At 72.8% G+C, this 55771-nt stretch carries 51 protein-coding genes and 1 riboswitch (1 of these 52 cut by a window edge); of the genes, 21 read left to right on the top strand and 30 right to left on the bottom strand.

The genetic code is table 11. From position 1 onward, the window contains the following. On the top strand, nucleotides 1-393 hold the 3' portion of the coding sequence (gene soxR, locus ABZW17_RS33490) for a redox-sensitive transcriptional activator SoxR (protein ID WP_354823136.1). Its footprint begins 90 nt before the window's first position; the window shows 393 of its 483 coding nt (coding positions 91-483); its start codon lies beyond the left edge, outside the window; its stop codon occupies nucleotides 391-393. 1 nt (nucleotide 394) lies between these two features. Here the strand turns inward: soxR and ABZW17_RS33485 are convergent, their stop codons facing one another. From ABZW17_RS33485 to ABZW17_RS33475, 3 genes are all read right to left on the bottom strand, one after another. Then, nucleotides 395-904, bottom strand: coding sequence for a DUF664 domain-containing protein (locus tag ABZW17_RS33485; RefSeq protein ID WP_354823134.1), 510 nt, complete (start codon nucleotides 902-904; stop codon nucleotides 395-397). A gap of 72 nt (nucleotides 905-976) precedes the next feature. Continuing rightward, nucleotides 977-1567 (bottom strand): hypothetical protein, encoded by a 591-nt coding sequence (locus ABZW17_RS33480; protein WP_354823132.1) that lies wholly within the window; start codon nucleotides 1565-1567, stop codon nucleotides 977-979. A 2-nt stretch (nucleotides 1568-1569) separates the two neighbouring features. Further along, nucleotides 1570-2307, bottom strand: coding sequence for a hypothetical protein (locus tag ABZW17_RS33475; RefSeq protein ID WP_354823130.1), 738 nt, complete (start codon nucleotides 2305-2307; stop codon nucleotides 1570-1572). 254 nt (nucleotides 2308-2561) lie between these two features. Between ABZW17_RS33475 and ABZW17_RS33470 the strand changes: the two genes are divergently transcribed. Continuing rightward, nucleotides 2562-3302: an SDR family oxidoreductase gene (locus tag ABZW17_RS33470; RefSeq protein WP_354823128.1), complete on the top strand. Its 741-nt coding sequence runs from the start codon at nucleotides 2562-2564 to the stop codon at nucleotides 3300-3302. Here the strand turns inward: ABZW17_RS33470 and ABZW17_RS33465 are convergent. Next, complete coding sequence (locus ABZW17_RS33465) at nucleotides 3299-3727, bottom strand: DUF6314 family protein (protein ID WP_354823126.1); 429 nt, start codon at nucleotides 3725-3727, stop codon at nucleotides 3299-3301. The two genes, ABZW17_RS33470 and ABZW17_RS33465, sit on opposite strands and share 4 nt — an antisense overlap. A 68-nt stretch (nucleotides 3728-3795) precedes the next feature. Here ABZW17_RS33465 and recQ point away from each other — a divergent pair, with 68 nt between their 5' ends. After that, a complete protein-coding gene (recQ, locus tag ABZW17_RS33460) occupies nucleotides 3796-5631 on the top strand; it encodes a DNA helicase RecQ (protein ID WP_354823124.1) in 1836 nt (611 codons plus the stop codon). Between the two features lies 1 nt (nucleotide 5632). On the opposite strand, the gene ABZW17_RS33455 is transcribed toward recQ, so the two are convergent. Further along, complete coding sequence (locus tag ABZW17_RS33455; protein WP_354823122.1) at nucleotides 5633-5857, bottom strand: antitoxin; 225 nt, start codon at nucleotides 5855-5857, stop codon at nucleotides 5633-5635. A gap of 154 nt (nucleotides 5858-6011) precedes the next feature. Between ABZW17_RS33455 and add the strand changes: the two genes are divergently transcribed. Next, complete coding sequence (add, locus tag ABZW17_RS33450; protein WP_354823121.1) at nucleotides 6012-6986, top strand: adenosine deaminase; 975 nt, start codon at nucleotides 6012-6014, stop codon at nucleotides 6984-6986. Here add and ABZW17_RS33445 read toward each other — a convergent pair. Beyond that, entirely contained in the window at nucleotides 6964-8331 is a 1368-nt protein-coding gene (locus tag ABZW17_RS33445) for a VWA domain-containing protein (RefSeq protein ID WP_354823120.1), read from the bottom strand. The two genes, add and ABZW17_RS33445, sit on opposite strands and share 23 nt — an antisense overlap. Then, nucleotides 8328-9209: a MoxR family ATPase gene (locus ABZW17_RS33440; protein ID WP_354823118.1), complete on the bottom strand. Its 882-nt coding sequence runs from the start codon at nucleotides 9207-9209 to the stop codon at nucleotides 8328-8330. Before ABZW17_RS33440 ends, ABZW17_RS33445 begins: the two co-directional genes overlap by 4 nt. Nucleotides 9210-9272: 63 nt before the next feature. On the opposite strand from ABZW17_RS33440, the gene mgrA reads away from it, so the two are divergent. The 3 genes from mgrA (at nucleotide 9273) to ABZW17_RS33425 (ending at nucleotide 11991) form a co-directional block, all read left to right on the top strand. Beyond that, entirely contained in the window at nucleotides 9273-10301 is a 1029-nt protein-coding gene (gene mgrA / locus ABZW17_RS33435; RefSeq protein ID WP_354823116.1) for an L-glyceraldehyde 3-phosphate reductase, read from the top strand. 139 nt (nucleotides 10302-10440) lie between these two features. Continuing rightward, nucleotides 10441-11106, top strand: coding sequence for a helix-turn-helix domain-containing protein (locus ABZW17_RS33430; protein ID WP_354823114.1), 666 nt, complete (start codon nucleotides 10441-10443; stop codon nucleotides 11104-11106). Nucleotides 11107-11121: 15 nt separating this feature from the next. Beyond that, nucleotides 11122-11991 carry a TIGR03564 family F420-dependent LLM class oxidoreductase gene (locus ABZW17_RS33425; RefSeq protein ID WP_354823112.1) on the top strand — a complete coding sequence of 290 codons (870 nt, stop codon included), beginning with the start codon at nucleotides 11122-11124 and terminating at the stop codon, nucleotides 11989-11991. 108 nt (nucleotides 11992-12099) lie between these two features. On the opposite strand, the gene ABZW17_RS33420 is transcribed toward ABZW17_RS33425, so the two are convergent. The 4 genes from ABZW17_RS33420 to sigC form a co-directional block, all read right to left on the bottom strand. After that, complete coding sequence (locus tag ABZW17_RS33420; protein ID WP_354823110.1) at nucleotides 12100-13323, bottom strand: helix-turn-helix domain-containing protein; 1224 nt, start codon at nucleotides 13321-13323, stop codon at nucleotides 12100-12102. A gap of 135 nt (nucleotides 13324-13458) precedes the next feature. Then, nucleotides 13459-13917, bottom strand: coding sequence for a (2Fe-2S)-binding protein (locus ABZW17_RS33415; RefSeq protein WP_013224858.1), 459 nt, complete (start codon nucleotides 13915-13917; stop codon nucleotides 13459-13461). An 8-nt stretch (nucleotides 13918-13925) separates the two neighbouring features. Then, nucleotides 13926-16172, bottom strand: coding sequence for a molybdopterin cofactor-binding domain-containing protein (locus tag ABZW17_RS33410; protein WP_354823108.1), 2247 nt, complete (start codon nucleotides 16170-16172; stop codon nucleotides 13926-13928). A gap of 164 nt (nucleotides 16173-16336) precedes the next feature. Continuing rightward, nucleotides 16337-16888: an RNA polymerase sigma factor SigC gene (gene sigC, locus ABZW17_RS33405; protein WP_354823106.1), complete on the bottom strand. Its 552-nt coding sequence runs from the start codon at nucleotides 16886-16888 to the stop codon at nucleotides 16337-16339. Here sigC and ABZW17_RS33400 point away from each other — a divergent pair. Next, nucleotides 16887-17633 carry a hypothetical protein gene (locus tag ABZW17_RS33400; protein WP_354823104.1) on the top strand — a complete coding sequence of 249 codons (747 nt, stop codon included), beginning with the start codon at nucleotides 16887-16889 and terminating at the stop codon, nucleotides 17631-17633. The two genes, sigC and ABZW17_RS33400, sit on opposite strands and share 2 nt — an antisense overlap. A gap of 29 nt (nucleotides 17634-17662) precedes the next feature. Here the strand turns inward: ABZW17_RS33400 and ABZW17_RS33395 are convergent, their stop codons facing one another. Next, a complete protein-coding gene (locus tag ABZW17_RS33395; protein ID WP_354823102.1) occupies nucleotides 17663-18175 on the bottom strand; it encodes a helix-turn-helix transcriptional regulator in 513 nt (170 codons plus the stop codon). A 91-nt stretch (nucleotides 18176-18266) separates the two neighbouring features. Here ABZW17_RS33395 and ABZW17_RS33390 point away from each other — a divergent pair, with 91 nt between their 5' ends. Both ABZW17_RS33390 and ABZW17_RS33385 read left to right on the top strand, forming a co-directional pair. Next, complete coding sequence (locus tag ABZW17_RS33390; protein WP_354823100.1) at nucleotides 18267-18827, top strand: hypothetical protein; 561 nt, start codon at nucleotides 18267-18269, stop codon at nucleotides 18825-18827. Beyond that, nucleotides 18824-20104, top strand: a complete 1281-nt coding sequence (locus tag ABZW17_RS33385; protein WP_354823098.1) for a carotenoid oxygenase family protein — start codon at nucleotides 18824-18826, stop codon at nucleotides 20102-20104. The genes ABZW17_RS33390 and ABZW17_RS33385 overlap by 4 nt, the downstream gene beginning before the upstream one ends. Here ABZW17_RS33385 and ABZW17_RS33380 read toward each other — a convergent pair. Next, complete coding sequence (locus ABZW17_RS33380; RefSeq protein ID WP_354823096.1) at nucleotides 20101-20841, bottom strand: DUF427 domain-containing protein; 741 nt, start codon at nucleotides 20839-20841, stop codon at nucleotides 20101-20103. The two genes, ABZW17_RS33385 and ABZW17_RS33380, sit on opposite strands and share 4 nt — an antisense overlap. Nucleotides 20842-20931: 90 nt before the next feature. Between ABZW17_RS33380 and ABZW17_RS33375 the strand changes: the two genes are divergently transcribed. The 3 genes from ABZW17_RS33375 to ABZW17_RS33365 all read left to right on the top strand — a co-directional run bounded on the left by ABZW17_RS33375 (nucleotide 20932) and on the right by ABZW17_RS33365 (nucleotide 23836). Continuing rightward, nucleotides 20932-22131, top strand: coding sequence for an ROK family protein (locus ABZW17_RS33375; protein WP_354823094.1), 1200 nt, complete (start codon nucleotides 20932-20934; stop codon nucleotides 22129-22131). 86 nt (nucleotides 22132-22217) lie between these two features. After that, nucleotides 22218-22655, top strand: coding sequence for a MarR family transcriptional regulator (locus ABZW17_RS33370; RefSeq protein ID WP_354823092.1), 438 nt, complete (start codon nucleotides 22218-22220; stop codon nucleotides 22653-22655). After that, nucleotides 22652-23836 (top strand): cytochrome P450, encoded by a 1185-nt coding sequence (locus tag ABZW17_RS33365; RefSeq protein WP_354823090.1) that lies wholly within the window; start codon nucleotides 22652-22654, stop codon nucleotides 23834-23836. Before ABZW17_RS33370 ends, ABZW17_RS33365 begins: the two co-directional genes overlap by 4 nt. 3 nt (nucleotides 23837-23839) lie before the next feature. Here ABZW17_RS33365 and ABZW17_RS33360 read toward each other — a convergent pair whose 3' ends face one another. Then, a complete protein-coding gene (locus tag ABZW17_RS33360) occupies nucleotides 23840-24301 on the bottom strand; it encodes a pyridoxamine 5'-phosphate oxidase family protein (protein ID WP_354823088.1) in 462 nt (153 codons plus the stop codon). On the opposite strand from ABZW17_RS33360, the gene ABZW17_RS33355 reads away from it, so the two are divergent. Both ABZW17_RS33355 and ABZW17_RS33350 read left to right on the top strand, forming a co-directional pair. Next, the gene (locus ABZW17_RS33355; RefSeq protein WP_354823086.1) at nucleotides 24300-24776 is read left to right on the top strand and encodes a MarR family transcriptional regulator; all 477 of its coding nucleotides are present in this window, start codon (nucleotides 24300-24302) and stop codon (nucleotides 24774-24776) included. The genes ABZW17_RS33360 and ABZW17_RS33355 overlap by 2 nt on opposite strands. 51 nt (nucleotides 24777-24827) lie before the next feature. Next, nucleotides 24828-25145: a nuclear transport factor 2 family protein gene (locus ABZW17_RS33350; protein WP_354823084.1), complete on the top strand. Its 318-nt coding sequence runs from the start codon at nucleotides 24828-24830 to the stop codon at nucleotides 25143-25145. On the opposite strand, the gene ABZW17_RS33345 is transcribed toward ABZW17_RS33350, so the two are convergent. Then, complete coding sequence (locus ABZW17_RS33345) at nucleotides 25129-25635, bottom strand: PaaI family thioesterase (protein ID WP_354823082.1); 507 nt, start codon at nucleotides 25633-25635, stop codon at nucleotides 25129-25131. The two genes, ABZW17_RS33350 and ABZW17_RS33345, sit on opposite strands and share 17 nt — an antisense overlap. 126 nt (nucleotides 25636-25761) lie before the next feature. Here ABZW17_RS33345 and ABZW17_RS33340 point away from each other — a divergent pair, with 126 nt between their 5' ends. The 3 genes from ABZW17_RS33340 to ABZW17_RS33330 are packed head-to-tail and all read left to right on the top strand — an operon-like array spanning nucleotide 25762 to nucleotide 29261. After that, nucleotides 25762-26121, top strand: a complete 360-nt coding sequence (locus ABZW17_RS33340; protein ID WP_354823081.1) for a metalloregulator ArsR/SmtB family transcription factor — start codon at nucleotides 25762-25764, stop codon at nucleotides 26119-26121. Nucleotides 26122-26130: 9 nt separating this feature from the next. Next, a complete protein-coding gene (locus tag ABZW17_RS33335) occupies nucleotides 26131-26865 on the top strand; it encodes a beta-phosphoglucomutase family hydrolase (RefSeq protein WP_354823080.1) in 735 nt (244 codons plus the stop codon). Then, the gene (locus tag ABZW17_RS33330; RefSeq protein WP_354823078.1) at nucleotides 26862-29261 is read left to right on the top strand and encodes a glycosyl hydrolase family 65 protein; all 2400 of its coding nucleotides are present in this window, start codon (nucleotides 26862-26864) and stop codon (nucleotides 29259-29261) included. The genes ABZW17_RS33335 and ABZW17_RS33330 overlap by 4 nt, the downstream gene beginning before the upstream one ends. Here ABZW17_RS33330 and ABZW17_RS33325 read toward each other — a convergent pair. After that, a complete protein-coding gene (locus tag ABZW17_RS33325; RefSeq protein ID WP_354823076.1) occupies nucleotides 29242-29427 on the bottom strand; it encodes a hypothetical protein in 186 nt (61 codons plus the stop codon). The genes ABZW17_RS33330 and ABZW17_RS33325 overlap by 20 nt on opposite strands. Before the next feature lie 41 nt (nucleotides 29428-29468). Next, entirely contained in the window at nucleotides 29469-30407 is a 939-nt protein-coding gene (locus tag ABZW17_RS33320) for an exopolyphosphatase (protein WP_354823074.1), read from the bottom strand. Between the two features lie 257 nt (nucleotides 30408-30664). On the opposite strand from ABZW17_RS33320, the gene ABZW17_RS33315 reads away from it, so the two are divergent. Further along, nucleotides 30665-31249, top strand: a complete 585-nt coding sequence (locus ABZW17_RS33315; protein ID WP_354823072.1) for a class F sortase — start codon at nucleotides 30665-30667, stop codon at nucleotides 31247-31249. 125 nt (nucleotides 31250-31374) lie between these two features. Here the strand turns inward: ABZW17_RS33315 and ABZW17_RS33310 are convergent, their stop codons facing one another. The 3 genes from ABZW17_RS33310 to ABZW17_RS33300 all read right to left on the bottom strand — a co-directional run bounded on the left by ABZW17_RS33310 (nucleotide 31375) and on the right by ABZW17_RS33300 (nucleotide 40480). Continuing rightward, a complete protein-coding gene (locus ABZW17_RS33310) occupies nucleotides 31375-32415 on the bottom strand; it encodes an LLM class F420-dependent oxidoreductase (protein ID WP_354823070.1) in 1041 nt (346 codons plus the stop codon). An 84-nt stretch (nucleotides 32416-32499) separates the two neighbouring features. Continuing rightward, nucleotides 32500-33711: a fumarylacetoacetase gene (fahA, locus tag ABZW17_RS33305; protein ID WP_354823068.1), complete on the bottom strand. Its 1212-nt coding sequence runs from the start codon at nucleotides 33709-33711 to the stop codon at nucleotides 32500-32502. Nucleotides 33712-33856: 145 nt separating this feature from the next. Then, nucleotides 33857-40480: a DUF885 domain-containing protein gene (locus ABZW17_RS33300; protein WP_354823066.1), complete on the bottom strand. Its 6624-nt coding sequence runs from the start codon at nucleotides 40478-40480 to the stop codon at nucleotides 33857-33859. Nucleotides 40481-40613: 133 nt separating this feature from the next. Between ABZW17_RS33300 and ABZW17_RS33295 the strand changes: the two genes are divergently transcribed. Beyond that, nucleotides 40614-41606: an AsnC family protein gene (locus ABZW17_RS33295; protein ID WP_354823064.1), complete on the top strand. Its 993-nt coding sequence runs from the start codon at nucleotides 40614-40616 to the stop codon at nucleotides 41604-41606. Here ABZW17_RS33295 and ABZW17_RS33290 read toward each other — a convergent pair. The 9 genes from ABZW17_RS33290 to ABZW17_RS33250 form a co-directional block, all read right to left on the bottom strand. Further along, nucleotides 41603-42532: an RluA family pseudouridine synthase gene (locus ABZW17_RS33290; protein WP_285449820.1), complete on the bottom strand. Its 930-nt coding sequence runs from the start codon at nucleotides 42530-42532 to the stop codon at nucleotides 41603-41605. The two genes, ABZW17_RS33295 and ABZW17_RS33290, sit on opposite strands and share 4 nt — an antisense overlap. Continuing rightward, nucleotides 42529-43152 carry a signal peptidase II gene (gene lspA, locus ABZW17_RS33285; protein ID WP_354823062.1) on the bottom strand — a complete coding sequence of 208 codons (624 nt, stop codon included), beginning with the start codon at nucleotides 43150-43152 and terminating at the stop codon, nucleotides 42529-42531. The genes ABZW17_RS33290 and lspA overlap by 4 nt, the downstream gene beginning before the upstream one ends. A gap of 23 nt (nucleotides 43153-43175) precedes the next feature. Further along, on the bottom strand, nucleotides 43176-43784 hold the full coding sequence (locus ABZW17_RS33280) for a hypothetical protein (RefSeq protein WP_354823060.1): 609 nt from the start codon (nucleotides 43782-43784) through the stop codon (nucleotides 43176-43178). Between the two features lie 16 nt (nucleotides 43785-43800). Then, entirely contained in the window at nucleotides 43801-45135 is a 1335-nt protein-coding gene (locus tag ABZW17_RS33275) for an aminotransferase class V-fold PLP-dependent enzyme (RefSeq protein ID WP_354823058.1), read from the bottom strand. A 39-nt stretch (nucleotides 45136-45174) separates the two neighbouring features. Continuing rightward, nucleotides 45175-45289: riboswitch (SAM riboswitch) on the bottom strand. A 78-nt stretch (nucleotides 45290-45367) separates the two neighbouring features. Beyond that, nucleotides 45368-46846 carry a potassium/proton antiporter gene (locus ABZW17_RS33270; protein ID WP_354823056.1) on the bottom strand — a complete coding sequence of 493 codons (1479 nt, stop codon included), beginning with the start codon at nucleotides 46844-46846 and terminating at the stop codon, nucleotides 45368-45370. A 97-nt stretch (nucleotides 46847-46943) separates the two neighbouring features. Then, entirely contained in the window at nucleotides 46944-47627 is a 684-nt protein-coding gene (locus tag ABZW17_RS33265) for a metalloregulator ArsR/SmtB family transcription factor (protein WP_354823054.1), read from the bottom strand. Nucleotides 47628-47689: 62 nt separating this feature from the next. Next, nucleotides 47690-49315, bottom strand: coding sequence for a penicillin-binding transpeptidase domain-containing protein (locus tag ABZW17_RS33260; RefSeq protein ID WP_354823052.1), 1626 nt, complete (start codon nucleotides 49313-49315; stop codon nucleotides 47690-47692). 80 nt (nucleotides 49316-49395) lie between these two features. After that, complete coding sequence (ileS, locus tag ABZW17_RS33255; protein ID WP_354823050.1) at nucleotides 49396-52554, bottom strand: isoleucine--tRNA ligase; 3159 nt, start codon at nucleotides 52552-52554, stop codon at nucleotides 49396-49398. Between the two features lie 234 nt (nucleotides 52555-52788). Next, nucleotides 52789-54078: an MFS transporter gene (locus ABZW17_RS33250; protein ID WP_354823048.1), complete on the bottom strand. Its 1290-nt coding sequence runs from the start codon at nucleotides 54076-54078 to the stop codon at nucleotides 52789-52791. Between the two features lie 64 nt (nucleotides 54079-54142). Between ABZW17_RS33250 and ABZW17_RS33245 the strand changes: the two genes are divergently transcribed. Further along, nucleotides 54143-54889 (top strand): metalloregulator ArsR/SmtB family transcription factor, encoded by a 747-nt coding sequence (locus tag ABZW17_RS33245; protein ID WP_354823046.1) that lies wholly within the window; start codon nucleotides 54143-54145, stop codon nucleotides 54887-54889. Between the two features lie 96 nt (nucleotides 54890-54985). On the opposite strand, the gene ABZW17_RS33240 is transcribed toward ABZW17_RS33245, so the two are convergent. After that, complete coding sequence (locus ABZW17_RS33240; RefSeq protein WP_354823044.1) at nucleotides 54986-55564, bottom strand: hypothetical protein; 579 nt, start codon at nucleotides 55562-55564, stop codon at nucleotides 54986-54988. Between the last annotated feature and the right edge of the window lie 207 nt (nucleotides 55565-55771).

Raw genomic sequence — 55771 nt, 5'->3', positions numbered from 1 at the left:
TACGAGGACGAGGGGCTGATCCACAGCCGCCGCACCGCGGGCAACCAGCGGCGCTACCGGCGTGACACGCTGCGGCGCGTGACGTTCGTCCGGATGTCCCAGCGGGTCGGCATGCCGCTGTCGAAGATCCGGGAAGTGCTGGCCCTGCTGTCCGACGACCGCACGCCCACCCGCACCGACTGGGCGCGGATCTCCCGCTGCTGGCAGGAGGACCTGAACGCGCGGATCCGCCAGCTGGAGCAACTGCGCGACCAGCTGGTCAACTGCATCGGCTGCGGCTGCATGTCCCTGGCCAGCTGCAAGCTCGCCAACCCCGACGACCAGCTGGGCGCGGCCGGACCGGGGCCGCAGCGGCTGGCCGACCACCGCGGCGAGAGCTACGAAGACTGCTGAGCTACCGGCGTTCCAGCAGCCCGCGGACGTACATCGCCTGCCCGGCGTGCTGGATGTCGTCGTCGAGCACGCTGATCAGGCGCACCCCGAGCGTCACCGGCGGGTCCCACGCCTCGTCGACGACCCGGTCGAGGGCAGCGGGGTCGAGGCCGGAGACGAACCGGACCGTTCGCTCGTGCACGGCGTCGTAATAGCCGGTCAGCAGGTCCGGCTCGGTGACCCGGACCGCCTCGACGTCGGCGGGGCGGTGGCCGTAGCCGATGTCGCCGGCGGGGAAGGGGAGGCCGAACCGCGAAAGCCAGTCCTCGCCGGTCCACACCTGCTCGGTCCCGGCCACGTCGGCGACGTGGTCGTCCTGGACCCGGGTCAGGTGCCACACCAGCCAGGCGATCGAATTGGCTTCGTCGTCCAGCCGGGCGCCGAGCTGCTCGGCGGCGAGTCCCTCGACCGCCGCATGCACGGTCCCCTGGACCCGGCCGAAGCCGTCGACGAGCAGTTCGGCCACGTTCATCCGGTCGCCTCCCGTTGCTGACCCCGTTTCCCGGCGGGCTACCCGATCATGCCCGCCGGGAAACGGTGTCCGCTAGCGCGGCAGCAGCTGGTCGAAGAACGAGCGGTAGCGGCGCAGCGCGATCCGCAGCTCCTCGGTGGCCGGTTCACCCTGCTGCCACTGGCTTTCCAGCTCGCTCTTGTGCTCGGCGAAGGTGGTGGCGAGGGCGCTGATCACGGCGGCGACGAGCTCGTCGGCCTGCTGGACGGCCTGCTTCGGGTCGTCGACGAAACCGGTCTGGACGTTCTGCCATCGGTCGCGGAAGCCGGTGACCTTCTCCTGATCGATCAGCTCCGGCGTCTCCACGTCCCCGCCGGACTGCGCCGGCGTCTCGACGTCCCCGCCCGAACCCGCCACGCTCCTGTCGGCGGTGTCGGCGGTGTCGGCGGTGTCGGCGGTGTCGGCGGTGTCGGCGGTGTCCTCCCGGACGGCCGAAGCGGAGGCCAGGTCCGCGGTGCTCAGGTTGTGGTCGGTGCCGTGGTCGTCCGCGGTGCCCGGCTCGCGGAAGTCCGCCCGGTCCTGGCCGACCACGTCGGTGTCGGTGTCGTCGTGGAAGCCGCCGGCCTCACGGCCGGTGACGTCCTGCTCGTCCTCGGCGTCGTGGCGCGTCAGGTGCTCGGTCATGGTCAACGTCCTCCGTTCCACTCGGTCCGCGGGTTCGCGGACGCCTGGCGCTCGGTGTGGCGGTCGTCGGTGTCCCGGCGGTCCGCCTCCTGCTGATCGGTTTCGTGCACCTCGGCGCGGTCGTGGTCGTGACCGGTGCGGTCGTGCACGCCGTGGTCGTGGCCGTTCCGGCGGTCGTGGTGGTCACGGTGCTCGTCGCGGTGCTCGTCGTCGGCGCCGTCGGTCAGCAGGTCCTCGAAGACGGTGCGGTAGCGCACCATCGCGTCCCGCAGGTCCTCAGTGGACGCCCCGTCGCGCTTCTGCTGCGTGGTGTGCGCGGCGCGGTAGTGCTCCAGGGTCTTGGCGTGCCGCACGGAAAGGTCGGCCACCTGCTGCTCGTAGCCCTCGGTGGGGTAACCGCGTTCGGCCATCAGCGAGTTCAGGAGCTGCTCGGCTTCGGCGACCGCGTCGGACGGCTGGTCGACGAACTTTTCCTGCACCCGCGCCCATTCCCCGACGTAGCGCTCGCGCGCCGACGCCGAAAGCGGGCGGATGTCGAGCTCCTTGTGCCGGCGCTCCCGCTCGGCGAGCTCGCGCTGCGCGGCACGAGGGCTGTCCTTCTCCGCGACCGTGCGGTCGTACTCGGGACCGAACCGCTGCTGCAGCCGTTTTCGCTGCATTTCCTGCGTCACCAGCCAGATCACGGCGCCGAGCACCGCGACGGCCACGACGACGATCAACACGATCAGCCATGTGGGCATCGCTCAAACTCCTTCAAGGATGTCAAGCCCCCGATGCGTCCGGTGTTCCCGGAACACACGATCCGAAAACGGTCTACACACCGCTGACCTCGCGATTCGGCCGGTCGGCGGCGTCGATACGGCCGGATGCCGCGTCCGGCCACGCGGTGTGACGACGTCGACACGAGCATCCTTAGCACTGTTATCATCGAAGTGATATCGTTGATAACAGAAGCGGCGGACGAGACGCCGCCCGGACCGGAAAGAAGGACCCGATGAGCACCACCGGCACCCGCGTCGCGATCGTCACCGGCGGCTCCCGCGGCATCGGCCGCCAGGTCGCCGAGCGCCTGGCCGCCGACGGCATGGCGGTCGTCGTCAACTACGCGGGCAACGAAAAGGAGGCCACGGCCACCGTCGACGCCATCACCGCGAACGGCGGCCGGGCGATCGCCGTCCGCGCCGACGTGGCCGAGCCGGCCGCGGTCGCGGCGCTGTTCGACACCGCGGAAAGCACCTACGGCGGCGTCGACGTCGTCGCCCACCTGGCCGGGGTGATGAACCCGCCGACACCGATCGCCGACACCGACTTCGACGTCCTCGACCGGGTGCACCGCACCAACATCCGCGGCACGTTCGCGGTGGCCCAACAGGCGGCGCGGCGGGTGCGAGACGGCGGCGCGGTGATCACCACGTCGACGTCGGTACTCGGGCTCAACCTGCCCGGCTACGGCATCTACAACGCGACCAAGGGCGCGGTCGAGGCGATCACCATGATCCTGGCGCGCGAGCTGCGCGGCCGCGACATCACCGTGAACACCGTCGCCCCCGGCCCGACCGCGACCGCGCTGTTCCTCGACGGCAAGGACGAGGAGACGATCTCCCGGATGGCCAAGCAGCCGCCGCTCGAGCGGCTCGGGCAGCCGGAGGACATCGCCGAGGTCGTCGCGTTCCTCGCCGGCCCGGCGCGCTGGGTGAACGGCCAGGTGCTGCGCGCCAACGGCGGCATCGTCTAACGGGTGAACCGGCTGACGATCACGTGGTCCTTCGCCGGTCCGCGCACCGCCCACTCCTGCCGCCAGCGCCCGGCACCCAGCACGCGGTACTCCCCGCGGTAGTGGTCGGCGCGGCAGGGGTGGTCCGCCGTCCAGCGGCCTTCGCGCAGGTCGACGTCGTGGAAGAAGCCGCCGTGGTCGAAGTGCACCGACGCGCGGCCGGGGCCCGCCGGGCGGTAGTGCAGGGTCCGGGTCACCGGACCGGTGTGGCCGCCGAGGCGCAGCTCGCCCTCCTCGTGGTAGACGAGGACGCCGCCGGCTTCGGTGAAGGTGGCGGTCCCGGTGACCGCGCCCGTCGGCTCGCCGTCCGCGGTGCGGATTTCCCGGTCCAGGTGCCACGCGCCGCCGAAATACGCGGCGAGGTCGGGCACGGGCAGGTACTCCACCCCCGCAGTCTGCCACCCCGCGGCGGGGCGGGCCGGAACTGTCGGACCCCCGCTCTATAGTCGGGCGGGTGGCAGAGACCGACCTCGCACCCGCGTCCGACGCGCTGGAGACCCTCCGGCGCGTGTTCGGCTACGACAGCTTCCGCGGCGACCAGGCGGCGATCGTCGAGCACGTGATCGCCGGCGGCGACGCGCTCGTGCTGATGCCCACCGGCGGCGGGAAGTCGTTGTGCTACCAGATCCCCGCGCTCGTGCGGCCCGGCGTCGGCGTGGTCGTCTCGCCGCTGATCGCCCTGATGCAGGACCAGGTCGACGCGCTGCGCAACGCCGGCGTCCGCGCCGGGTTCCTCAACTCCACCCAGGACTACGCGGCCCGGCAGGAGGTGGAGTCGGCGTTCCTGAACGGCGAGCTCGACCTGCTCTACCTGGCCCCGGAACGCCTTTCGGTGGAATCCACCGTGCGGCTGCTCGACCGCGGCAAGATCTCGCTGTTCGCGATCGACGAGGCGCACTGCGTCGCCCAGTGGGGTCACGACTTCCGGCCCGACTACCTCCAGCTCTCCGCGCTGCACGAGCGGTGGCCGGACGTGCCGCGGATCGCGCTCACGGCGACCGCGACCGAGGCCACGCACAAGGAGATCGCGGCACGGCTGAACCTCGACGAGGCCCGCCACTTCGTCGCGAGCTTCGACCGGCCGAACATCCAGTACCGGATCGTCGGCAAGAACTCGCCGCAGCGGCAGCTGCTCGAACTGCTGCAGACCGAGCACAAGGGTGACGCGGGGATCGTCTACTGCCTGTCCCGAAACTCCGTCGAGAAGACCGCGGAGTTCCTGGTGCAGAACGGGATCCCGGCGGTGCCCTACCACGCGGGGCTCGACGCGCGCACGCGGGCGAAGCACCAGTCGCGATTCCTGCGGGAGGACGGGCTGATCGTCGTCGCGACGATCGCGTTCGGGATGGGCATCGACAAACCGGACGTCCGGTTCGTCGCGCACCTCGACCTGCCGAAGTCGGTCGAGGGCTACTACCAGGAGACCGGCCGGGCGGGCCGCGACGGCCTGCCGTCCACCGCCTGGCTCGCGTACGGGCTGCAGGACGTGGTGCAGCAGCGCAAGATGATCGACACGTCCGAGGGCGACGAGGCCCACCGCCGCCGGCTCGGCGCGCACCTGAACGCGATGCTCGCGCTGTGCGAAACGGTGGAGTGCCGCCGGGTGCAGATCCTCAACTACTTCGGGCAGCAGGCCGGCCCCTGCGGCAACTGCGACACGTGCCTGAGCCCGCCGGAGAAGTGGGACGGCACGATCCCGGCGCAGAAGCTGCTGTCGACCATCGTGCGGCTGCGCAACGAACGGCGGCAGAAGTTCGGCGCCGGCCAGGTCGTCGACATCCTGCTCGGCAAGTCGACGCCCAAGGTCACGCAGTTCCAGCACGACACGCTCAAGACGTTCGGCATCGGCACCGAGCTGCGCGAGCCCGAGTGGCGGGCGGTGGTGCGGCAGCTGCTCGCCCAGGGCCTGCTCGCCGTCGAAGGCGACTACGGCTCGCTCGTGCTCACCGAAAGCAGCGCGGAGGTGCTGGGCGGCGATCGCCAGGTGCTGCTGCGCCGCGAGCCCGAGCGCGCCGCCGCGGCAAAGGTACGCAGCACGCGGAAGGCGGCCGCCCCCGCGGACATGCCCGCGGAGGCGGCACCTCTGTTCGAACGCCTGCGGGCCTGGCGGGCCGGCGTCGCGAAGGAGCAGGGCGTGCCCGCGTACGTCGTCTTCCACGACGCGACCCTGCGCCAGGTCGCCACGCAACGGCCGTCGTCGCTGGCGGAGCTGGGCACGGTCAGCGGCGTCGGCGAGAACAAGCTCGCCAAGTACGGCGAGGGACTCCTGGAGGTCCTGACCGCCGAGTGACCTACCGGCCGGTGGCGGGCCCCGGCTGACCCGGCTGCCCGGTCACGGAGTTGACCTTGCGGACCGCCCCGGCGATCTGCTGGTGGTACTTGCCCTTGGTCTTGTCGTCGACGAACTTCGCGGCCTTCCCGACGGCCTGGTTCACCTTTTCGGGGTTCTTCTTGGCGTAGGCGCGAGCCGCACCGGCGGCACCGGCCAGCATGGTCAGCTTCTTCATCAGAGGCACGGTGGCCCTCCCTCGTCGGTTCCGGTCATCCTGACAACGCGGACGAACCACCCGGAGGTTCCCCGTGTGACGAGGCCCAAAACCTGAGGTCGCCGCGGGCGGGCGCCGGAAAATGCCGCGCGGATCGCGGCCGGACCGCCCTAGGCTCGCGATCATGCGCGACCTGGCCACCCTGCCGAAGGCCCACCTGCACGTCCACCTGGAGAGCACGATCCGCCCGGCCACGCTCCGTGAGCTCGGCGCGGCGAACGGCGTCGACGTCCCCGCCGAGCCCCCGGTGTTCGACGGCTTCCGCGCCTTCGCCGACTACAACTCGCTCATCCGCTCGTGCCTGCGGCGGCCGGAGGACTTCGAGCGCATCGCGCGCGAGTACGTCGAGGACGAAACCGCCCAGGGCACCCGCTACGCCGAGATCACCTTCACCGCCGCGGCGCACGGAGAACGCCTGGGCGACCCGGAATTGCCCCTGGCGTCCGTCCTCAAAGGACTGTCCGAACGCCGCGGCCTAGACTGGCGGCTGCTGCTCGACCACTCCCGGCGCCGGTCGGTCGAACGGGCCGAGCGCACCCTCGACCTCGCCCTGAAGTACGACGAGGTCTTCGCGATCGGCATGGCGGGCGAGGAAAACCACTCGCTCCGGCTGTTCGCGACGGTCTTCGAGAAGGCCCGCGCCGGCGGGCTCCACCTGCTGCACCACACGGGCGAAGACGCCGGACCCGACAGCATCCGCGAAGCCCTCGAAGTCGGCCGCACCGAACGGCTCGGGCACGGCATCCGCGTCCTCGAAGACCGCGAGCTGGTCGCCGAAGTGCGGGACCGGGGGCTCGCCCTGGAGGTGTGCCCGTCGTCGAACGTGACGCTGGGACTGGTGCCGTCGCTGCCCGAGCACCCGCTCCCCCGCCTGCTCGACGCGGGTCTGACCGTCACGCTCAACACCGACGTCCCGTCGGTCACCGGCGCCGAGCTGGCCGGGGAGTACGCCCGCGTCCAGGAAGCCTTCGGTTACGACGACGCCGTGATGGCGGACTTCGCCCGCGCGAGCGTCACAGCGTCCTTCGCGCCCGAAGCGACCAAGGCGGCCATCCTGCGGGACATCGACGCCTGGCTCACACCGGCAGCAGGCGGGTGACCAGCGTGCCGAGCTGGTGCACCGTGCGGCATTCGTGCATCTCCACGACTTCGGCGTACTCCAGCGCCGCCGAGTCGCCGGTCGACCACAGGGACCGCCGCTCGGGGTTGAGCCAGTGGACGTGCCGGGCGCGGGCCCTGATCTCGCGGACCGCGTCGAGGTTGGGGTCGCCGCCGTTCGTGCGGGCGTCGCCGAGGATCAGCACCGACGTGCGCGGGCCGACCGCGTCGAGCCAGTTCGCCGTGAACTGGCGGAGGGAGCCGCCGTAGTCGCTGTGGCCGTCCCAGCGCACCAACGCGGCTTCGGCCAGCATGCGCGCGCCGAGGTGCTCGGGGTCGGCGGCGCCGGCGGTGACCAGGTGGGTGACCTCGTCGGCGCTGTCGACGAAGGCGAACACCCGGATCTTGCTGAACTGGTCGCGCAGGGCCTGCACCAGCAGCATGGTGAAGTTCGCGAACCCGGCGACGGATCCGGAAAGGTCGCACAGCAGGACGATTTCGGGCCGTCCCGGACGGCGGTGGCGGTAGGCGGGCCGCAACGGCACCCCGCCGGTCGACAGCGACCGCCGCAGCGTGCGGCGCAGGTCGATCTGCCCGCGGGTGGTGCGCTTGCGGCGGGCGGCCAGGCGCGTCGCCAGCTTGCGGGACAGCGGCTGGATCGTCCGGCGCAGCTCGGCGAGCTGGGTGCGGCTCGCGATGAGGAAGTCGACCCGGTCCGGCGCGGGCGCGATGGCGTGCTTGGCGACGCGCTCGCGGCCGCGGACCTCGGCCGCGCGGCGGCGCGCCTCGGTGCGGACTTGCCCGCGGAAGCCTTCGACGCGGCGGCGGATCTCGTCGCGGTCGAGCCGGTCGGTGAACTCGCCGCGCGCGCCGCCGCCGCGGACCGCGGCCAGCACCCGCGCGATCAGCGTCTGCGGCTGGAGCCGCTCCAGGGTCTGGTGGGCGGAGAAGCCGCCGCCCGGTCCGGATGCCGAGCCATACTGCCCGAGCAGCTCGACGGCGAGCCCGGCCAGCTGCCCGAGCGCCTGCTGGTCGCCCTCGGCGAGCGCGGCGGCCAGCTCCTCCCGCAGCTCCTCCAGCGTCGACGGCCGGTCTTCGCGCGCGCGTTCGGGGGCGCCGATCCCGGCCGGGAAGTAGAGGTCGAACGCGGCGTCGAAGACCGCGCGCTGCCCGCCGCGGCGAACCAGCGCCGCGGCCAGGCCCTCGCGGACGAGCGCGCGGTCGTCCAGGCCGAGGACCTCCAGCGCGGCCGCGGCGTCGACGGTCTCGCTCGGGCCCGCCGGGATGCCCTGGGCCCGCAGCGCCCTCACGAACTCCGCGAGCCGCTCCGGCACGCCGCCGGTCACGACGCGTCCAGGACCTGTTCGAGCTTCAGGCCGGCGCCGGCCTTGGCGATGTCGTCCTGGTGCTTGAGCACGACGCCGAGGCTTTCGCGCACGACCTGGTCGTCGAGCGTCGACGCGCCGAGCGCGAGCAGCGTGCGCGCCCAGTCGATGGTCTCGGCGACCGACGGCAGTTTGCGCAGGTCCATCGCGCGCAGCGCCGCGATCACCCGGACGACGGAATCGGCGAGGGCGGCGTCGATGCCGGGGACCTTGAGCCGGACGATGTCGCGTTCGAGCTCTTCGTCCGGGAAGTCGATGTGCAGGAAGAGGCAGCGGCGGCGCAGCGCCTCGGACAGCTCGCGCGTGGCGTTGGACGTCAGCACGGCGAACGGCGCGCGGGTGGCGGTGATCGTGCCGAGCTCGGGCACGGTGACCTGGAAGTCGCCGAGCACCTCCAGCAGCAGGCCCTCGACCTCCATGTCGGCCTTGTCGGTCTCGTCGATCAGCAGCACGGTCGGCTCGTCGGAGGAGATCGCGGTGAGCAGCGGGCGGCGCAGCAGGAACTCCTCGCCGAAGATGTCGGTGCGGGCCTGCTCCCACGTCTCGTCGCGGCCGGCGGTGATCCGCAGCAGCTGCTTGGCGTGGTTCCACTCGTAGAGCGCGCGGGCCTCGTCGATGCCCTCGTAGCACTGCAGGCGCACCAGCCGCGACCCGCTGACCTGGGCGACGGCCTTGGCGAGCTCGGTCTTCCCGACCCCGGCGGGCCCTTCGACCAGCAGCGGCTTGCCGAGCCGGTCGGCCAGGAACACGGTGGTGGCCACCGCGGTGGACGCGAGGTAGCCGGCCCCGGCCAGCTTGGCCGACACGTCGTCGACGGAGGTGAAGAATCCGGTGCCCACCACGTGCCTCCTAAGCGGTCGCTCACCAGGAGCGTACCCGACAAGCGCGTTAGCATCGGCCGCGTGACCTACGCTGCGGCTTCCGGCCGATACGACTCGATCCCCTACCGGCGCTGCGGGCGGTCCGGGCTGAAGCTGCCGGCGATCTCGCTCGGCCTGTGGCACAACTTCGGCCACGACCGCCCGCTGCAGACCCAGCGCGACATCACCCGCCGCGCGTTCGACCTCGGCATCACGCACTTCGACCTGGCCAACAACTACGGCCCGCCCTACGGCTCGGCGGAGGAGAACTTCGGCCGGCTGCTGGCCACCGACTTCCGGCCGTACCGCGACGAGCTGGTGATCTCGACCAAGGCGGGCTACGACATGTGGCCCGGCCCGTACGGCGAGTGGGGCTCGCGCAAGTACCTGCTGTCCTCGCTGGACCAGTCCCTCGGCCGGCTCGGCCTGGACTACGTCGACATCTTCTACTCCCACCGCTTCGACCCCGAGACGCCGCTGGAGGAGACCGTCGGAGCGCTCGACGCCGCCGTCCGCGCGGGGAAGGCGCTGTACGTCGGGATTTCGTCGTACAACTCCGAGCGCACGGCCGAGGCGGCGCGGCTGCTGCGTGAACTCGGAACGCCGCTGCTGATCCACCAGCCGTCGTACTCGATGCTCAACCGCTGGATCGAGGAGGACGGCCTCCTCGACACCCTCGAAGCGGCGGGCGCCGGCTGCATCGCGTTCTCGCCGCTGGCCCAGGGCCTGCTGACCGACCGCTACCTGAAGGGCGTCCCGTCGGATTCCCGCGCGGCGCAGGGCAAGTCCCTCGACCCGGACACCCTGGACGACAACCGCCTGGGCCGGGTCCGGGCCCTGAACGACATCGCATCCCGGCGCGGGCAGTCCCTGGCCCAGCTGGCCCTGGCGTGGGCGTTGCGCGACCACCGGGTGACGTCGGTGCTGATCGGGGCGAGCAGTGTCGGGCAGCTCGAGGACAACGTGGGCGCACTGGGCAACCTGGAGTTCTCGTCGGAGGAGCTGACGGAGATCGACGGCCACGCGACGGACGCGGACATCAACCTCTGGAAGCGCTCGTCCGACTCCTGACCCCCGCCCCGCGGGGGCGCCCCCCGTTTTCCACGCTACCGGAGGGCACCGACAGTTTTCGGCCGGAGGCACCCCGCCTCCGGCCGAACTCTTGGCCCGACATTTGACCAAATTTCGCATCCGGTCATACGATGGCACCATGCCCCCAGCCGAAGACCGCGCCGAGCGGGCCGAGCGCATCCTCGACGCGGCCGCCGACCTCCTGCTCCGGGCCGGCTACCGGCGCACGACCGTCGAGGACGTCGCCGAGCGGGCCGGTGTCGGCAAAGGCACCGTCTACCTGCACTGGAAGAACCGTGAGGAGCTGTTCCTCGCCGTTCTGCTGCGCGAGTCCGTGCGGGCTCTCGAAGACCTCGTCGCCGCCCTCGCGGCCGATCCGCTCGCCGCGCGGCTTTCGCGGCTGACCGAGCTCCAGTACGCCAACGTCCTCGAGCGGCCCCTGCTCCGGGCCGGGTACGCCGACGACGCCGAGACGCTCGGCAAGCTGTTGCCGAAGCTGCACACCAAGCTCGACCCGCGGCACGCCGAAGCCTTCGTCGAGTACCTGGACCTGCTGGCCGCCAACGCTCTGCTGCGGACCGACCGGCCGGTCGGCGAACTCGTCGTCGCCTACCAGGCCGTGCTGCACGGGTTCCTCGGCCGGACTCCGCCGCCCGAGCCGGCCCTGATCGCCGACACCGTCGCGCACGCCTTCGAGCCGCTCGCCGTGTCGACCCGGCAGGTGCGTGCCGTGGCGCCGCGGGCGCTGGCGCTGTTCACCGAAGCCGTCGCGCTCGACCGCAAGCAGCTCGAACGCGCGTACTGAAACCTGGAGGGACCCGTGCGCACCGGAATCCTGATCGACGAACTCGGCGTCGGCTTCGACGCCATGACGGCTCAAGCCCGCGAAGCGGCGAGGCTCGGCTACCACACGCTGTGGCTGGCGCAGCGCGGCGGCTGGGACGCGCTCACCGCCCTGCCCGCGCTCGGCGCCGCCGCACCCGGCGTCGAACTGGGCACGTGCGTCGTCCCGACGTACCCGCGGCACCCGATCACCATGGCCGCGCAGGCGCTGACCGCGCAGGCGGCCACCGGCGCGCCCGTGCACCTCGGCATCGGGCTGAGCCACAAGTACATCATCGAGAACGAGTTCGGCTATTCGTTCGGCCGCCCGCTGCGGCACCTCCGGGAGTACCTGGAGGCGCTGAACCCGGTGCTGCGCGGGGAAAAGGCGGACGTCCACGGCGAAACACTGACCGCCGCCGGCGGCCTGAACACCCCGGGCGCCCGGCGGCCCGCGGTGCTGATCGGCTCGGTCAGCCCCCAGTCGACGCGCCTGGCGGGCGAGCTGGCCGACGGCGTGATCACGACATGGGCGGGTCCGCGGGCAACCGCCGAGTTCGTCGTGCCGACTCTGGGAGGCGCGGGACGCGTGGTTTCGGGCCAGCTGATCTGCGTGACGTCCGAAGTGGACGAACGCCGGACGTGGATCGAGCAGACGTACGGCGGGGCGGCGAACGTCCCGGCGTACCGCGCGATCCTCGACCGCGAGGGCCACGAGCGGGTCTCGGACGCCGCCCTCATCGGCGACGAGGAAACCGTGCTCCGCCAGGTGAAATCCCTCGAAGACGCGGGCGCGACGGAACTGCTGGTGATGCCGATCGGCCCGGCGGAGGAGCAGGCCCGAACGCGAGAACTGCTGGCCGCGTGAACCGGCCCGGCGTCCGCGCACCCGGCCCGCACACCTGAGCGCCACCCGGCCGCGGGGGCGCCCCCCGTTTTCCACTCTACCGGCGACCACCGACAATTCCGGCGTCCGCTACCGCGGCGCCGGCAGGTGAGCCGCCTCCGGGAACAGGTTCAGCGCCCGCAGCGCCGCGCCCAGTTCCGCGATGTCCGCCGGGTTCGTCAACGACCGGCCCAGTTCCTCCGTGATCCTCTTCAACCGGTGGCGGATCGTGTTGGGGTGGCAGAACATGCGCTCCGATGTCAGCTTCGCCGATCCCTGGCAGTCGAACCACGCGCGCAGGGTCAGCAGCAGCACGTTGCGTTCGTCGCCCGGGAGGTCGAGCAGGGGCTGGAGCACGTGGTGGGCCAGCTGCACCGACGCCTCCGGTGCGCTGGCCACCAGCCCGGCCAGCGGCGACTCGGTGAACTGGACCAGCCCCGGCTTTCCCGGCGTCATGCTCGACAGCGCCACCCGCGCGAGGTGCAGCGCGCGGGCGGTGTTGCCGAGGCCGGTGAACACCGGGCTGATCCCGACCCGGCCCACCGGGTGCTCGCGGACCAGGGAGACGATCGCCGGCGCCGCGGCGGGGTCGCGCAGGGACACCACCCCCACCTGCAGGTCCGGGGTGAGCCGCCAGGCCGACGCGTGGTGCAGTGCGCGCAGCCGGGTCTCCACCTGGGGCAGCGGTTCCTGGCCCAGGCGCGGGGTTTCCGCCGCGACGACGACGAACGTGCCGTCCAGCGACAGGTCCAGGACGCGGGCGATGTCCCACAGCGTGCCCTCGGTCGCCGCGCCGCCCGCGAACAGCGCCTCGACGAGCGCTGATCGCCGGTTCTGGTGTGCCACCAGGACTTCCGCGGTCGTGTCGCGGTAGGACGTCGTGAGCGCTTCGGCGAGGTCGTCGATCAACGCCCAGATCGCCGTCGTTGCGGCGACCAGCGCCGCCAGGTCCTGGGCGGCCGCCGTCAGCTCCACGAACCGGTGCCAGACCTCGGTCAGCCCGATCCGGTAGGCCCGCAGCAGCTCCGGCAGCGGCGCCCCCTGCAGGGCACGGGCCCGGCCGGTCGCGCGGGCCTGGGACAGGTCCGGGACGTCGGAGCCGCGCAGCGTGCGCATCACGTGCTCGAGGTTGGCGCGCACCGAGGTGCGCAGCTCGGCGTGCGTGACGAACCGGGCGTCGGCGTAGACCGGCATTTCGGCGCGGATCTGCCGCACGGTGCTCTCGATCAGCTCGGGCAGCTTCCGCTCGACCTCGGCGGCGAGGACGGCGACGCGCGGCGCGCGGCCGTCCGACAGAAGCGCCTGGTAGTGCATGGTGCCCTCCGGTCCCGGCCCTCCTCGTCGAGGCCCGAGACCGACATCTAACCCGAACGGCGGCACCACGTTCGGGTGAACTTGCTACAGAAACCGCGAATGCGGAGGTTCTTCTGTGGAACCTCCGCATCCGCGTCAGGCCAGCTTCGCGGCCGCGCTCTTGATCGCCTCCCGGATCCGGAAGTAGGTGCCGCAGCGGCAGACGTTCTGGATCGCGTCGATGTCGGCGTCCGTCGGGTTCTTCGTCTTCTTCAGCAGCGCCACCGCCGCCATGATCTGGCCCGGCTGGCAGTAGCCGCACTGGGCCACGTCCTGCTCCAGCCAGGCTTCCTGGACCGGGTGCAGCTCGTCGCCGTCGGCCAGGCCCTCGATCGTGGTGACCTCGCGCCCGGCGCACTCCGAAACCGGTGTGACGCAGGGGTTGAACGCCTCGCCGTCGAGGTGGCTGGTGCAGGCCTTGCAGACGTTGATGCCGCAGCCGTACTTCGGCCCGCGGACCTTGAGCTTGTCGCGCAGCGCCCACAGCATCGGCAGGTCGGCGGGCGCGTCGACGGTGACGGTCTTCCCGTTCACCACGAAGGTGTAGTTCGGCATGGTTCTCCTCAGCGCGGGAACGGGTCGAAGTCGACCGGGAAGGTGATCGGGAAGCTGCGGGGCTTGATCCCGGTCGCGCGGGCGTAGGCGTTGGCGATCGCGCCGACCGGCGCCGGCAGGCCGAGCTCGCCCGCGCCGCCGATGTCGTCCCCGGTCGCCGGCATGACGTGCACCTGGACGTCCACCGGCGAGTTCTTCTGCCGCGCGTAGTGGAACTGCGAGTAGCTGCCTTCCAGCGGCAGGCCCTGGTCGATGTGCAGGCCCGCGGTGAGCGTCGTGGAGATCGCGTCGGTCAGCCCGCCGAGCATCTGCGCCTGGATCCCCCGCGGGTTCACCGGCTTGCCGACGTCGACCGCGATGGTCGCCCTGGTGACGCGGGGGTGCTTCGGGTCCCGGGCGTCGAGCTCGACCAGGCAGGCGGTGTAGGACTTGTACTCGCCGTGCACGGCGATGCCCTGCGCGAACCCGGCGGGCATCTTCTTGCCCCACTCGCCGAGCTCGGCGACCTTGTCGAGCACCGCGCGCTGCCGCTCTTCCTTGACGAACTCACGGCGGAAGGCCACCGGGTCCTTCCCGAGCTTCGCGGCGATCTCGTCGACCATGATCTCTTCGGCGCCGCGGGTGTTCGCCGAGTAGACCGACCGCCACGCCGAGGTGTGGAACTTCAGCGGCACCTCGTTGAGCAGCTGCGTGGTGACGCCGAAGTTGTACGGCGACTTCACGGTCAGCAGGAACACCGTCTGCGCGAAGCTGAGGTTGCCGCCGACGGGCAGCTTCGCCGCGAAGGCCGTGAGGATCTCGCCGAGCCCGTGACTCCAGTCGGTTTCGACGCTCGCGACGCGGTGTTCGAACGTGAGCACCTGCCCGAGCGCGAAGGTCGCGCGGATCCGGTGGTAGCTCGCCGCGCGCCCGCGGCCGTGGCGCATGTCGTCGATGCGGCTCCACATCAGCCGGACGGGCTTCTTCATCGCCTTCGAGATGTGCGCGGCTTCGAGGGCCGCGTCGAAGAACAGCCGGCGCCCGAACGACCCGCCGCCCTGCTGGACGTGCACGGTGACCTTGTTCTCCGGCAGGCCCAGCTCCTGCGCGATGGTCTGCTTGGCGACGATCGGCGACTTCAGCCCGGCCCAGATGGTCGCGCTGTCCTCGCGGACGTCGGCGACCGCGGAGTTCGACTCCATCGGCGCGTGGCTGGCGAAGGCGAAGTCGAACTCGCCGTCGACGTACTGCGTCAGCAGCGGCGGCACCACGAACGGCAGCGCGGCGGCCCGCAGCTTCTTCTTGATGGTCTCGTTGTTTTCGCCGTCGACCGTGCCCGGGCCCCAGGTGACGTCGAGGGCGTTCTTGCCGTCGAGGGCCTGGCCGAAGGTCTCGGCCATCACCGCGACCCCGGTCGGCACGACGGCGATGTCGATGATCCCCGGCATGGCCCGGACCGCGGCCTCGTTGTTGACCGTCTGCACCGTGCCGTTGATCGTCGGCGGGCGCCGCACCATCACCGGGTTGGCGCCGGGGACGTCGAGGTCGAGCGTGTAGACCTGCTTGCCGGTGACCATCGCGCGGGCGTCCTTGCGCGAGGTGGGCGTCCCGACGAGCGTGTGCGCCGACTCGGGCTTCGGCTGGATCACGCCGACGCTCAGGCCGGAGCGGGCCGCGGGCCCGGCGAGGACGCCGTAGGAGGCGCTGCGGCCGTCGGGCGCCCACACCGCACCGTCGCGTGTGGACAGTCGCGACGCGTCCGTGCCCCACTGCGCCGCGGCCGCGGCGACCATCCGGGCGCGGGCGGTCGCCGCCGTGCCGCGGACCGGGTCGTACAGCGAACGCATGGTGTTCGACCCGCCGGTGAGCTGGTTGAACAGCAGCTCGGTGCGGGCGTCCGACAGCACGACGTCGACGCGGTCGAGCGGCAGGTCCAGCTCTTCGGCGACGAGCATCGCGGTCGCGGTGGTGATGCCCTGGCCGACCTCGGCGCGCGGCAGCTGCAGCCGCGCCCGGCCGTCGGACGTCATTTCGAGCACGAGCATCCCGGCGGTCGGCGCGCACGACAGCGTCAGCACGTCCCCGAGGTCGAGGATTTCTGCCGGCTGCGGCAGGGTCGGGACGACGGCTTCGGCGCGGCCCGGGGCCACCGCGTCGGCGGTGAGTTTCGTGGCGACGGTGAGCGTGGGCGCGGCGACGAGGTAGGTCAGGAAGCGGCGGCGGCCGACCTGCCCGGGCTCGGCGGCGTCGGCGGCTTCGGTGGTGGGACGGGCCATCGGGGATCCCTTGCTGGGAAGTGGCGGGGTGCGCGCCACGCTAAGGAGCCCTCGACCGGTCGTCAACGCGGAGTAGCCGCGTCGGCGCATCTCTGTGACGAGATGACAGCGGAAGCCGCCGAATGTGTGCGCCGCCACAGTGCCGGACGGCGCAACGGGCTGGTTCAGCCGGCCCCACGGGCGCGCCGGGCCTGGATCAGGTCCTCGCGGGCGCGAGCCACCCGGGAGCGGACGGTGCCGACCGGGCAGCCGCAGACGTCGGCGGCCTCGGCGTAGGACAGCCCGAGCACCTGGGTCAGCACGAGGACCTCGCGGCGCTCGGGTTCCAGCCCGTCGAGCAGCAGGCCCAGTTCGACGAGGTCCTCGAAGCCGGCCGCGGGGCCGCGGGTGCGTTCGGCGGCGGCTTCCCAGTCGGTGTCGGCGATCTTGGGCCGCGCGCCGGCCGCGCGGATCTGGTCGACGACCACCCGGCGCGCGATGGCCAGCAGCCACGTCCGCGACGACGAACGTCCCGCGAAGCGGCGAAGGCTGCCGAAGGCGCGAAGGTAGGTCTCCTGCGTCAGATCGTCGGCCGCGGCGGCGTCGGTGAGGTGCGCGAGGAAACGCCAGACGTCGGCCTGGGTGGCGCGGACCCACGCCTCCAGGGCCCGCCGGTCACCGCGGCCGGCGGACAGGGCGAGGGCCGTGACGCGGTCGTCGTCCTCACGGTGGGTCATGATCCGGAACTTAGCAGTGATCGGGAACTCGGCGGATCCGCCGTCCGACTACTGGACCATGAAGTGCGAGGACTGCCGTGAAGCGCTTTCGGCCCGCTTGGACGGCGAGGCCGAGCCGGTGCCGCCCGACGAGCACCTGACGTCCTGCGTCGCCTGCCAGGAGTGGTTCGCCGGCGCGGAACGGCTGCGACGCGCGATGCTGCTGCGCCCGGCGCCGCCGGTGCCGGACCTCACCGCGGCGATCCTCGAACGCACGCCGGCGCCGTCCGGCGAGGGCTGGGGGCTGCGGATCGCGTTGACCGTGGTGGCGATCGCCCAGCTCGGGCTGGCGTTCGCGCAGCTGCTCGGGACGGCGCACGGCGGCGTCCACCTCGGCCACGAAAGCGGCGCGTGGAACCTGGCGGTCGGCATCGGCCTGCTGACGGCGGCCCTGCGCCCCGCGACGGCGGGCGGTCAGCTGCCGCTGCTGACCGGGTTCGTCGGCGTGCTCCTGGTGTGGTCGGCGGGCGACCTGGCGGCGGGCCAGGTGACGCTGTCGCGGCTGGCGACGCACCTGCTCGTGGTGCTGGGCCTGGCGTTGCTGTACGCGGTGCACCGGGCGCACCACGGCCGGGGTACCCCGGTTCCCGCGGCGACGGCCGACGGTGGCGAGTCGACGCCGGGATCCACTGTGGACGCCCCGGCGGCGGGACGCGCACGGGCACGCGGTTTCCGGCGCCAGGCCCACGGGCGCCACGCGGCCTGAGCGGTGCCGTGCAGGCCGTTATACACCGGTCACTCGACCTGCTTGACCGCCCACTCCGCCCACTCGCGCTGCATGGCCGAGAACCGCTTGCCCCACTCCAAAACCAGGCGCCCGTACAGCGACTGGTTGTCCGCACCCCAGTCGATCGTGGTTTCCAGTTCCTCAAGCCGTTCTTCCCGCTCGCGTCCTGACTCACCGAGCGTCGCGAGGTAACCGCGCGCCTGCTCCGGGGCGACCGAGCCGAGGAAGTACACCCGCAGCAAGCCGGCACTGCGCGGCGGGCCGCCCGGGGAGACCTCGACCAGCCAGTGCCGCAGCTCCGCGAGCCCGGCGTCGGTGATCTCGTACTCCTTGCGCCCGCGCGGCCCCTCGGCGACAACGCGGATCAGGCCCGCGGTCTCCAGCTTGCCGAGCTCGCCGTAGAGCTGGCTCTGCGTCGCCGGCCAGACGTTGGCCATCGCCCGCTCGAACCGTTTCAGCAGGTCGTAGCCGCTTCCGGGCTCGTCGGCCAGCATCCCCAGCACCGCGTGTCGAAGGCTCATGCCCCCATTCTGACATTCCACTATTGACATGTCCAACCGGCACGTTCTAGCTTCGACATGTCAAAATTGGAACGTCAGGGGAAGGACCACCGTGAACTACCTGAAGAGCCTGCTCCCGTGGATCGCGTTCGCCGTGGTCGCGACCCAGTTCGACTGGCGCTGGTCCGGGCTGACCGGCCTGGTGATCTCCGCCGCGCTGCTCCTGCTCGCCCGCCGCGACGGCCGCCCGGCGGACACGCTGATCATCGAGTGGAGCGGGTTCGCCTTCTTCGCCCTGCTCACCGCGGTCGCGTTCGCCTTCCCCGCGTCGCCGCTGAAGACCTACACCGGCGCACTGACCGACGCGTGGCTGGCGCTCACGGCCTGGGGTTCGCTCGCCATCGGCAGGCCGTTCACCCTCGGCATCGCCCGCCTGTCCACCCCGCCGTCGCTCTGGGACAACCCGCTCTTCAAGCGCGTCAACGTCGTGATCACGGCGGTCTGGGCGGCGAGCTTCACCGTCGGCGGGATCGCGGGCATCGCCCTGCTGAACTTCGCGCCGCACGCCACCTTCGCCCTGATCGCGCTCAAGGTGCTCTGCTTCGCCGTCCCCGTCTCCTTCACCATCCGCTACCCGCGCATCGTCCGCGCCCGCGCCCGGGAAGCCGCATGACCACGACCGATTTCCACCTCACCGGCGCCTACGCGCCCGTCGCCGACGAGCTGACCGCGTTCGACCTGCCGGTGACCGGCGCGCTGCCGCCCGAGCTGACCGGCTGGTACCTGCGCAACGGCCCGAACCCGCGCGGGGACAGCACGCACTGGTTCACCGGCGACGGCATGGTCCACGGCGTCCGCCTCGAACGCGGCCGCGCCGCCTGGTACCGCAACCGCTGGGTGCGCACCGAGAGCTTCGAGAACCCGGATCTCGAGCTGTACCACGAAGACGGCACGCGGAACCTGCACAGCAGCGTCGCGAACACCCACGTGGTGAACCACGCCGGGCGCACGCTCGCGCTCGTCGAGTCGTCGCTGCCGTACGAGATCACGACGGACCTCGAAACCGTGGGCGTGTACGACTTCGGCGGCGAACTGGCCGACTCGATGACCGCGCACCCGAAGATCTGCCCGGCGACGGGCGAGCTGCACTTCTTCGGCTACGGCAGCATCACCGCGCCGCACGTGGGCTACTACCGCGCGGACGCGGCCGGGAAGCTCGTCGTCAAGCAGCCGATCGACGTGCCCGGGCTGACGATGATGCACGACTTCGCGCTCACCGCCGGGCACGTCGTGTTCTACGACCTGCCGGTGGTGTTCGACCGGGCCTCGGCCGGCCGGGGCATGCCCTACCGCTGGGACCCCGGCTACGGCGCCCGGCTCGGCGTGCTGCGCCGCGACCGTCCCGAAGCCGGCGTCCGCTGGCTGGAAATCGAGCCGTGCTACGTCTTCCACACGCTCAACGCGTTCGACGCGCCCGGCGGCCGGATCGTCGTGCACGTCCTGCGCTACGACCACCAGTGGTGGGCGGGCCACGAGGCCCCACCGGCGTCGCTGTGGCGCTGGACGATCGACCTCGCGGCCGGCACGGTCGCCGAAGACCGCCTCGACGACCGCCCGGGCGAGTTCCCCCGCATCGACGACCGGCTCACCGGGTCCGACGCGCGCTTCGGGCACGTCACCGGCCGCGACGTCCTGCGCCGCCACGACCTGCATGCGGGAACGGCCACCGAGCACGTCTTCGCGCCCGGGCACACCCCCGGCGAGGCGGTGTTCGTCCCCGCCGAACCGGGCGAGGGCTGGCTGCTCACCTACGTCCACGACGCGACGGAGGATCGCAGCGACCTCGTCGTGCTCGACGCCGGGAACCTCGCCGCGCCGCCCGTGGCGACGGTCCACCTCCCGCAGCGGGTGCCCGCGGGCTTCCACGGGAACTGGCTGCCGGACGCTTAGGCGAACTTGGTCTTCGGCCGGTCCTGCCGGACACCGTCGACGTAGACGTCCACCTTCTCGTCGAGGAACGCCACCAGGCCGGCCGCGCGGGTGCTTTCGGGCAGCGGCGTCGGGTAACTCCAGGCGAGGTCCTCCTGCCCGGCCACGTCGAAGTGCTCGGCGGCGCCCTTGTACGGGCAGTGCGTCACCGTGTCGATCTTGGCCAGCAGGTCCATCCGGACGTCGACGCGGGGCAGGTAGTAGCGGGTCGGCAGGCCGGTCTCGAACAGCAGGTGCGGGCGCACCGAGTCGGCGACCGTGACGCCGCCGACCTCGATCCGGACGTGCCGGGAGCTCGGCAGGACGTCGACCCGGACCCCGGGGTCGCGCGGGTGGGTGAAGATCTGCTCGTCCTCTTCGAACCAGTCGAACGCGCCGAACTCGAACCGGACGTGCCCGCGGAGCTCTTCGATCGGCGAATCCGGGTACTCCAGCGCGCCGTCCACCGCCTCGGCCGCGGCACCCTTTATCGTCGACAGAACAGCTTCTCCGCGGCTCGGCGAGTGCGCCGTCCGGCCGGAGGGGGTGAGAACGCCGCTCACGACGTCCGCGCGCGGGATGTAGTACGTGGGGTAGTACGGAACTTCCCACACCAGGAGGGGGTGCACCGTGTCCGCGACGACCTGCCCGCCGAGGAACACCCGTACCCGCTTCGCGCCTTGTGCCACGCGGACCCGGCCGCGTACCGGAGTGCTCATGGCGTGGTCAACCGGCCCCGGAGCAGGCGTATTCCGGGCCGGGGCGGCTAGCGTGGCAGGCAGCACGAGGACGACTGGAGGCGGGCACGGGTGGCCGGCGTAGAAGTTCCCACGGTCGGTACCCCCGCCGGGATGCGCAAGATCAACCAGCGGGCGGTGCTCGACCTGCTGCGCCGCGGCGGGCCGGCGACCCGGCCGCAGGTGGCGAAGGACACCGGGCTGTCGAAGCCGACGGTCAGCCAGGCCCTGCTGGCGCTGGAGGCCGCCGGGCTGGCCCGGCCGACCGGGCAGACGTCCACCGGCACCGGCCGGTCGGCCGTGCTGTACGAGGCCGACCCGACCGCGGGGTACGTGCTGGGCGTCGACATCGGCCGCGAGCACATCCGGGTCGCGGTGTCGGACCTCGGCCGCGCGCTGGTGGCCCGCCGCGACGAGCGCAACACGGCCCGCTCCGGCGCGGCCCTGGTGACGGCGGTCGGGAAGATCGCGGCGTCGGCGGTGGCGGAGGCCGGCCTTTCGGCGGCCGACATCGTTGTCCGCGTGGTCGGCTCCCCCGGCGTCGCCGATCCGGAGAAGCGCTGCTTCCGGCACGCGCCGAACCTGCCGGGCTGGGGCCGGGCCGGGCTGATCGACGACCTCGAAGCGGAACTGGGCCCGGACCTGATGGTGGAGAACGACGCGAACCTGACCGCGGTCGGCGAGTGGGAAAGCGGCGCGGCCCGCGGCGCGTCGGTGTTCGGCTGCATCACGATCGGCACCGGCGTCGGCATGGGCATGATGGTCGACGGCCGGGTGTTCCGCGGCGCGACGGGCGCGGCGGGCGAGATCGGCTACCTCCCGTACGGCCGCACGCGCGCGGCCGACGAACCGGCGACCCCACCGGCCCGCGGCCACCTCGAAGAGGCGACGGCCGCCCAGTCGGTGGTCCAGGGCGCCCGCGAACTCGGCCTGGGCACGGCGAAATCGGCCCGCGAGGTGTTCCGCCTGGCCCGCGAGGGCGACGAGCTGGCCCGCCAGGCGCTGGCGGCGGAGGCGGACCGCCTGGCGTACACGGTGGCCTCGGTGGCGGCGGTGATCGACCCCGAGCTGATCGTCCTGGGCGGCGGCATGGGCACGGCGGCGGACCTGCTGCTGGAGCCGATCGACCGGGCGTTGCGCGCGTTCACGCCGTTGGTGCCGAAGGTGGTCCAGGGTGAGCTGGGCGAGGACGCGGTGCTGACGGGGGCGATCAGCGTGGGGCTGCGGGCGGCGGAGGGCTTGGTCTTCGAGCGCCGCGTCGGCGCAGCCTGAGCACCCGAGAAGTAACAACTAGTTGACCAAAACTCTCGTGCCAGTCGCTTGCGGCCGAGATTTAGTAATGAATATAGTACTAACTCGTGGACGACGAGACAGTGCAGGCGGTGCGCCGGAGCGTGCTCCGGCTCGCGCGGCGGTTGCGCGGCAGCCGCTCCGCGGGGGCGTTGAGCCCGGCCAAGGTGGGCGTGCTGGGGTACCTCGCCCGGCACGGCGCGAGCAGCCCGGGCGAAATCGCCGCCGCCGACGCGCAACGGCCGCAGGCGCTGACGAAGGTGTTCACCGAACTGGAGGCCGACGGGCTGATCAGCCGGTCGCGCAACGAGGACGACGGGCGCAGCGTCGTCCTCGGCCTCACCGGGCCGGGGGCGGCCGCCCTGGAAGCCGACATGCGCGAACGCGACGAGTGGCTCGCCGCCGCGTTCGGTGCGCTCGGCGAGACCGAACGCGGGGTCCTCCGGCTGGCCGCCCCCCTGCTCGAACGCCTCGCCGACCAGCCCCCCGGGAAGGAAAACCCATGACCGACGCCTTCCCGCCGCCCCGCGCGTGCCCGTACACGCCGCCGCCCCGGCTGGCCGTCCTGCAGCGCGACACCCCGATCACCCGCGTCCGGATCTGGGACGGGAGCACGCCGTGGCTGCTCACCCGGTACGCGGACGTCCGGGCGGTGCTCGCCGACCGCCGGTTCAGCGTCGATCCCACCCGGCCCGGCTACCCCGCGCGCGGCCCGGCGAGCCGGGGACGGCGGACCGGACGCGGCTCGTTCATCTCCCTGGACGGCCCCGAGCACACCCGGGTGCGCCGGATGCTCATCGGCGAGTTCACCGTGCGCCGCGTCGAGGCGCTGCGGCCGGCGATCGAGCGCACGGCCGCGCGCCTGCTGGACGAGCTGGCCGCCGGGCCCCGGCCCGCGGATCTGGTCGCCGCCTACGCGCTGCCGCTGCCGTCCACCGTCATCAGCGATCTGCTCGGCGTGCCCTACGAAGACCACGCCTTCTTCGAGGACCGCGCCCGCGCGATGCTCGACGACTCCGCCGGCGGCGACGCCAACCGGGCCGCCACCGCGGAACTCGCCCGCTACCTCGGCACGCTGCTGCACCGGCGAAGCACCCACCCCACCGATGACCTGCTGGGCCGGCTGGCCGCCGGACCCGTCGCCACCGGCGCCCTTTCGCGGGCCGACGCGGTGGCCACGGCGATCCTGCTGCTGGTCGCCGGCCACGAGACCACCGCCAACCAGATCGCCCTGTCCACCGCGTTCCTGCTCGACAACCCCGGGCACGCCGAGGTTTTCCGGAGCGGCGCCCCGGCGGCCGCGGTCGACGAACTGCTGCGGCTGCTGACGATCACCCACCTCGGCCGCCGCCGCGTCGCGACCGCCGACGTCGAACTCGGCGGCGTCACCGTCCGCGCCGGCGAGGGGGTCATCGCCGCCGCCGACATCGCCAACCGGGATCCCGGCGAGTTCGCCGACCCCGACGCGGTGGACTTCGGCCGCAGCCCCAACCACCACCTCGCCTTCGGGCACGGCGAACACCTGTGCCTCGGCCACCACCTCGCCCGCCTCGAACTCCGCGTCGCGCTGCCCGCGCTGCTGCGGCGCCTGCCCGGGCTCCGGCTCGCCGTCCCCACGGGCGAACTGCCGTTCCGGCACGCCCACCCGATCTACGGGATCGACCAGCTTCCGGTCACCTGGGACTGAGCCCTAAGCCGCCCGCCAAGCCTCTCCGCCGGCCGACAACCGCCAAGGGGTCAACCGCAGCACCGTGATCTTCGGGTCACGGTGGTCCTCGCCGCCCAGGATCTTCGGGTCGTAGCCCAGCGGCTCCGGCGTCGACGCGAACAGGTCCCACAGGTACTTGCGCGTTTCCTCGTCGCCGGCGAACTCCGCGCGGCACTCCGCGACCGCCACCTCGTGCTGCGGGTCCCAGTACGAGCACGACACGTACGGCGACGCGGCCAGGTGCGCGAGCTTCACCGGCGTCGGCCGGGTGAACAACCAGCCCGTGAGGCCGTCGGGCCCGTGCACCCAGATCGGGTGGACCACGCGGGAACGCGGCCGGCCCCGCCGGTCGACGGTCGCCAGCGTGCACCAGACGATCCGGTGCGCCACGCGGACGAACCCTTCGGCCAGCCCGGCCGGCACTGTGCCAGACTCCACAACCATGGTTGTGCATCCTAGCAGCCTCGACCTCTCGCTCACGGCCCTCTTCGCGGGCTGGGCGATGACCGACGAGGCCCAGCGGCGGCTCGCGGACCACGGGTTCGGCGACCTGCGGTTCAACGACGGCGTCGTGATCCAGCACGTCCTGGCCGCGCCCCTGGCCATCACCGCGCTGGCCGAACGGATGGGCGTGACCCAGCAGGCGGCGTCGAAGGCGGTCGCGGACCTCGAACGCCGGGGCCTGCTGCGCCGCGAACCGGACCCGGCGGACGCGCGCACGAAACTGCTGCACCTGACCGCACACGCACGGGCCGCCGTCGAGGCGACCCGCGAAGTGCGGCGGGAACTTCAGGACGAGCTGATCGCCGAGTACGGCGCCGAACGCGTCGACGACGCCCGCGAATTGCTGGCCTCGATCATCGGGCGCCTCGGCGGCGGCGACGCAATCCGCGGCCGCCGGGTCCGGCCGCCGCGGTGATTACCCCGCGCGTAATCGACACGCGCCGCGCGGGGCCACAGGATCGGCGGCATGAGCGAAACCCCCCGCACGATCGTCGTCACCTGCCTCGAAAACCTCTTCGTGCACAAGGACTTCGAAGCCGCGAAGGCCGCGCTGCACCCCGGCTTCGTCACCCACAGCCCCGGCCTGCCCTCCGGCCGGGAAGCGTTCACCGACGCGGTGCGCAACTCGCCGCTGGCCGGCGCGACGGCGGAAATCGAGCACGTCGTCGCGGAGGACGACCTCGTCGTCGTGCACCTGCACGTGGGCGGCACCGCCGTCGTCGACATCCTCCGCGTCGAGGACGGCCTGCTCGTCGAGCACTGGGACGTCAAGCAGCCGGGGTGATCACGCACGTCCCCGACGCCGTGGCCAGCAGCCTGCCCGCGGCGTCGCGGATCTCGCCGTCGGCGAACGCGATCCGCGAACCCTCCTTCACCACCCGGCCCGTCGCGCGGATCTCGCCGCGGCCCGCGTGGATCGCGCGCAGGTAGTTCACCTTCAGCTCCACCGACGCGTAGCCGACGCCCGCCGGGAGCGTCGTGTGGACCGCGCAGCCGATCACCGAGTCCAGCATCGTCGCCGCCACCCCGCCGTGGACCATGCCGATCGGGTTGTACAGGGACTCGTCGGGCTCGGCGACCGCGACGACCTCGCCCACCGCGATGTGCTCCCAGCGCATCCCGAAGTGCGCGGCGATCGGGGCCGGCGGGACGCGGCCCTCGGCGATCGCCGTCATGTACTCCAGGCCGGACATGGTGGCGCCGAGCCGGGCGGACGCCAGCGGGTCCTGCCAGGTGACGGTCTTAGAACGGACCTGTGCTGCGACGTCGGTCATGCCGGCTCCTCGAGGACTATGACAGCTGTCTTAATCGCAGCCTCGCCCCCGGACCCGAGCGGCGTCAAGCACGCGTGACCCAGGCCACCGGTGGTCCGCCCGCGCCGCGGGTGGAATCATCGCCGGGTGAGCACCGACCGCAAGCTGATCGACCCGGAACGCGTCGCGGCCGCGGTCGACGGGCTCGGCGACCGCGCCGTCATCGACGAGTGGGCCCGGCGCTTCTCCGTGGTCGCCGACCCGTCCCGGCTCGCGCTGCTGGTCTCCATCCACTACGCCCGCGAGATCAGCGTCACCGACCTCGCCGCGGCGACCGGCATGACCGACACCGCGGTGTCGCAGGCCCTGCGGCTGCTGCGGGCCCACGGCCTGGTCACGCCGCAACGCACCGGCCGGGTGGTCCGGTACCGCCTGGCGGACGCGACGGTCCACGAACTCATCCACCGGGTCCGGCCACACCCCGCGAACGACACCCGCGACCGGTAGCGTGCGGGCATGACGACGGGATTGCCCGAGACCATCACCGCCTGCCTGTTCGACCTCGACGGAGTACTGACCGGGACGGCGATCCTCCACCGCGAAGCGTGGAAGCGGACGTTCGACGAGTTCCTCCGCGCGCGCGACGGCGCTGGCTTCAGCGAGTTCACCGACCACGACTACGCGGCCTTTGTGGACGGCCGCCCGCGCGCCGACGGCGTGCGGGAGTTCCTGCGATCACGGGGGATCACGCTGCCCGAGGGCGAACCGGACGACCCGGTGGACGCCCCGACCGTCAACGGCGTGGGCAACCGCAAGAACGAACTGGTCCTCAAGATCATCGACGAGCGCGGCGTCAACCCCTACCCGGGTTCGGTGCGCTACCTCGAAGCGGTGAAAGCCGCCGGGCTGCGGATCGCCGTCGTGACGTCGTCGGCCAACGGCGCGAAGGTCCTCGACGGCGGCGACCTGAGCAAGTACGTCGAGGCGCGCGTCGACGGCATCGTCATCCGCGAACAGCACCTCAAGGGCAAGCCGGCCCCGGACTCGTTCCTGGCCGGCGCCGCCGCGCTCGGCGTCGAGCCCGCGCACGCGGCCGTCTTCGAGGACGCCCAGTCCGGCGTCCAGGCCGGGAAGGCCGGCGGCTTCGGGTACGTGGTCGGCGTGAACCGCGCGGACCAGGCCGCGGAACTGCGGGCCCACGGGGCCGACATCGTCGTGGACGACCTCGCCGACCTGCTGGAGGACCGATGACCGAACCGCACGGCTACGAATGCTCGCCGTGGGAACTGCGGTGGCGCGGCATGGACGTCGACGCCCTGCAGCGCACCGAATCGGCGTTCGCGGTGTCCAACGGCCACATCGGGCTGCGGGGCACCCTCGAGGAGGCCGAGCCGCGCGGGCTGCCCGGCACCTACCTCAACGGCTTCTACGAACAGCACGAACTCCCCTACGCCGAGGCCGGCTACGGCTACCCGGAAGAGGGCCAGACCGTCGTCAACGTGACCGACGGCAAGATCATCCGGCTGCTGGTCGAGGACGAACCGCTCGACATGCGCTACGGCGCGGCCACCGCGCACGACCGGGTGCTGGACTTCCGCAAGGGCACGCTGTCGCGGACCACCGAGTGGTCGTCGCCGACCGGGCGGCGGGTCCGCGTGCGCACCGAACGGCTCGTGTCGTTCACCCAGCGCGCGATCGCCGCGATCCGCTACGAGGTCGAGCCGCTCGACGAAGACCTGCAGCTGGTCGTCCAGTCCGACCTGCTGGCCAACGAGCCGATCGAGTCCGACACGAGCGACCCGCGGGTGGCCGCCGCGCTGGAGTCGCCGCTGGTCGGCGAGTTCCACCGCGCGTCGGACTACAACGCCGTGCTGGTGCACCAGACCCGCCGCTCCGGGCTGCGGATGGCCGCGGCGATGGACCACAAGATCGAGGTGGACGACGGGATCCGCGCCCGCATCCACTCCGAAGAGGACCTCGCCCGGCTGACCGTCGCGGTCGACGTGCCGAAGGGCGGGCGGCTGCGCATCACCAAGTTCCTCGCCTACGGCTGGTCGGCGCAGCGCTCGGTGCCCGCGCTGCGGTCCCAGGTCGAGGCGGCCCTGGCCGGCGCCCGCCAGACGACCTGGAAGGGCCTGCTCACCGAGCAGCGCGAGTTCCTCGACGACTACTGGCGGACGTCGGACATCGAGATCGAGGGCGATCCCGAGCTGCAGCAGGCCGTCCGGTTCGCGCTCTTCCACATCCTGCAGGCCGGGGCCCGCGGCGAAAGCCGCGCGATCGCCGGCAAGGGGCTGACCGGGCCCGGCTACGACGGGCACGCCTTCTGGGACACCGAGTCCTTCGTGCTGCCGGTGCTCACCTACACCATCCCGGACGCGGCGCGCGACGCCCTCCGCTGGCGGCACTCCACAATGGACAAAGCCCGCGAACGCGCCCACCAGCTGGGGTTGCGCGGCGCGGCGTTCCCGTGGCGGTCGATCAACGGCGCCGAGTGCTCGGCGTACTGGCCGGCGGGCACGGCGGCGTTCCACGTCAGCGCGGACATCGCCGACGCCGTCCTGCGCTACCTCAACGCGACCGGCGACGAGGAGTTCGAACGCGACTACGGCACCGAACTGCTGCTGGAAACCGCGCGGCTGTGGGCGTCGCTGGGCCACCACGACCGGCACGGCACGTTCCGCATCGACGGCGTCACCGGGCCGGACGAGTACTCCGCGGTGGCGGACAACAACGTCTACACGAACCTGATGGCGCGGCGGAACCTGCAGGCGGCGGCGGAGTCGTGCGAGCGGCACCCGGAGGTCGCCGCGCGGTTCGGCGTCGACACCGTCGAGCTGGACTCCTGGCGCGCGGCCGCCGCGGCGATGTACCTGCCCTACGACGGAGAACTCGGCGTGCACCCGCAGTCGGAGGGGTTCCTCGACCACGACGAGTGGGACTACGAGGACACCGATCCGGCGCACTACCCGCTGCTGCTGCACTACCCGTACTTCGACCTGTACCGCAAGCAGGTGGTGAAGCAGGCGGACCTGGTGCTGGCGCTGCACCTGTGCGGCGACTCGTTCAGCCCGGAGGAGAAGGCCCGCAACTTCGCCTACTACGAAGCGCGGACCGTGCGCGATTCCTCCCTTTCGGCGGGGACGCAGGCGGTCATCGCGGCCGAGGTGGGCCACCTGGAACTGGCCTACGACTACCTCGCCGAAGCCGCGCTGACCGACCTGCACGACGTGCACAACAACGTCCGCAACGGCCTGCACATGGCGTCGCTGGCCGGGGCGTGGCAGGGCGCCGTGGCCGGGTTCGGCGGCCTGCGCGACCACGGCGGGACGCTGGCGTTCGCCCCGCGGCTGCCCCCGCAGCTCGGGCGGATCACCTTCCGCCTGATGTTCCGCGGCACCCGGTTCCAGGTCGAGATCGACCCCGACCAGGTGACCTACCACGTGGTGGCCGGCGAGCCCCTCGAAGTGCTGCACCACGGCGAGCGGATCACCATCACCGCGCAGCCGCAGCGGTACCCGATCCCGAAGATCGACGCCGGCCCGACGCCGAAGCAGCCGCCCGGCCGGGCACCGATGCGGCGGGACTCGGAGGCGGTGCGTCAGTACGCGGAACCGGCTAACCCGATCACCGAGGAAGGTCGCTGACGACGTCTTCCCGAGCGGGTGGGGCCGGGACTTCCTCGGTCCCACCCGGGTTGACGTCCGGGTCGGGGGCGGTCGGCACGTCGTGCGTCAGCTGCCCCGGGGTCGGGAGCTGAGGGAGCTCGTCGTCTTCGTCGTCACGGCCGTGGATGCGCTGCTGCTCGCTCATGCTTTCCGGAATACCCGGTTTTCCCGGCCGGGGCCAGCGGATCAGGCCGCGCGCTTCGCCGCCGCCCGTGCCTTGTCCTGCAGGCTGAGCAGCAAGCCGTCGCGCGTCGACCACGGGCAGATCGTCACCGGGCCCCCGGCCACCGCCAGCAGGGCTTCCGCGACGATCGCGCCGGCCAGGGCCTGGTGGGCGCGGCTGCGGGAGATGCCGGGCAGTTCGGCCCGCTTCGAGGGCGGCAGCGCGGCGAGCCGTGGGATCCACGCGCGCAGGTCGTCGAGGCGCAGTTCCTTGCACTTGCCGGGCCGAGCGCCGGCGAGCCGCGCGAGCTGCTGCAGCACCTTCGAGCAGCCGACGACCCGCGGGTCCTCGACCTCGGCGGCCCCGAGCGTGGTGGTCACGACGTCGAGGGCGTGCGCGCGCAGGGCCTTGACCTGCTTGTTCGACACGCGCTCGGTCGGCAGCCAGTCCCGTGTCATCGACCGGGCGCCCAGCGGGAGCGAGCGCGCGAAGGTCGCCTTCTCGCCGCGGCCGGCCGCGAGCTCGACCGTCCCGCCGCCGATGTCGAGCACCAGCATCGGCCCGGAGTCGTCGGCGTACCAGCGACGGGCGGCGAGGTAGGTCAGCTCGGCCTCGCAGCGGCCGGAGAGGAACCGCAGCTCGACGCCGGTCTCACCGGCCACGTGCCGGACGACGTCGGCTGCGTTGGCCGCGTCGCGGATCGAGGAGGTGGCGAGCGGGTAGACGTCGCTGACGCCGTGGTGGTAGGCGGTGGTCATGCCGGCGGCGACGGCGGCCGTGACGGCCTCGATGCCGCGGTCGGAGAGCCGGCCACGGACGTCGAGCTCGCGATCGAGGCGCAGCCGCGTCTGGTGGTTGAGCAGCGGCTCCCGCGGCGAGCCGTCGACCGGCACCACCACGAGCCGGGCGCTGAACGAGCCGACGTCCAGCACCCCCACCGCGGGCTCTTCGATTTTCCGCACAGCTCGGCGCACCTCCACTTCCGCCCGGTGAATATCCCCAGTTCGTCGGTTTGAAACCAGCAATGATGTCCGATCTCACCGGCCGCCGCTGCGTGTTTACGGTATTGAGGCCCTCCGGACGTGCTTTTCTGACGCGAAGGTCACAGTGAGATAACCCGATTGAGTGAATCGTTGTGCGCCCGGACACGATTCGGTAACGCACCTGGCCGGCCTGCGATTCAGAAGACATCGGAACCGGTGTCGAGCAGGGGAACGTGATGGAGCGACGCTCCGAACTCGTGCGGCCCGCTGCCGTCGTGCTCGCGGTCGTGGCCGGGCTGGGCTGCGTCCTGCTCGGGGTCACGTCGGTGCTGGCGCCGGCCTCCCCGGTGCCCCCGGGCGCGGAGACGGCCGACCGCGCGGCCGGCGCCCCACCGGCGGCGCTGCTGGTCCCCGACCTCGACCTGACGCTGGACCACCTGGTCGCCCTCGGCCACACGGCGGGCCGCCGCGAACAGCCGGGCACGGCCCAGGGGGTGGGCTGGTTCAGCGACGGCCCGGCCCCGGGCGCACCGGGAGTGGCGGTGCTGTCGGGCCATTCGGGGTTCGGCTACGCCTCCGGCGCCTTCGCCCGCTTGGCGCGCTTGAAGCCGGGAGCTCGGCTCACGGTCCGCGACGCGCACGGGCGCGAGACGCGCTTCGCGGTGCGCCGGGTGGCGCTGTTCCCGGCGAACGAGCCGGACAGCACGCTGGTGGCCCCGGAGGGAACGGGCCCAGAGCTGCGCCTGATCACGAGCGACGGGAGTTACGACAGCGCGGCGCTCGGCGGGGCACGAGTGGCGGTGTACGCGACCCCGGCTTGACGCTCCGGCCTGGCCTGGCCTGGCCTGGCCGGCGCGCCGCCGGGCCACCGCGCCGCCGGACTGCCGGGCCGCCGGGCCGCCGGGCGCGGAAACCCGGCAGCCTCCCGCCTCCGTGGCGCCCGGGCTCAGCCGATCAGCTCGCGCAGCTGGGAAACCGCCGCCACCCGAGCCTCGCGGCCCGGCTGCAGCGGGTTCACCACCAGCGTCGTCGCGCCCGCCGCCGCGAAGGCCGCCAGGCGCTCCTTCACGTAGCCCGCCGGGCCGACCAGGGAAATCGCGCGCAGCAGGTCCAGTGGTACCGCCGCGGCCGCTTCCTCCTTCTTGCCGTCCAGGTACAGGTCCTGGATCAGCTTCGCCTCGGCCTCGTAGCCGTAGCGGCAGGCCAGGTCGTTGTAGAAGTTCTTGCCGCGCGCGCCCATTCCGCCGATGTACAGGGCCAGGACCGGCCGGACGTAGTCCAGCAGCGGCTCCACGTCGTCGCCGATGGCCAGCGCCACCGTCACGTACGTGTCCAGTTCGCCCAGGGCCGCGTCGCGCTTGGCCTTGCCCTCCGCCAGCGATGCGCCCCAGACGTCGGCCGCCCGCTCCGGGTGGAAGAAGATCGGCTGCCAGCCCTCGGCGATCTCGGCCGTCAGGGCGACGTTCTTCGGGCCGATCGAGGCCAGCAGCACCGGGATGCGCTCGCGCACCGGGTGGTTGATCAGCTTCAGCGGCTTGCCGAGCCCGGTGCCCTGCTCCGGCGGCAGCGGGATCGTGTAGTGCTTGCCCTCGTGCACCACGCGCTCGCGGCGCCACACCTGGCGGCACACCTCGACGATCTCGCGCGTGCGCCCCAGCGGTGCGTCGTACTTCACGCCGTGGAAGCCCTCGATGACCTGCGGGCCGGACGCCCCCAGCCCGAGGATGAACCGCCCGTCGGAGACGAAGTCGAGGCCGGCCGCCGTCATCGCGGTCAGCGTCGGCGTGCGGGTGTAGATCTGGAAGATGCCCGACGCCAGCTGGACGCGCTCGGTCTTCGCGGCCAGGTAGCCGAGCTGGCTGACCGCGTCGAACGAGTACGCCTCCGGCACGAAGACGACGTCGAGGCCGGCCTTCTCCAGTTCGACGACGTCGGCGACGCTTTCGGCGAAGCCTCCGGAGTAGCTGATCCCGGTCCCGATCTTCATGGGCGTCCTTCCGCGGTGAACGAGCGCTTAGTCGCTCGTCATTATGCGCGTTGCCCGGCTCCTTCCGGTGTGGGCACCGCCACGTCAGCCCGCGACCACCGTCCCCCGCACGTCGCCGAAGCCGATGCGCCTGCCGCCCGGGCCGGGGGCGGTCGCGCTGATCACGACCTCGTCGCCGTCCTCGAGGAACGTCCGCGTCACCCCGCCCGGCAGCTCGAACGGTTCGCGGCCGCCCCAGGACAGCTCCAGGAACGAGCCGCGCTGGTCGCGCTCCGGGCCCGTCACCGTGCCCGAGGCGAACAGGTCGCCGGTGCGCAGGCTCGCGCCGTTGACCGTCATGTGCGCCAGCTGCTGCGGAGCCGTCCAATACTGGGTCGCGAACGGCGGGCTCGACACGAGGTGGCCGTTGAGCCGGATCTCCAGGGCCAGGTCCAGGCCCCAGTTCTCGCCGGTCCGCAGGTACTCGAACGGCTCCGGGTCCTGAGGCGGGCCGGCGACGCGCGCGTGCTCCAGCGCGGCCAGCGGGACGATCCACGGCGACACCGACGTCGCGAACGACTTGCCGAGGAACGGCCCCAGCGGCTGGTACTCCCAGGCCTGGATGTCGCGCGCCGACCAGTCGTTGACCAGGCAGACGCCGAAGACGTGGCCCGCGAAGTCCGCTGTGGACACCCGGGTGCCCACTGTGGACGGAGTGCCGACGACGAACCCGACTTCGGCCTCGATGTCCAGCCGCTGCGACGGGCCGAACGACGGGGCGTCGGCGGCGCGGGGCCTGCGCTGCCCGTGCGGCCGGACGACCGGCGTGCCGGACGCCACGACGGTGCCGGCCCGGCCGTGGTAGCCGATCGGCAGGTGCTTCCAGTTCGGCGGCAGCTCGGCCGCGTCCGGCCGGAAGATCTGGCCGGCGTTGAGGGCGTGGTGCTCGCTGGAGTAGAAGTCGACGTAGTCGGCGACCTCGAACGCGAGGTGGGTGGTCACCTCGGCCAGCGGCACCAGGTGCGGCCGGAGCTGGTCGGCGTACCGGGGCTCGGTGAGCCACTCGGTGACGCTCGCGCGCACGTCCCGCCAGGTGGCGGCCCCGGCGGCGAGCAGCGGGTTGAGCACCCCGGCGGTGAGCAGCGGCGCGAACGCGGCGGCGGTCACGGTGGCGGCGGCGGTCAGGTCGAGCACGTGGTCGCCGACGGGCACGCCGACCCGGCGTTCGGGCGCCCCACCGGCGGAGAAGACCCCGTAGGGCAGGTTGTCCAGGCCGAACGGCGTGTCGTCGGCAAGGTCGAGCCAGGTCACGTTCACTCCTCGTCCCGGGCGGCGCACGCCGCCGAGTAATCGGTCGCCCCGGTCACGCCCGGCGTCCGGCGGCCCGCGCCGACGGCGGCCGGGTCCGCCGCCATCGGATGCCGCCGCACGCGGGCCGAACTTCCGGACCGGCCCGCCGCCGTCACCTTCCGTCCCCCGCGGCCCGCGTGGCCACCCAGTCCGCCACCACGTCCGCCAGGACCGGCAGCGGCAGGGTTCCGCTGCCCAGCACCGTGTCGTGGAACTCGCGGATGTCGAACCGGTCTCCCAGCGCCCGCTCGGCGTCCGCGCGCAAGCGCTCGATCTCCAGGCGGCCCACCATGTAGCTGAGGGCCTGGCCCGGGTGGCCCGCGTACCGGTCGATCTCCGCGTCGATCTCGATCTGGGCCATCGGGGTGTTGTCGCGCAGGTAGTCCACCGCGCGCCGGCGGCTCCAGCCCAGCGCGTGCATCCCCGTGTCGACCACGAGACGCGCCGCGCGCATCGAGTCCTGCGTCAGGAGACCGAGGCGGGCCACGTCGTCGGAATACAGGCCCATCTCGTCCGCGAGGCGCTCCGCGTACAGGCCCCAGCCTTCCGCGTACGCGTTGAACATCGCGATCCGGCGCAGCAGCGGCACGCCCGTCAGCTGCTGGGCGAGCACCAGCTGGAAGTGGTGCCCCGGCACGGCTTCGTGGAACGCCACCGCCTCCCCCAGGGTCCGCTGGCGCTCGTCCGCCTCCTGCGTGTTCGCGTAGTACGTGCCCGGCCGCGAACCGTCGAGCGACGGCTCGATGTAGTAGGCGATCGAGCCGCTTTCGGCCTCGGCGGCGGGCACCGGGGCGACCTGGCAGCGCTCCGCCGGGATCCGCGAGAACCATTGCGGCGCCACGGCTTCCGCGCGCGTGATCGTCGCCCGGGCGGCGTCCAGGAGCTCGTCGCCGTCCCGCCAGCGCAGGGCCGGGTCCGTGCGGATGCGGTCGAAGATCTCCGCGAGGTCCGTCGTGCCGAACACCTTTTCGCCCAGCTCGCGGTACTCCGCCGCCAGCTGGTCGATGATCGCCAGGCCCGTGTCGTGCAGGTCCTGGGGCGTGCGCTCGGTCGTCGTCTCCGCCCGGATCAGGGCCGCGTACCGCTGCGGGCCGCCCGGCAGGTCGCCGAGGCCCGGCGACGTCTCGGGCCGCGCCACCGGGACGACCTCACCGGCCAGGAAGTCCCGGTACCGCGCGTACGCGGGCCGGACCACCTCGGCCAGCAGCCGGTCGCGCTCGGCCTCCAGGCCGTGGACCGGCACCTTCAGCGGGTCGTTCTCCGGCGCACCGAGGTACCGCTCGACGTAGCCGACGCCGATGCGCGCCAGGAACTCCGGCGGCGTCAGCCCCTCGGCCAGCGCGGCGCGCTGCCGCTCGATCAGCTGGTCCAGGTACGTGCCGATCGCCTCGAGCCGGCTCAGGTAGCCGCGGGCCTTGGCCTCGTCGTCGAGCACCGTCTGCGGCAGCGCCATCAGCAGTTCGAGGGCCGGTGCGGCCAGCCCGTCGCTGACCGCGATGTCCGCCCGGCCGGAGTCCAGCACGTCGATCTGGGTGCGCGCCTGCCAGATCACGACGTCCCGGGTCACCCGCTCGGCCGGCGGCAGCGCCGCCGCGTCGATCGCTTCCGCCCGCGCGACGATCCCGGCGAGCCCGGCGCGGTACCGGGCGGCGCCTTCGGCGGTCTGGTCGGCGAGCTTGTCGTGCGTGCCCGGCAGCCCGTACAGCGACGGGAACAGCGGCTGTGCCTCGAACATCAGCTCCAGGCACTCGTCGGCGAGCCCGTCGGGCGTGTCCCGCCGCGCCGCGACCCAGTCCGCGACGACGTCGGAGAGCACCGGCAGCGGCAGGGTTCCGCTGCCCAGCACGACGTCGTGGAAACCGCGGATGTCGAACGCCTCGCCCAGCGCCTGCTCGGCTTCCGCGCGCAGCCGCTGGATCTCCAGCCGCCCCACCATGTAGCCGAGCGCCTGCCCCGGATTGGCGGCGTACCGGTCGATCTCCGCCTCGATCTCCAGCCGCGCCATCGGCGTGTGCTCGGCGAGGTAGTCGACCGCCTGCTGCCGGCTCCACCCGAGCGCGTGCAGCCCGGTGTCGACGACCAGCCGGCCGGCCCGCATCGAGTCCTGGGTCAGCATGCCCAGCCGCGAGACGTCGTCGGAGTACAGGCCCATCTCGTCGGCCAGCCGCTCGGCGTACAGGCCCCAGCCCTCGGCGTAGGCGTTGACGTGGTTGATGCGGCGCAACAGCGGCAGCCCGCTCAGGTCCTGCGCGAGGCACAGCTGGAAGTGGTGCCCCGGCACGGCTTCGTGGAACGCGACGGCCTCGCTGGTGAACCGCGGCCGCTTGTCCGCCTCGTGCGTGTTCGCGTAGTAGACGCCCGGGCGCGTCCCGTCGAGCGACGGCCGCAGGTAGTACGCGATCGTGCCGCTCGCCGCTTCGGCCTCGGGCACCGGCTTGACCTCGCACTTCTGCTCCGGCACCCGCGAGAACCACTGCCCCGCGACGGCTTCCGCGCGCGTGATCGCGGCCCGGGCCCCGGCCAGCAGCTCCTCGCCGTCCCGCCAGCGCAGCGCCGGGTCGGTCCGGATCCGGTCGAAGATCTCCGCGAGATCCGTGGTGCCGAACAGTTTCCCGCCCACTTCGCGGTACTCCTCGGCCAGCTTCCCGATGATCGCCAGCCCGGTTTCGTGCAGGTCCTGCGCCGTGCGCTCGGTGGTCGTTTCGACGCGGATCAGCGCGGCGTACCGCTCCGCCCCGCCCAGCAGGGCACCGATGCCCGGCGACGTCTCGGGCCGCGCCACCGGCGCGACCTCGTCGGCCAGGAAGGCGCGATACCGCGCGTACGCGGGCCGGACGACCTCGTCCAGCAGCCGGTCGCGCTCGGCCTCGAAGCCGTCGAGCGCATACGGCGGGGTCACCTTCAGCGGGTCGTTCTCCGGCGCACCCAGGTAGCGGTCGACGTAATCGACGCCGATGCGCACCAGGAACTCCGGCGGCACCAGCCCTTCGCCCACCGCCGCACGCTGACGCCCGATCAGCGCGTCGAGGTGGTCGCCCACCCCGGCCAGCCGGCTCAGGTAACCGCGGACCTTCGGCTCGTCGTCCAGCACCGTCTGCGGCAGGTAGAGCAGCAGTTGCAGCGCGGGCGCCGCGAGCCCGTCGCTGACCGCGATGTCGGTGCGGCGGGAGTCGATCTCGTCGATCTCCGTCCTCGCCTGGGAGATCACGACATCCCGGGTGACGCGCTCGGCCGCCGGCAGCCCGGCCGGGTCGATCGCCTCGGCGCGCGCGGCGATGGCCGCGTACGCGGCACGGAACCGGGCTTCGGCTTCCGCGCTCGGATCGGGCAGCCGGTCGTGCTCGCCGGGCAGGCCGAACACCGACGGGTAGAGCGGTTGCCGGGCGAAGTTCACCGCCACCAGTTCGTCGGCGAGCCCGTCGGGCGTGTCGAGCTGCCCGGACACCCAGTCCGTGACCACCTTCGCCAGCGCGGACAGCGGCAGCATGCCGTGCCCCAGCACGACTTCGTGGAACCCGCGGATGTCGAACGCCTCGCCCAATGCCTCCTCGGCCTCGGCGCGCAGCCGCTGGATCTCCAGCCGTCCCACCATGTAGCCGAGGGCCTGGCCCGGCCAGCCGACGTACCGGTCGATCTCCGCCTCGATCTCCAGCCGTGCCATCGGCGTGTGGTCGACCAGGAAGTCGATCGCCCGCTGCCGGCTCCAGCCCAGCGCGTGCAGGCCCGTGTCGACGACCAGCCGGCCCGCCCGCATCGAGTCCTGCGTGAGCATGCCCAGCCGCGAGACGTCGTCGGAGTACAGGCCCATCTCGTCCGCGAGCCGCTCGGCGTACAGGCCCCAGCCCTCGGCGTAGGCGTTGAACATGCCGATCCGCCGTAGCAGCGGGACGTCCTGCAGTTCCTGGGCCAGGCTGAGCTGGAAGTGGTGGCCCGGCACGGCTTCGTGGAAGGCGATCGCTTCGCTGGTGAACCGCGGCCGCTGGTCCGCCTCGTGGGTGTTCGCGTAGTACGTGCCCGGGCGCGTCCCGTCCAGCGACGGCTGGAGGTAGTACGCGATCGTGCCGCTCGCCGCGTCGGCCTCGGGCACCGGCGCGACCTCGCACTTCTCCGCCGGGATGCGCGAGAACCACTGCGGCGCGACGGCTTCGGCGCGGGCGATGGCGTCCCTGGCCGCCAGGAGCAGTTCCTCGCCGTCGCGCCAGCGCAGCGCCGGATCGGTGCGCAGGCGCTCGAAGATTTCGGCGAGCTCGGTGGTGCCGAACACCTTCGCGCCCAGCTCGCGGTACTCCTCGCCGAGCTTCTCGATCAGCGCCAGCCCGGTTTCGTGCAGCTCCTGCGCGGTGCGCTCGGTGGTCGTCTCCGCCCGGATCAGCGCGGCGTACCGCTCGGCCCCGCCCGGCACGTGGGAGATCCCCGGGGCGGTGTCCGGCCGCCCGGCCGGTTCGACCTCCTCGCGGAGGAAGTCCCGGTACCGCGCGTACGCCGGGCGGACCACGTCGGCGAGCAGCCTGTCCCGCTCGGCTTCGAAGCCCTCGACGGCCGCCGTCGTGCCCACCTTCAGCGGGTCGGTGTCCGCCGCCGCCAGGTAGCGGTCGACGTAGTCGATGCCGACGCGCGCCAGGTACGCCGGCGGCACCAGCCCTTCGGCCAGGCTTTCGCGCTGGCGCCCGGTCAGCTCGGCGAGGAACGGCTCGATCGCGCCCAGCCGGGCGAGGTAGCCGCGGGCCTTCTTTTCGTCGTCCAGCTTGTAGTACGGCAGGTACATCAGCAGCCCGAGGGCCGGCGCGGTGAGCCCGTCGCTGACCGCGATGTCGGCGGACCGCGCGCCCAGCCGGTCGGCCTCGACCTCGGCGGCGGCGATCACCACCTCGCGCGTGACGGCTTCCTCCGGCGTCAGGCCGTCCGTGACCAGCGCCCGCGCGCGGGCCGCGAGGGCCGTGTACGCCGCGCGATACCGCTCCTGCGCTTCCCGGGTCTGGTCGGCGAGCCGGTCGTGGTCGCCGGGCAGGCCCAGGACCGACGGGTTCAGCGGCTCCTGCTCGAACGACAGCTCGACGAGCTCGGCCGCCAGCCCGTCGACGGTGTCGCCGTGCCCGGCCACCCACTCGTCGACGACGGTGGTGAGCACCGACAGCGGCAGCGGGCCGCCGGCCAGCACGAGGTCGTGGAACGCGCGGACGTCGAACCGCGAGCCGAGCCGCTGCGCGGCCTCGGTGCGGGCCCGCTGGATTTCCCGCCGCCCCACCAGGTACCCCAGCGCCTGGCCCGGCCACGCGATGTAGCGGTCGACCTCGGACTCGATCTCGGGCCGCGACTCGGGCGTGTGCTCCAGCAGGTAGTCGACCGCCTGCTGGCGCGTCCAGCCCAGCGCGTGCAGCCCGGTGTCGACGACCAGCCGGCCCGCCCGCAGCGAGTCGCCGGCCAGCATGCCGAGCCGGGCGATGTCGTCGGAGTACAGGCCCATCTCGTCGGCGAGGCGCTCGCTGTAGAGCCCCCAGCCTTCGATGTAGGCGTTGAACATGCCGATGCGGCGCAGCAGCGGCAGCTCGGTGAGCCCCTGCGCGATGCTGAGCTGGAAGTGGTGGCCCGGCACGGCTTCGTGGAACGCGGTCGTCTCGGCCATGTGCCGGAACCGCTCGGTGGCTTCGTGGGTGTTCGCGAAGTAGATGCCCGGCCGGGAGCCGTCGGCGGCCGGGCGCAGGTAGTACGCCGCGGGCGCGCCGGGCGCGACCTCCGCCGGCACCGCCTCGACCGAGCACTCCTGCGCCGGGATCCGGCCGAACCACTTCGGGGCCTCCGCGGCCGCCCGGGCGACGGCGGCGCGGGCGGTCTCCAGCAGCTCGTCCGCGCTGCGCCAGCGCAACGACGAGTCGGTGCGCAGGCGCGCGAAGATCTCGGCGAGGTCGTCGGTGCCGAACGCCCGCAGCCCCACCTCGCGGTACTCGACGGCGAGCGCGGCGATGGTGTCGGCGCCGATCCGGTGCAGCTCGGCCGGGGTGAGCTCGGTGGTCGTGTGCATCCGCGCCAAACGGGCGTACGTCTCGGCGCCCTCCGGCAGCCACGACAGGCCGGGCCGGTCCGCGGGGCGCCCGTGCGGCTTCACCTCGGCGACGAGGAACTCGCGGTACTCGGCGAAGGCCGGGCGCACGACGTCGGCCAGCAGCTCGTCCCGCCGCCGCTCGAACGCCTCGTCCGGGGCCGGCTGGCGGCGCAGCGGGTCGGCCGCCGGGTCGGCGAGGTACCGGTCGAGGTGCGCGACCGCGGCGTCGACCAGGTGGGCCACCGGGAGCAGGCCGGCGGCGACGCCCTCGGCGTGCCGGCGCGCCGCTTGGCGGAGGTACGCCGGGATCGCGGCGAGCCGGCCGAGCTGGGCCTCGGCGGTCTCCCCTGCCGTCACGGTGGTCATCGGCAGCGCCATGAGCAGGCCGGCCGCGGTCCCGATGGAGAGGTCGGTGACGGTGAACTCGGCCATCCGGCTGTCGATCGAGGCGATGCGGTTCTCGGCCGTGGCGATCAGCACCTCGCGGGTGACCCGGTCCTCGGCGTCCTCGGCCGCCAGCGCGCGGGCGCGGTCGAGGAACGCCGCGAGCCGGGCGCGGAACGCCTGTTCGGCCTCGGCCGACAGATCCGGCAGGCCGGGCTCCGCCGGGCGCAGGCCCAGCAGCGCCGGCGTCAGCGGATCGGCGGCGAACAGCGCTTCGACGAACTCGTCGGCGAGTTCGGTGACCGCGGTCATGGCAGGACCCCCAGCTTCGACTGTTGTGCTCCCGGCCGACCCTAACGGAGATCACCGACAGAAACGGCGAGCCGTTCGCCGGGGGCGGACGGCGTGCGGCAGCGCGGATCGGCGAAGCGGTAGCGTTCGAGGGGTGCCCGTGACCGACCCCGCCGACATCCGCCTGCTCGCCGCGCTCGCCGACCTCGGCAAGGCGGCCGTGCACGAGCTCGCGGCGAAGGTCGGCATGGATCCCCGCGAGGTCGCCTACCGGCTGGTCGCGCTCTCCGGCAGCGGCCTGCCGCTGCTCGTCGGCGTCGAAAGCGACCCCCACGGCCTGCGCGCGGCCATCGCCGGCGCCCCGCCGTCGTGGGCGAACCGGCCGCCGTACCCGCCGTCGCAGCCGGTGCCGCAGCAGCCCGCCCCGCCGATGCCGCCGCCGGTCCAGGGGACGCCGTCGGGGCCGTACACCGTTCAAGGTGCGCCGTCCGGGCCGTACACCGTCCAGGGCGCGCCCTCGGGGCCCTACCCCGTCCAGGGGACGCCGTCCGGGCCGCACCAGGTCCAGGGGACGCCGTCCGGCCGCTACCCGGGCCCGCAGCAGCAGCGGCCACCCCGGCCGCTCACCCCGCCGCCGGTGCCGCTCGACCCCGCCGTGAGCACGTGGGGCATCCCGCAGACGGCGTCCTGGGCCCGCGGCGACCAGCCCGCCGCCCCGGCCGGCGGCAAGCGGGGCCGGCTCGGCGAGGTCCTGGAGACCCAGGGCCTGGAGGGCGAGCAGCTGTCGGTGCAGCTGCTGGAGGTCCAGGACCCGGCGGACTACCTGTTCAGCGCGGCCGGCTACCGGCTGGAGGACGGCGAGCGCGCGGTGGTCGTGCACACCGAGATCACCAACCGCGGATCGATCCCGTTCGCGTCCCTGCCGGACAACTACCTCGAGCTGCTCGCCGCCGACGGCCAGGCGATCGCCAAGGCACCCGTGTCGCTGACCTCCCGGCCACCGCACAAGATCGGCGTCAACGCGGGCGAGACGCTGGGCGGCCACACGGTGTACGTGTTGCCGGACGCCACGCGCGTGGTTTCGGTCCGCTGGAGCCCGCGGCCGGAGCCGGACGAGCGCACGCTGACCTGGTCGATCGAGGACTAGTAGCTTTCGTCGCGGAGGATTTCGAGGGCCTTCGCCAGGTCGTCCGGGTACTCGGACTCGAACTCGACCCACCGGCCGTCCGCCGGGTGCGCGAAGGCCAGCGTCTTCGCGTGCAGCCACTGCCGGCTCAGCCCGAGGTGGCGGGCCAGCACCGGGTCGGCGCCGTAGGTCAGGTCGCCGACGCAGGGGTGCCGCAGCGCCGAAAAGTGCACGCGGATCTGGTGCGTCCGCCCGGTTTCGAGCTTGATGTGCGCCAGCGACGCCGCGCGGAACGCCTCGACGACCTCGTAGTGCGTCACGCTCGGGCGGCCGCCCTGGACCACCGCGAACTTGTAGTCGTGGCGTGGGTGCCGGTCGATCGGGGCGTCGATGGTGCCGCGCGTCGGGTCCGGGTGGCCCTGGACGATCGCGTGGTAGCCCTTGTCGACCGTGCGCTCCTTGAACGCGCGCTTCAGCACGGTGTACGCGTGCTCGCTCTTGGCCACCACCATCACGCCGGTGGTGCCCGCGTCGAGCCGGTGGACCACGCCCTGGCGCTCGGCCGCCCCCGAGGTCGCGATGCGCAGACCGGCCGCGGCGAGGCCGCCGACGACGGTCGGGCCGGTCCAGCCCGGGCTCGGGTGCACCGCGACGCCGACCGGCTTGGAAATCACCACGATGTCGTCGTCGTCGTGCAGGATCTGCATGCCTTCGACCGGCTGCGCGACGACCTCGACCGGGTTCGCCGGCTCGGGCAGGGTGATCTCCAGCAGACCGCCGCCGGAGAGGCGGTCGGACTTGCCCGCGGGACGGCCGTCGAGCAGCACGTCCCCGGACTCGGCGAGCTCGGCGACGACCGTGCGGGACAGCCCGAGCAGCTTGGCGAGGCCGGCGTCGACCCGCATCCCGTCGAGCCCGTCGGGTACCGGGAGCATCCGCGAGCTCACGCCTGCTCCTTGTTCTTCTTGTCCTTGGTCGACGTGCCGTCGTAGTCCTTGCCCAGCAGGGACAGCAGCACGATGAGCGCGCCGCCGACGCAGATCGCGGAGTCGGCGATGTTGAAGATCGCGAAGCCCTTGCCGTTGGGGGCGAAGGCCGAGATGAAGTCGACGACGTGGCCCTGCAGGCCGCCGGGCGCGCGGAAGATGCGGTCGGTCAGGTTGCCGGTGGCGCCGGCGAGCACCAGGCCGAGGCCGATCGCCCAGCCGATCGAGCGCAGCCGCCGCGACAGCCAGACGATCGCGACGACCACGGCGAGGGCGACCAGGGCGAGCACCCACGTCATGCCGGTTGCCATCGAGAACGCGGCACCGGGGTTGCGGATCACCTGCAGGTAGATCAGCCCGCCGAGGACCTTGACCGGCTCCTTGCCCTCCAGGTTCGCGACGACCAGGTTCTTCGTCACCAGGTCGATCGCCCAGAACACGACGGCGACCGCGAACACCCAGCCGACCCGCCGCTTCGGCAGCGGCTTCGCCGGGGCTTCCGGCGCCTCCTGGACGGTCTCGGGCGCCACCTCGGCGGCGGCTTCGGTGTCGGGTTCGGAGTGGCTGGGCTCGGTGCTCACCGGTCCATTGTCCACGGCGCTGGTCAGGCCGTGTCGGCGGCGGTGTCGTGGCGGCCGCGCAGCAACGCCGTGAAGGCGGCGGCGAGCAGGATCAACGCCGAACCGAGGACGCCCACCAGGTCCGCCGAGAGCACCACGGCGACCAGCGCGTACGCGGCCGCCGTCACCAGGACGAGCCGGCTGCGCTCGTACGCGGCGAGCAGCAGCAGGCCCAGCGTGGCCAGCAGCGGGCCGCGCAGCCCGTCGCCCAGCCGGAACTGCCAGGATCCGACCAGGTCGAGCAGCGGAACGGCGAGCAGCGCGCCGATCGTGCCCAGGACGAACCACCCGAGCCGGACGGGCCGCCGGGCGAGCGCGTACCAGACGGCCGTGCCGACGACCGCCACGCCGAGCGCGACCAGCCACAGGGGCCCGGCCGGCCAGCCGCTGCCCGCCGTGTGGAAATCGGCCAGGGGCAGCGAGTACGCGCGGCTGTACTCCGTCGCACCGGCCGGGACCGCCGGGGCGAGCAGGAGGTTCGCGGATACGCTTTCGCCCGGGCTGCGGCGTGACAGCAACTGCACGGCCGCCAAGCCGATCTGGGCGAATCCCAGCAGTGCCGGCGGAAACCAGGTGCGCGGCCCTCTCCCCATCGGCCCAGGCTAACGCTCAGCAGAACGGCGGCAGCTCCCGCGGGTCGCCCACCGGCGCCCAGCGGCCGTCCACCTTCGCGTACTCCCAGCGGGCTCCGCGCGCGACGATCTGCCGCAGCGCCAGCACCACGCGGTCGACGTGCTCCTCGGTGCTGCCGAGGCCGAGGCTCACCCGGACCGCCTGCTGCCCGTCTCCGCCGGTGACGCCGATCAGGCGCTTCGCCGCGATGTGGGCGCAGAACGCGCCGTCGCGGACGCCGATGCCGTATTCGGCGGACAGCACCGCCGCGAGCCAGCCCGGGTCGAAGCCGTCGACGACGAAGCTCACCGTGCCGACGCGGTCGACCGGCGCGTCGAACAGCCGCAGTTCGGCGCAGCCCGGGATGCCCTCCAGGCCCTTGCGCAACCGCGCGAGCAGCGCCTGCTCGTGCGCCACGACCGCGTCCCAGCTCGCGCTCAGGGTTTCGCACGCGACGCCGAGGGCGTACACGCCGACGGTGTTGGGCGAGCCGGCTTCGTGGCGCTCCGGGCCGGTGTTCCAGACGACGGCGTTCTCGGTGACGAGCTTGGTCGCGCCGCCGCCGGCGAGGTACGGCCGGGCCGCGCGCAGCCAGTCGGCGCGGCCGATCAGCGCGCCGGCGCCGAAGGGCGCGTACAGCTTGTGGCCGGACACGGCGACGTAGTCGACGTCCAGTTCCCTGATCGAGAGCCGGCGGTGCGGGGCCAGCTGGGCGGCGTCGAGCGCGACGCGGGCGCCGTGTTTCCGGGCCACCGCGGCGATTTCGGCCACCGGGAGCAGCTCACCGGTCACATTGGACGCTCCGGTGACGACGACCAGCCGCGGGCCCTGCGGGGCGTCCGCGAGCGCTTCGTCGACGGCGGAGACCGCGGCGAGGCGGGTGCGCGGGGTCGGCAGCCGGCGCACGTTCGGCCCCGGCCACGGCAGCAGCGCGGCGTGGTGCTCGGTGTCGAACACGATCACCGTGGTGTGCCGCGGCAGGCTGCGGGCGAGCAGGTTGAAGGCGTCGGTCGTGTTGCGGGTGAACACGACGGTGTCGGTCCGCCGCGCGCCGACGAAGCGGCGCAGGACGTCGCGAGTGCGCTCGTAGAGTTTCGTGGAGACCTGCGAAGCGAAGCCGGCACCGCGGTGGACGCTGGCGTACCAGGGCAGGAACTCGTCGACCTTCGCACGGACGGCGTCGAGGCAGGGGGCGCTCGCCGCGTGGTCGAGGTTGGCGTAGCCGATGTCCCCGCCGGTCACCAGCGGGACGCGCAGAGCCGCGCCGGCCACGGCCGGAACGTCCGGCACGGCAACGGTTTCGGGCTGGGTGCGGTCGAGGGCGAGAGTCATCGGGTGCCTCCTCGGCGATCCGGGGGACCCCCGGCGAGGGGCCCGCGCTTGCCCGTCGCACGGCGCGACCGGCCCGGTCTTCACCCGGGGCACCCCACCGCGGTAGGAGGGTTGCCGGCCAGCAAGCCGGGGCTTCGCGCTGGCACTCATGACCTGGTTCGAAAGGTAACCGAGAGCGCGTCCGGGCGCCAACCCCCGTCGCACATTCTGAGACGCCGCTCACAGAGCGTGCTCAGCGCCCGGACTCGCCCTTCCAGCGGGCCAGGCGCCCGGCCCGGTCGACCGCGCGGAGCCGGCGTTCGACGGCGTCGCGGACCGCGCTCGTCGTCACGACCAGCAACTGGTCGTTCTCCTGCAGCCGGCTGGTCTTCTGCGGCGTGAAGCCCGCGCCGGACCGCACGACCAGGCTGATCGTGGCCCCGATGGGCAGCCGCAGCTCGGACAGGTACACGCCGTGCAGCTTCGACCCCGGCTGGATCCGGACCTGCAGCAGTTCGGCGCCCAGCTCGTCCAGCGGCGCGGAGTCGACCTCGATCTCGTGTGCCTCGGACTTCTTGGCCAGCCCGAGCCGGCGGGCGAGCGGCCCGAGCGTGGCCCCCTGCACCAGCGTCAGCACGATGACCAGCACGAACACCGCGTCGACCAGCCGCTGGGCGCCGGGCAGGTCGTGCGACAGCGGGATCATGGCGAGCACGATCGGCACGGCACCGCGCAGCCCGGCCCACGACAGGAACGCCTGTTCCCGCCAGGGCAGCCGGAACGGCAGCATGGACAGCACGACCGAGATCGGCCGCGCCAGCAGCAGCACGACGGCCCCCGCGACCAGGCCCGGCACGATCGCGTCGAGCAGCCGGCCCGGCGAGGCGAACAGGCCGAGCAGCACGAACAGCCCGATCTGGGCCAGCCAGCCGAGCCCCTCGGCGAACGACAGCGTGTCGGACCGGTGCGGCAGCCGCGAATTGCCGAGCACGAGCGCGGCGACGTAGGTGGCGAGCAGCCCGGACGCGTGCAGCAGCTGCCCGGACGAGTAGGCGACGACGCACACCGCGACCGTCGCCAGCGGGTACAGGCCGGTCGCCGGCAGCGCGGCCCGGCGCAGCGCGAACCCGCCGAGCCAGCCGAAGGCGAGGCCGATGACCAGGCCCGCCGTCAGCTCGTAGACCACCAGCAGCGGCAGCGTCCAGTCCACAGTGGTGCCTTCGGCCAGCACCACGACGGCGATGTAGGCCGGCGCGTCGTTGATCCCCGACTCGAGTTCGAGCGCGCCGGTGAGCCGTTTTCCGATGCCGGCCGTGCGCAGGACGGAGAACACCGCCGCCGCGTCGGTGGACGCGAGCACCGCGCCCCACAGCAGCGCGAGCCGCCAGTCGAGCCCCAGCAGCCAGTGCAGGGCCGCGCCGGTGACCGCGACGCTCACCACGACGGCTACTGTGGACAGTGCGATTCCGGTGCCCAGCGCCGGTTTCACCGCCGACCACCGGGTCGTCAAGCCACCTTCGGCGAGGATCATGACGAGCGCGGCGAGGCCGAGCGACTGGGTCAGCTCGGGGTTGTCGAACCGGATGCCGAAGCCGGCTTCGCCGAGCAGCACGCCCATCGCGAGGTAGAGCAGCAGCGAAGGGAGGCCGAGCCGGATCGAAACGCGCACGGCCAGCACGGAGGCGAGCAGCACGACACCGCCGACGCCGAGCAGCACGGGGAGCTGGTCCATGCCGCCTCCCTCCCGAGTGCCGTGGGGCACTCAGAATAGTGAAGCGGTGGGGTTAACTCGTTCGTGTACCGCTGCCCCGCGGCGGACACCCGGTGTGTTAAGGCCGGACCAACGCGCCGAGGTCGACGCCCAGGGCCGCGAACGGCTTCTCCGCCGCCGGCCGCACCTTGACCGCGCGGTGGCCGTCCCGGCTCACCCAGCCGGCGTCGACGGCCCGGTCGAGCAGGGCCGCGGGCAACGCCCCGGCCAGGTGATCGCGGCGTTCCGTCCAATCCAGACAGTCACGCAGCAGCGGCCGCCGCCCGGCGGCGACCGGCACGCCCAGGGTGTCCAGCACCGCGCGGCCGCGCGGGGTCAGCGTCAGGCCGTCCGCGGTGTCGACCAGGCCGGTGGCCAGCATGCCGTCGCGGAGGGCGACACCGAGCTCGCCGGCGAGGTGGTCGTAGCAGGTGCGCGCGAACCCGAGCCGCCGCGCCCGCAGCGACGACTTCAGGCCGGTCACGGGCCGGTGCTCGGCGTGCTGGGCCAGGTGCTCGATCAGCTCGGCCACGCGCGGGTCGGCGATCCGGACGTAGCTGGCCCGCCCCTGCTTGACCCGGGCGACGAACCCGGCGCCCGCCAGCCGCGTGACGTGCTCGCTCGCCGTCGACAGCGCGATCCCGGCCGCCTTCGCGAGCTCGCCGACGGTCCAGGCGCGCCCGTCGAGCAGCACGAGGCACATGGTGGCCCGGCTCGGGTCGGCGAGCACCGCGGCCACCTCGGCCAGCGCGATCGTCTCCATGCCCCCACGCTACGACCCCGGCCCTTCGCCCGCGGCCGAACCGTCGTACCGGACCGGTCGGGTCAGAGGGGTTTGAGGAACTTGGCGGCGAGCTGGACCGCCGGGCCCGAGTCGTTCGAGTCCTCCAGGACCACGGCGAAGGCGATTTTGTCGCGGTAGCCCACGAACCAGCCGGTGGCCTGCTTGCCGTCACCGAACTGGGCCGTTCCGGTCTTGCCGAACACCGTGCCCGCCGACGCCGCGGCGTGGCCGGTGCCGCTGGTGACCACCGCGCGCATCAGCTTCCGCACCTCGGCGAGCACCGCCGCCGGGGGTGGCGAGTAGCCCTTGACCACGGTGGTCTCCAGGTCGTGCCACAGCCTCGGCGTGATCGCCTTGCCCGAGGCGACCGTGGCCGCCATCAGCGCGCCACCGAGGGCGCCGGCCTGGATGCGACCCTGGCCGAACCCGTCCTCGACCTGCTCGTCCTTGCTCGCCGCGGGCTCGACCTTCCCCAGCTCGGTCTTGAGTCCCGGGATCTCGTAGTCGGCGTTGAGCCCGAGCTCGTCGGCGGCCTTCTTCAGGCCGTCCGCGGGCAGGGCCAGCGCGAGCTGCCCGAACGTCGTGTTGCAGGAGCGCGCGAACGCCGTCTGCAGGTTCGTCGCGCCCAGCTCGAAGCCCTCGTTCTTGACCGTCCGCGTGCCGATCGTCGCGACCCCGGGGCAGTCGACCGGCGAACCCGCGTTCAGGCCGCTCTGCTGGATCGCCGCCACCGCCGTCGCGATCTTGAACGACGACCTCGGCTCGTACAGGCCGTTGAGCGCTTTCGGGGCGTTCCCCGCCGCCGAGTTCTGCGCGACGGCGAGGATGTCCCCCGATCCGGTGTCGAGGGCGACGAGCATCGCCGACCCCGGGTAGCCGTCCACCGCGGCCTGGGCCGCGCCCTGCGCCGCCAGGCTCAGGCTCGACACCAGCGGCTTGGCCCCCTCGTCCGCGACCTTGCCGAACAGCGTCTCGACGTTCTTGCCGCCCGCGTCGACGCGGGCGACGGCGAACCCGCCGCCGGCCGCGGCGGTGACCTGCCCGGTGATGGCCGTGCGCAGCAGCGGGGCCGGGTCGCCCTCCACCGGCCGCACGCCGCCGGCCCCGCTGATGACCAGCGGTTTGCCTTCGCGGTCGACGACCGCGGTGGTGTCCTGCGCGGCCGTGCTGAGCACCAGCCGCTGGTCCGCCTCCAGCTTCGGGTGCAGCAGCGACGGCGCCCAGTGGACCAGCCATTTCCCGTCGCCCTGGGCCAGCTCGAACGGGACGTCGTAGGTCCACACCCGGCCCGGTTTCAGCGTCCAGGAGAGGCTGAAGGTGCCGCCCGTCCGCTTCGCCCCGGCCGGCGTCGGCTGCAGCACGGTCAGCTTGCCGGCCACCGACACCGGGTTGAGCGCGTTCTGCGTGCTGCGCAGGGCTACCGCCGCGGCCGCGTTGTCGTCGGTCAGCTTTGCGGCCGCGTCCGGGTTGTTCTCGGAAAGATCCTGCAGGTACTCGGTGATCGCCGAGTTCGGGTCGAGCGCGCCGGGGCTTTCCACCGCCGTCGCGCCGGTGGCCGCCTCCGGCGCCGATCCCCCGCTGTTCAGCAGGAAGAACGCCGCCGCCACGACCACCACGACCAGCAGCGCGCCGCCGATCAGGATCCCGCGTCTCTTGCCCGGGCTCATTCCGGTTTCCCTCCCCCACGCCCACCACCGTCGTGAGTGGCAGGTCGGGTGGGAACCCTACTTGCCACTCACGACGGGTGTCAGGCCTTTACGACCGCGGCGGTCACCTTCGTGCCGTCGCCGACCGTGCCGGCGAAGCCCTCGGCCGCCGGGCCGAAGGTCACCGACGTCGCCAGCGTCTCCGACGCGAGGAACTCCTGGTGCGCCCGGGCCGCCTCGACGACGTCGGCGGGTGCGTCGACGGTGAGCGCGATCCGGTCGGCGACGTCGAGCCCGGCGTCGCGGCGCGCCTGCTGCACGACCCGGACCAGGTCGCGGACCAGGCCCTCGGCCGCCAGCGCCGGCGTCACCTCGGTGTCGATCAGCACCAGCCCGGACCCGCCGGGCAGCTCCGCCGCCGCGCCGCCGCCCTTGGCGACCAGCCGCCGCTCGAACTCGCCTTCGCGCAGCGCGATGCCCGCCGCGACGACGGCACCGCCCTGGAACGACCAGTCGCCTGCCTTGACGGCCTTGATCACCGTCTGGACGTCCTTGCCCAGGCGCGGGCCGGCCGCCCGGGCGTTGACCGCGACCTCGAACCCGCCGTGCGCGGCGACGTCGGTGGTCAGCTCGACCGCCTTGACGTTCACCTCGTCCCGCAGGATGTCGGCGAAGGCGCCCATCGTCTCGGCGTCCTCGGCCGCCACGACCAGCGAAGACAGCGGCAGCCGCACGCGCAGCTTGTTCGCCTTCCGCAGCGACAACGCCGACGACGCCACCTGCCGCACCCGGTCCATCGCGGTGACCAGCGCCGCGTCCGCGGGCAGGTCGTTCGCGTTCGGCCAGTCGGTCAGGTGCACCGAGCGGCCGCCGGTCAGGCCGCGCCAGACGACCTCCGTGGTCAGCGGCAGCAGCGGCGCCGCCACCCGGGACGTCACCTCGAGCACGGTGTGCAGCGTGTCGATCGCGTCCTGGTCACCGGCCCAGAAGCGGTCCCGCGAGCGCCGCACGTACCAGTTCGTCAGGACTTCCAGGAAGTCCCGCACGGTCTGGCACGCGCCGGCGACGTCGTAGCTGTCCATCGCGTACTCGACGTCGGTGACCAGCTCGTGCGTCTTCGCCAGGACGTACCGGTCGAGCACGTTCGGCGAATCCGTGCGCCACTTGCCTTCCACGCCCTCGGCGTTCGCGTACAGCGCGAGGAAGTAGTACGAGTTCCACAGCGGCAGCACGGCCTGGCGGACGGCGTCGCGGATGCCCTTGTCGGTGACGACCAGGTTGCCGCCGCGCAGGATCGGGCTCGCCATCAGGTACCAGCGCATGGCGTCGGAACCGTCGCGCTCGAAGACCTCGTTGACGTCCGGGTAGTTGCGCAGCGACTTGGACATCTTCGCGCCGTCCGAACCCAGCACGATGCCGTGCGCGACGCAGGCGCGGAACGCCGGCCGGTCGAACAGCGCCGTCGCCAGGACGTGCAGCAGGTAGAACCAGCCGCGGGTCTGCCCGATGTACTCGACGATGAAGTCGCTCGGGTAGTGGTGCTCGAACCACTCGGCGTTCTCGAACGGGTAGTGCACCTGGGCGTACGGCATCGAGCCCGAGTCGAACCAGACGTCGAGGACGTCCGGGACGCGGCGCATGGTGGAGTTCCCGGTCGGGTCGTCCGGGTTCGGCCGGGTCAGCTCGTCGATGTAGGGCCGGTGCAGGTTGTCCAGCCGGACGCCGAAGTCCGCTTCCAGCTCGTCGAGCGAGCCGTAGACGTCGGTGCGCGGGTACTCGGGGTCGTCCGACTGCCACACCGGGATCGGCGTGCCGAAGTACCGGTTGCGGGAGATCGACCAGTCGATGGCGTTCTCCAGCCACTTCCCGAACTGGCCGTCCTTGACGTTCTCCGGGTACCAGGTGATCTGCTGGTTCAGCTCGACCATCCGGTCCTTGAACTGCGTCACCGCGACGAACCACGACGAGACCGCGCGGTAGATCAGCGGGTTCCGGCAGCGCCAGCAGTGCGGGTAGGAGTGGTCGTAGGTCTCGTGGCGCAGCAGGACGGCACCCTGCTGCCCCGCGGATCCCGTGCCGTTCTTGAGGTCCCGCACGATGTTCGGGTTGGCGTCGAAGACCTGCTGGCCCTCGTAGTCCGGCACGGTCGCGTCGAACTTGCCGTGCGCGTCGACCGGCGTGACCGGCGGGATGCCGGCGGCGTCGGTGACCACCTTGTCGTCGGCGCCGTAGGCGGGGGCGATGTGCACGATCCCGGTGCCGTCGTCGGTGGTGACGTAGTCGGCGGCGAGCACCTGGTGCGCGTTCTCCGTGCCGGTGAAGTACGGGAACGGTGGCGCGTAACGGGTTCCGAGCAGCTGGGTGCCGGTGTAGCGCGCGACGACTGTCGGCTCTTCGCCGAGTTCACGCTCGTACGCGGCGACGCGCGCTTCGGCGAGCAGGAACCGCTTGCCGTCACTCTCGACGACGACGTAGTCGACGCCCGGGTGCACGGCCGTCGCGAGGTTCGACGGCAGCGTCCACGGCGTCGTCGTCCAGATGAGCAGGTAGGTGCCGTCGAGGTCGTTGTTGTTGCCCTCCAACCGGAAGCCGACGGTGACGGCCGGGTCCTGGCGGTTGCGGTAGACGTCGGCGTCCATGCCCAGCTCGTGGTTGGACAGCGGCGTCGCGTCGCGCCAGCAGTACGGCAGGACGCGGTAGCCCTCGTAGACGAGTCCCTTGTCCCACAGGCGTTTGAACGCCCACAGCACCGATTCCATGTACGTGACGTCGAGGGTTTTGTAGTCGTTGTCGAAGTCGACCCAGCGCGCCTGGCGGGTGACGTAGTCGCGCCACTCGTCGGTGTAGCGGAGGACGGACTCCTGCGAAGCCGCGTTGAACTTCGCGATGCCCATCTCTTCGATCTCGGACGTCTCGGTGATGCCGAGCTGGCGCATGGCTTCGAGCTCGGCGGGCAGGCCGTGGGTGTCCCAGCCGAACCGGCGCTCGACCTTGCGGCCCTTCATGGTCTGGTAGCGCGGCACCAGGTCCTTGACGTACCCGGTGAGCAGGTGGCCGTAGTGCGGGAGGCCGTTGGCGAAGGGCGGGCCGTCGTAGAAGACGTACTCGTTGTCGCCGTGCTCGCCCGCGGGCCGCGCGTCGATGCTCGCCTGGAACGTCCGGTCCGTCTCCCAGTAGGCGAGGACCTGCTTCTCCAGCTCGGGGAACGACGGCTGCGACGGCACGCCCGCGCTGTCGTCGAGCTTGGCCTGGGGGTACATCCGGGTGCTCCTCGGTTCGTCGCTCTCGTACGGACGACCGGCTCCCGGTCACCCACACGGGGACGAGACGCCTTGCGGCGTTCCGCGGTACCACCCCGCTTGCCCGCTCTCACGGGCCGCTTCGTTGACGGCTGTCACGGGCCGCACCCGTCCGGTTCTACTGAGAGCCGTGAAGCTCGGTTCTTCCGGAGGCTCCCCGGTGATGGCCGGATCGACGCCGTTGCTGGTACCAGGTTAACCGGCCCGCGCAACCGGGTTGTCAGGAGGGGCTCGTACCCCGGCGAGCGTCACGCCGATCGCCACGAGCCACAACGCGCCCGCGATCAGGCCGGTGTCGTGGAGGTCGCCGGCGCCGAGCACCGCTACCCCGAGCGCGCCGCCGGCCTGGCGGGCGGTGTTGTTGATGCCACTGGCAACGCCGGCGCGCTCGGCCGGGATGCCGCCGACGGCGGCCGTCACGACCGCCGTCGTCAGCAGGCCCATGCCGATCCCCAGCCCGAGCAACGTCGGCAGCAGGGCCGCGTAGCCGCTGTTTTCGTTCACCAGCACCAGGTTCAGCATCCCGGACGCGCCGAGCGCGAGCCCGGCCACCATCAGCGGCCGCGGCCCGAAGCGCCCGACCAGCCGACCGGCGACCGGCGCCAGCACCGACAGCGGGAGGAACAGCGGCAGCACTTCGAGGCCGGCTTCGAGCGGCCCCGCGTGGCGCACGCCCTGGAGGTACAGCGTCAGCACGAGGATCGTGCCGATGCCGACGAAGTTCATCGCCGCCGCGACGAAGTTGGCGCCCGACGTCCGCCGGGCGGTGTCCAGGGGCAGCATCGGGTGCGCCGACCGGTGTTCGACGACCAAGAACGCTCCCAGGAGCACCACCGCGAGCACGCCGGCGACGGCGCTGCCGCCGATGATCGCGTAGACCCCGGCCCCGAGCGCGGGCGCGGCCGTCGCGATGCCGGCGACGTCGACCCGCCCGGGCCCGCGCTCGCCGCGCGGCACGAGCCGCCGGGTCGCCACGGCCGCCGCCAGCACCACCGGGACGTTGAGCCAGAACACCGGCCGCCAGCCGGCCGCCGCGACGACCGCGCCACCCAGCACCGGACCCGCCGAGAGCGCCAGCGCCGACACCCCGGCCCAGATCCCGAGGGCCCGCGCGCGCTCGGCGTGTCCCGGGTAGGCGTTGGTGATCACGGCGAGAGTCCCGGGCAGCAGCAACGCCGCGCCCAGACCCTGCCCGGCCCGGGCGGCGACGAGCCACGGCGCGGTGCCGGCGAGCCCGCACGCGGCCGACGCGGCGCCGAAGAGCGCGAAGCCCGCGAGGACGACCCGGCGGTGGCCGAAGACATCGCCGAGCGCGCCGCCGGTGAGCAGCAGCGCGGCCAGGACGACTGCGTAGCCGTCGACCACCCACTGCAGCGCGGCGAGGCTCGCGCCCAGGTCGGTGCCGACGCTCGGCAGGGCGACGTTGACGACGGTGACGTCGAGCTGCACGAGGAACATGCCGGCGCACATGGTGAGCAGGAGCATGCCTCCAGTGGACCGCGCGGACACTTCCGTCGCGGTGGAAGCGTGCCGGGAGCATCCTGGAGGCATGGAAGGCGACGCCGACATCGCCCGCACGGCCACGCTGTTCGCGGACCCGGCGCGGGTGCGCGTCCTGCTCGCGCTGGCCGACGGCCGGGCGCTGGCGGCGTCGGTGCTGGCCGCCGAGGCGCGGCTGTCGGCCCCGGGGGTCAGCGCACACCTGGCGAAGCTGCGTGAGGCGGGCCTGGTCGTGGCCGAGAAGTCGGGGCGGCACCGGTTCTACCGGCTGGCCGGGCCAGGCACGGCCGAGCTGCTGGAGACGCTGGCGCGGTTCTCGCCGTCCCAGCCGGTGACGTCGTTGCGGGAGGGCACGCGCGCGGAGGCGTTGCGGACGGCCCGGACGTGCTACGACCACCTCGCGGGCCGGCTGGGCGTGGCGGTCACGTCGGCGTTGCTGGCGCGGGACGCCCTGACCGGCGCGCCCGACACGCGACGGCGTCCGGACGACCGGATTTCGGCGCCGCTGCGCGAGCACCCGTACACGCTGGGGCCGGCGGCTTCGCCGGTGTTCGGCGCACTGGGCGTGCACCTCGACGCGGTCGCGGCAGGACGGCGTCCGCTGCTGAAGTTCTGCCTGGACTGGAGCGAACAGCGCCACCACCTGGCGGGCGCACTGGGCGCGGCCGTCGCGGCCCGCTTCACAGAGGCGGGCTGGGTCCGGTCCCGCGCACGGGCCCACCGCGCGCTGACCCTCACCCCGGCCGGCGCGGCGGCGCTGGAAACCCACCTGGGGTTGGTCGACCTCGCCGCCTGACGGCGTGTCGTCCCGTCGGATACGCGTGTCGTCCGTTCCGGAACGGGCATCACGCGTGATTGGCGGGGCATCACGCGTGATTGAGGGGGACACGGGTCAGCGGTGGGCGGCGACCAGGGTGGCGTCGGGGGTGCAGGTGGCGCAGGGGGTGAAGCCGAGCTGGCGGGCCTCGCCGACGCCGATCGGGATCAGGTCGCGGGTGCCCAGCCAGGCGCAGGTTCGCAGGTGGTAGCGGGGGTGCTCGTCCACCACCACGACCTCGTCCTCGAGGTCGGCCAGGACGGCGACGTCGGCCGCCGGGGTTTCTTCGACGCCCGGGTCGGAATCGGCCTTCGTTTCGGTCTCGGCTGAAGCGTCGGCGGGTGCCTCGGCCGGTGGCTCGGCCGGTTCGGGCGTGTCCGCCAGGTCGCCGGCGGCCGGAATCAGGGTGGTCTGTTCCTCCGAAGCCGGCTCGGCGGGCTCCGGTTCGGGAGCGACCTCGGCGGGCGGTGCGGCGGGCGGCTCGGTCGCGGCGGCGGGGCGGCGACGGCGGCGCAGCCAGTCGGCCACCAGGATCAGCCCGGCGAGCACCGAGAGGCCGATGGACACCCACGCCCACAGCGAAGAAGCGGTGATCAGCGCCGTGACGAGCAACCCCAGAGCCGCCAGCACGAGGACCAGCACGATGTACAGCACGCTGCATTACAACACGAACCGGACGGGAGCGGACCACGACCCGCCCACCTGCGGTACCGGATCGACTCCGAACCGTGGGGGCCGCCCCGCACCGGCGGGGCGCCCGGGGGGGGGTGGAAAAAAAAAACCCCCCGCCGGCCCCCCGCGCCCCGCGCAGGCGCCGGGGCCCCCCCCGGGCCACCGCGGGGGGCAGCGGGTGTGGGTGGC

This window comes from Amycolatopsis sp. NPDC004625 (genome assembly GCF_040609695.1).
GTDB lineage: Bacteria > Actinomycetota > Actinomycetes > Mycobacteriales > Pseudonocardiaceae > Amycolatopsis.
Note: the sequence above shows the minus strand (reverse complement) of the source record. Positions and strands in the feature narration are given on the sequence as shown.

Bases quoted from the DNA above. Each gene is read 5' to 3' on its own strand.
- ABZW17_RS33485 (WP_354823134.1), bottom strand. From the start codon at position 904: ATGAACGTGGCCGAACTGCTCGTCGACGGCTTCGGCCGGGTCCAGGGG.
- ABZW17_RS33480 (WP_354823132.1), bottom strand. From the start codon at position 1,567: ATGACCGAGCACCTGACGCGCCACGACGCCGAGGACGAGCAGGACGTC.
- ABZW17_RS33475 (WP_354823130.1), bottom strand. From the start codon at position 2,307: ATGCCCACATGGCTGATCGTGTTGATCGTCGTCGTGGCCGTCGCGGTG.
- ABZW17_RS33470 (WP_354823128.1), top strand. From the start codon at position 2,562: ATGAGCACCACCGGCACCCGCGTCGCGATCGTCACCGGCGGCTCCCGC.
- add (WP_354823121.1), top strand. From the start codon at position 6,012: ATGCGCGACCTGGCCACCCTGCCGAAGGCCCACCTGCACGTCCACCTG.
- ABZW17_RS33430 (WP_354823114.1), top strand. From the start codon at position 10,441: ATGCCCCCAGCCGAAGACCGCGCCGAGCGGGCCGAGCGCATCCTCGAC.
- ABZW17_RS33420 (WP_354823110.1), bottom strand. From the start codon at position 13,323: ATGCACTACCAGGCGCTTCTGTCGGACGGCCGCGCGCCGCGCGTCGCC.
- ABZW17_RS33415 (WP_013224858.1), bottom strand. From the start codon at position 13,917: ATGCCGAACTACACCTTCGTGGTGAACGGGAAGACCGTCACCGTCGAC.
- ABZW17_RS33410 (WP_354823108.1), bottom strand. From the start codon at position 16,172: ATGGCCCGTCCCACCACCGAAGCCGCCGACGCCGCCGAGCCCGGGCAG.
- ABZW17_RS33400 (WP_354823104.1), top strand. From the start codon at position 16,887: ATGATCCGGAACTTAGCAGTGATCGGGAACTCGGCGGATCCGCCGTCC.
- sigC (WP_354823106.1), bottom strand. From the start codon at position 16,888: ATGACCCACCGTGAGGACGACGACCGCGTCACGGCCCTCGCCCTGTCC.
- ABZW17_RS33395 (WP_354823102.1), bottom strand. From the start codon at position 18,175: ATGAGCCTTCGACACGCGGTGCTGGGGATGCTGGCCGACGAGCCCGGA.
- ABZW17_RS33385 (WP_354823098.1), top strand. From the start codon at position 18,824: ATGACCACGACCGATTTCCACCTCACCGGCGCCTACGCGCCCGTCGCC.
- ABZW17_RS33380 (WP_354823096.1), bottom strand. From the start codon at position 20,841: ATGAGCACTCCGGTACGCGGCCGGGTCCGCGTGGCACAAGGCGCGAAG.
- ABZW17_RS33365 (WP_354823090.1), top strand. From the start codon at position 22,652: ATGACCGACGCCTTCCCGCCGCCCCGCGCGTGCCCGTACACGCCGCCG.
- ABZW17_RS33355 (WP_354823086.1), top strand. From the start codon at position 24,300: ATGGTTGTGCATCCTAGCAGCCTCGACCTCTCGCTCACGGCCCTCTTC.
- ABZW17_RS33360 (WP_354823088.1), bottom strand. From the start codon at position 24,301: ATGGTTGTGGAGTCTGGCACAGTGCCGGCCGGGCTGGCCGAAGGGTTC.
- ABZW17_RS33350 (WP_354823084.1), top strand. From the start codon at position 24,828: ATGAGCGAAACCCCCCGCACGATCGTCGTCACCTGCCTCGAAAACCTC.
- ABZW17_RS33345 (WP_354823082.1), bottom strand. From the start codon at position 25,635: ATGACCGACGTCGCAGCACAGGTCCGTTCTAAGACCGTCACCTGGCAG.
- ABZW17_RS33335 (WP_354823080.1), top strand. From the start codon at position 26,131: ATGACGACGGGATTGCCCGAGACCATCACCGCCTGCCTGTTCGACCTC.
- ABZW17_RS33330 (WP_354823078.1), top strand. From the start codon at position 26,862: ATGACCGAACCGCACGGCTACGAATGCTCGCCGTGGGAACTGCGGTGG.
- ABZW17_RS33325 (WP_354823076.1), bottom strand. From the start codon at position 29,427: ATGAGCGAGCAGCAGCGCATCCACGGCCGTGACGACGAAGACGACGAG.
- ABZW17_RS33315 (WP_354823072.1), top strand. From the start codon at position 30,665: ATGGAGCGACGCTCCGAACTCGTGCGGCCCGCTGCCGTCGTGCTCGCG.
- ABZW17_RS33310 (WP_354823070.1), bottom strand. From the start codon at position 32,415: ATGAAGATCGGGACCGGGATCAGCTACTCCGGAGGCTTCGCCGAAAGC.
- ABZW17_RS33300 (WP_354823066.1), bottom strand. From the start codon at position 40,480: ATGACCGCGGTCACCGAACTCGCCGACGAGTTCGTCGAAGCGCTGTTC.
- ABZW17_RS33280 (WP_354823060.1), bottom strand. From the start codon at position 43,784: ATGGGGAGAGGGCCGCGCACCTGGTTTCCGCCGGCACTGCTGGGATTC.
- ABZW17_RS33275 (WP_354823058.1), bottom strand. From the start codon at position 45,135: ATGACTCTCGCCCTCGACCGCACCCAGCCCGAAACCGTTGCCGTGCCG.
- ABZW17_RS33270 (WP_354823056.1), bottom strand. From the start codon at position 46,846: ATGGACCAGCTCCCCGTGCTGCTCGGCGTCGGCGGTGTCGTGCTGCTC.
- ABZW17_RS33265 (WP_354823054.1), bottom strand. From the start codon at position 47,627: ATGGAGACGATCGCGCTGGCCGAGGTGGCCGCGGTGCTCGCCGACCCG.
- ABZW17_RS33260 (WP_354823052.1), bottom strand. From the start codon at position 49,315: ATGAGCCCGGGCAAGAGACGCGGGATCCTGATCGGCGGCGCGCTGCTG.
- ileS (WP_354823050.1), bottom strand. From the start codon at position 52,554: ATGTACCCCCAGGCCAAGCTCGACGACAGCGCGGGCGTGCCGTCGCAG.
- ABZW17_RS33250 (WP_354823048.1), bottom strand. From the start codon at position 54,078: ATGCTCCTGCTCACCATGTGCGCCGGCATGTTCCTCGTGCAGCTCGAC.
- ABZW17_RS33245 (WP_354823046.1), top strand. From the start codon at position 54,143: ATGGAAGGCGACGCCGACATCGCCCGCACGGCCACGCTGTTCGCGGAC.